Raw genomic sequence first — 56617 nt, 5'->3', positions numbered from 1 at the left:
GCTTTCGGGCGTGGCCGCCTATCCGACCACGGCGCCGTCGAGCGCGCCGGGCAAGGGGGCGATGCTGGAATATCTGGTCGACTTCGAGAAGGCCGGGCCGGTCGAGCTGACCGTGCTGGTCTCGCCGGGCCTGGACGTCACCGGCGGGAGCGGCCCTCGCTTCGCCTTATCGATCGACGATGCACCGCCGGTGGTGGTCAGCACCATCCCGGACTCGTCCGAGAAGGCCTGGGACAAGGTGGTTGCGGATAATGTCCGTGCACTGACGACTTCGTTGGCTGTTCCCTCGGCGGGCGTGCATCGGGTGCGGCTGTGGCGGATGGATCCGGGCGTGGTGTTCCAGCGGCTGGTGATCTCGCGGGGCGTGGTTCCGGCGAGTTATCTGGGGCCGTCGGAGGGGGCGCGGGCGAACTGATCCTTCTCTCGCAAGGGGAGAGGGACTAGTTCCTCAGCGAAAACTCCACCGGCGCGTCCATCTCGATCCGGTCGCCCTTGATCGTGTGCGGCGGCGCCGGGAACGGGTCCGCCCGGGCGACCATGGCGCGGACCTCGGCGTCGAGGAGGGCATGGCCCGTGGGGCCGGTCAGGCGGCAGTCCAGCACGTGGCCGGCGCGGTCGAGGACGAAGGTCACCTGGACGGTGCCCTGCTGTTTTCGCATGCGGGCGGCCTTGGGATAGGTCTTGTGGCTTTCCAGCCAGGCGCGGACGCGGGCCGCGTAGGCGGTGCTGGAACCGGCCGTGGCCTGCACGCTGTCGGCGTCGCGACGGCCGGCGGGCGGCTTGGCGGCCGAAGTGTCCATGGCCCGGGCGGCGGCGGGCACGGCGGCCTGGCTCGCGGCGGGCGGCGTCGGGCGCGGCGGGGCTTCCGAAGGTGGAGCGGGGGAGGGCGGCGTGGCCGCGGCCTGGGCCAGCCAGCCGTCGGGACGCGGCGGCAGAGGCTTGGGCGCGGGTTTCTCCGGCTGTGACGGCTGCGGCGGCGCGGGTTCGGTCTGTGGCGTCGGGGCCGGCTTGGCGTCGGGCGAGGTCGCGTTGTCGACCCTGTCGAGGGCCGGGTCGCCGAGCGAGATCAGCATGGCCGCGTCGTCCATGGGCGCGAGGACGGGCCTCTGCTCCCACTGGACGACGGCAAGCCCGAGGGCGCCGTTGATGACCAACGACGCCCCCGTCGCCCAGGCTCGAACATGCCAGGGCGTCTTCTTCATCTTCAGAACGTCTTGCCGAGCGTGAGCTTGACCGTCCGGCCCTCGGCGTCGAGCGACGACAGGTGGCGGCGGAAGGTCTTGTCGAACAGGTTGTCGACCCCGGCCTGCACTTCCAGACCCTTCAGCGCGCCGTCCTGCGGCTTCCAGGTGAGGAACAGGTTGTGCACCGAATAGCCCGGCGTGCGCAGCGAGGCGGTGGTCGTCTTGTTCTGCCTGTCGGCGAACTCGCCGCGCCAGCCGGCCGTCAGGTTCTGGGCCGGGAAGACGTAGCCCAGCGTCAGGTTCAGGGTGTCGGCCGGGATGGTGTCGAGCGGCGCCCCGGTCGTGCGGTTCTCGCCGTCGATCACCGACACCGCGCCGCGGGCGAAGAAGCGCTTGGCGCCGTACTCGGCCTCGACCTCGACGCCCGAATAGCGGGCCTCGCCGATGTTGATGAAGTAGCTGGACGTAGCCGTGCCGCGCGCGATCAGGTTGCTGACGTCGTTGCGGAACAGCGTGGTCTTGATCCGCGCCTGGTCGCCCTGGCCGAACAGGTTGCGAAACTGCAGCGTGCCGCCGACCTCGTAGTTGTCCGACTCCTCGGGCTTGAGGTTGAGGCTGTAGTTGGTCGAGGCCGTGGCGGTGCGGCTGTAGATCTCGTCCAGCACCGGCATGCGCACGGTGTGGGCCACCGAGCCGAACACCGAGGCCCATTCGGTCAGGCTGTAGAGGGCCGCGATCTTCGGCGAGACGCCTTCGTCATTGACCTTCTTGCTGGTGGTCACGCCCAGGCCCGGCTGCAGCTTGGTCCAGTCGACGCGCACGCCCGGGATCACGGTCAGCTTGCCGTAGGTGACCTCGCCCTGGGCGAACAGGCCGTACTTCTCCATGTCGCCTTCGGGGTGGGTGGCCGCCCCGTGGTTGGTGCCGGTGGCCGTGCGGCGCGGGTTGCGGCGCTCCTGCTTGTAGGCCTGGGCGCCGATGGTCAGGAAGGCGACGCCGTCGCCGGCGAACTGGAACTCCGAGGTGTTCTGGGCGCGGCCCTGATAGGTCTTGTACGAGAACTCCGACTCCAGCACCCCCGACAGGAAGGTGGTGTCGGTCTGGTTGACCTTGCTGTTGGCGTAGGAGGCCTGGGCCTCGAAATCGAGCAGGTCGTTGCCCTCGAAGGCGTTGCGATAGCCGATCACGGCGGTGTCGTCGGTGGTCTTGCGGCGCACCGATGTGGTGGCGAAGGCCTGCGACTGGTCGTAGATCTGGACGCCGTCATTCTTCCAGTTCTGGTACGAGGCCCAGACGCTGTGGTCCTTGCCGAAGGTGTAGCGGCCCTTCAGCAGGTAGCTGTCGGAGCTGGCTTCCGAGGCCGGCACGACCTCGCCGGCGCCGTTCTCGTACTCGTCGCTGCGGCGGCTGGTGTACATGCCCAGCACTTCCAGCTTCTCGGTCGGCTTGAAGGCCAGGACGCCCGAGCCGAAGCGGGCCTCGGCGTTGCTCTCGACGCCGCCGCGCAGGCGCACGGCGAAGCGGTCGTCGCCCCGCAGGAAGTCCGAGGCGTCCTTGCTGGTGAAGCTGACCACGCCGGCCAGAGCGCCCGCGCCGTAGAGGGTGGACGAGGCCGGGCCGCGCAGCACCTCGACGCGCTTGTAGAGCTCGGGGTCGCTGAAGAACGCGCCCATCCGGTACTGCTCGAAGAACTTCGTGACGCCGTCGATCTGCATCAGGATGCGGCTGTCGCTGTCGGCCAGGCCCGTGCCCATGCCGCGGATGTTGAAGCCCTGGCCCAGGGCGCCGACGCCGCCCATGGTGTTGACGCCGGGAATGCCGGCCAGGAGGTCGCCGATGGTCGAGGCCTGGGCCTGATCGATGTCGTCCTGGTCGAGCGTGGTCACGGCCTGGGGCGTGTCGATCGCCACCTTCTCCTGGCCGGCCGAGACGACGACCTTGCCCAGCGACAGCTTGCTGGTGGTGACGGCTTCGTCCGCCGTATCGACGGCGTTGGTCTGGGCGTGGGCGAGGCCGACGAGAACGAGGTTGGCGACGCCGGCCAGCAACAGGCCGCGCGTCCGGTTGGAAATGCGCATACGACTATCCCCGTATATGTAGCGAATAAGAATCATTCGCATAATCTGGGCGAGCGACTCCCGACAGAGCGCTTCGCCGAACGGCGACGCTTTTGGTCGCCTTTCCGCCTTAATGCAAGTGACTCTTAATAGCGAGTTGGTGCGAGCGGGAAATGGCCTGGGGCTTTGCGTCCCGCTGCGTTTCCGCGCACCCTCCTGCCAGGCCCTTCCAAGAAGCCTAGGAGATCGCCATGGCCAAGCTCGTGTTCGGCATGAACCAGTCGCTGGACGGCTATGTCGACCACATGGGTTTCGGGCCGGACGCCGAGCTCTTTCGCCATTTCATCGACCAGGCGCGCGGACAGACGGGCAGCCTGTACGGCCGGCGGCTCTACGAGATCATGAGCTACTGGGACGAGGACCACCCCGAGTGGGACGAGGCCCGGCGCGACTTCGCGGCGGCCTGGCGCAGCCATCCCAAGTGGGTCGTGTCGCGCACGCTCAAGACGGTCGGCCCCAACGCCTTCTTGCTGGCCGGCGATCTGGCGACGGCGGTCCGAGACCTCAAGGACCTGCATGACGGCGAGATCGAGGTCGGCGGGCCGGACCTGGCGCGCACCCTGACGGCGCTGGGCCTGATCGACGAGTACCGGATCTACCTGCACCCGGTCGTGCTGGGCGAGGGGGCGCCCTATTTCGCCGGCTCCAAGCCCGCGCTGCGGCTGGTGGACAGCACCCGCATCGGCGAGGTGCTCAAGCTGCGCTACATGCCGGCTTAGGGGGCGCCGATCCTCAACTTCCCTTCCACTCGTCGATCACCGAGGCCAGCACGTCCAGCGGCATGGTGCCGGCGGTCAGGCCGGTGTCGTGGAAGCCCTTCAGGCTGAACCTGTCGCCCAGACGCTTTTCGGCGCGGGCGCGGCTGTCGGTCCAGGTGCGCCAGCCCAGCATGTAGCTGGACGCCTGGCCCGGCTGGACGCAGTAGCGCTCGACCTCGCGGGTGACCGAGCTTTCGGCGTCGCCCAAGGTTTCCGACATGTAGGCTATGGCCTTCTCGCGGCTCCAGCGCTTGGCGTGGATGCCGGAGTCCAGCACCAGGCGCGCGGCGCGGAACAGCATCGAGGCCACATAGCCCAGCTGGCCAAGCGGATCGTCCTTGTAGGCCCCCATTTCGTCGGCCAACTGCTCGGCATAGAGCGCCCATCCTTCGGAATAGCCCGAGAAGATCGGCAGGCGGCGCAGGGTAGGGATGCCCGGCGCCTCCATCATCAGGGCGTTCTGAAGGTGGTGGCCGGGGATGGCCTCGTGGAATACCAAGGTCGGCAGGTCGAAGCGCGGCTGCTCGGCGGTGTCGCGCAGGTTGATCGAGAACAGGCCGGGGCGCGAGCCGTCCAGGCTGGGCGGGGTGTAGTAGGCGCCGGGCGCGCCGCTCTCGATCGACGGCGGGATGCGCTGGATCTTCACCCCGGCCTTGGGCAGGCGGCCGAAATAGCCCGGCAGGCGCTCGCGCATGGCCTGGGTCCTGGCCTCAAGGTCAGCCAGCAGGGCGGCGCGGCCGGCCTCGTCATTGGGATAGAGATTGGCCGGGTCGCGGCGCAGGGCGGCAATGCGGGCGCCGACCGGACCTTGCGTCAGGCCGCGCGCCCTGAGGATGGCGTCGGCGCGGGCCGAAAAGCGCTCCACCAGCTCCAGGCCCAGGCGATGGATCTCCTCGCCCGCCAGGTCGGTGGTCGTGGCCGAGCGCACGGCGTAGCGGTAGTAGGCCTCGCCGTCCGGCAGGCGCCAGACGCCGGCGTCGTGGACGGCCGTGGGCAGGGCGGCCGTCAGCAGGCCGGCCTGGCGGCGCAGGGCCGGATAGACCTCTGCCTCGACGATCTTCGCCGCGCGGGCTTCCCAGTCGCCGGGAATGGCGCCGGTGCGGCGGGTCAGGCCGGTGGCCAGCTCGGACTTGGCCGGAGCCGGCGCCAGCAGGGCCGAGAACTGGGCCAGCGTGGTGCGCAGCACGAAGTCGGGCGGCGTGGCCCCCTGGGCGAAGTCGGCGCGGGCCCGCGCCGTCTCCTGGTCGAGCAGCACGGCGAAGGCCGACAGGCGCGACAGATAGGCTTCGGCGTCTTCCTTCGTCTTCACCGGATGGGTGTCGGCCAGGAAGCTGGGCACGGCGCGATAGGCGCCCGACAGCTGCGAGACGATGTAGGGCACGGCGACGCCGACGTTCGGATCGCCGAACGGCATGGCGTAGCTCTGCAGGGTGGTGTCGGCCAGATAGGCGGCCGAGCGGTGGTTGACCCGGTCCATGCCGGTCAGGGCCTTGGCGTCGAAGGTCGCTAGTTGGGCGCGCAGGTCGACGAACAGCTGGCGGGTGCGGGCGATCCCGGCCGGCGAGCGGTCGTCCAGCCTGCCGCGGGCGGCGGCGTTGGAGCCGGAGTCCATGCCCGTCAGGGTCATCAGCTGCGGCGAGTCGAGCATCGCCTTCTGGATCAGGCCTTCCAGCACGGCGGTCAGGCGCTCGCCCTCGGTCTCGCGGGCCAGGGCGGGGAAGGGTGCGGCCAGGGCGGCGGCGGCGAGGAAGGCGCGGCGGTCGATCATGGGCTTGGTTGTACCCCGCGCCAAATTTCGCGCCAGGGATGATGTGGCCTGGACGGAATGTCCAAGGACAAGCCGCGCGGCTTGAGCTAAAGCCTTAAGCGTGACCCGGCCGACCTTCCATCGCTGGACCAACGCCCGCGCCGTCTTCATGACGCTCGCGGCGCTGGCGGTCGCCTTGAAGGTGCTGATCCCGGCCGGCTTCATGACCGCGCCGGAACAGCGCAACGGCCTGCCCTTCGCCCTGGTGCTGTGCACCGGCCAGGGGGCCATGGTCGTCGCGCCCGGCGAGCGCCTGGACCACCAGAAGGACGGCGCCGACGAAAGGCCCGCCGACGCCCCCTGCGCCTTCGCGGCGCTTGGCGTGCCGATGGGCGCGCCGCCGGCCGATCTGGCCGTCGCGCCGGTTGAGTTCGTCGCCTATGCCGCCCAGCCGCAACCGGCCCGCCTGGTTCATCTGGCCCCTGGCCGGGGCCTTTCCGCCCCGCCGCTTCCGGCCCGAGGTCCTCCCAGCCTGCTGATCTGACCGCCGGTCGCGTGACCGGCGGAGCGCCCGGCTGCGCGCCGGGCCCCCGACGCCGCGCGTGCACTCCGCGCCTGGCCAGATCCGCCTGCTGATGGCCGCGCCAGGCGCGGCCCAAGGACCTCGCAGATGAAATCCGTACTCCTGGCCGCCTGCGCGCTGTCCGCGCTCGTTCCGGCCGCGGCTCTAGCCGAGACCCCTGACGATACCGAGGCCGCCGTCTCGTCGGTGATCGTCACCGCCCGCCGCAACGCCGAAGACCCCTCCGTCGTCGCCGACGCCCGCAAGCGCCTGTCGGAAACCCCCGGCGCTGTGTCGGTGATCTCGCAGGAAGCCTATGCCAGCCGCCAGGCCCTGGCGCTGGACGACATGCTGCGCGACGCCCCCGGCGTCTACGCCCAGCGCAAGTGGGGCGGCGACGTCCGCATCTCGATCCGCGGTTCGGGCATCGGCAACGCCAACCACAACCGGGGCCTCTTGCTGGCCCAGGACGGCGTGCCGCTGAACGAGGCCGACGGCTATGGCGACAGCCAGATCGCCGACCCGCTGAACACCCGCTACGCCGAGGTCTATCGCGGCGGCAACGCCCTGCGCTTCGGCGGCGCCCTGCTGGGCGGGGCGGTGAACATGGTCACGCCCACCGGCAAGGACGCCGGCTTCAACGCCCGCCTGCGCGTCGACGGCGGCTCGTTCGGCCTGATCCGCGAACATGCCGCCGTGGCCGGCCAGTCGGGCGACTGGGACCTCTATGCCGCCGCCACCAACCAGACCAGCCAGGGCTGGCGCTCTCAGAGCCAGCAGAACATCCAGTTCGCCACCCTGAATCTCGGCCGCAGTTTCGGCCAGGACCGCGAGGTGCGCTTCATCGTCAATGGCTCCAACATCAACCAGGAAATCCCCGGCGCCCTGACCCTGGCGCAGTTCCAGGCCGATCCGCGCCAGAGCGCCGCCGCCAGCCTGGCCGCCGACCAGGGCCGCAACCAGCGCGGCCTGCGCGGCTCGCTGCGCACCGACTGGCGACTGGACGAGCACACGGTGTTCCAGGGCGCGATCTATGCGGTGTGGAAGGATCTGGACCATCCGATCTTCCAGGTCATCGACCAGCAGAGCCGCAACTACGGCGCCTTCGGACGGCTGGACTGGGACGGCGAGATCGGCGGGCTGAAGGCCGACGCCTATCTCGGCGCCTGGTATCGCCAGGGCGACCTGGACTCGGCCTTCTACACCAATGTCCGGGGCGGGCGCGGTGCGCTGCAGTCGCTGTCGCTGCAGAACGCCAAGGCCGCCGACGTCTTCGCCGAGGGCCGCCTGTTCGCCACCGACCACCTGATCCTGGTGGGCGGCCTGACCTGGGGCCGGGCCGAGCGCGACTACAAGAGCTTCAAGGTTCCTGCCTTGGCCTCGACCTTCAACCTCGCGGCCGACAAGGACTACGAGTGGGTGTCGCCGCGCGTGGGCGTGCTGTGGCAGGGTGACGACGGCTCGCAGCTGTTCGCCAACGTCACGCGCTCGGTCGAGCCGCCCAACTTCAGCTCGCTGTCGCCCGCCAACACGGGCTTTGCGCCCATCCAGGCGCAGGAGGCCTGGACCGCAGAGGCCGGCGCGCGCGGTCATCGCGGGCCGTTCACCTACGACCTGACGCTCTATCGCGCCAAGCTGAAGAACGAGCTACTGCAGTTCACCGTCGACAGCCTGCATCCGGCCGCCACCTTCAACGCCGACGACACGATCCACCAGGGGATCGAGGCGGCGCTGGACTGGGCCTTCGCGCCGCGCTGGCGCCTGCGCCAGACCTACACCCTGTCGGACTTCCGCTTCGACGGCGACGCCCAGTACGGCGACAACCGCCTGCCCATCGTGCCCAAGCACTTCTACCGGGCCGAGTTGCGCTACGACGCGGCGGGCGGCTGGTTCCTGGCCCCGTCGGTGGAGTGGTCGGCCAGCGACCAGTGGATCGACTACAAGAACACCAGGACCGCGCCGTCCTACGCGATCCTCAACCTCAACGCCGGCTGGAAGGCGACCGACAAGGTCTCGCTGTTCCTCGACGCCCGCAACCTGACGGACGAGGCCTATGTCTCAAACGTTCAGGCGGCCACTACCTGGACGGCGGCCACGGCCGCGGTCTGGCCCGGCGATGGCCGCTCGGTGTTCGGCGGCGTGACGGTGTCGTTCTGACGATGGCGGCGGGAAGCGAAACCTCGGCCGGCGAGGTCTATCGCGCCTTCTGGCGCTGGCACTTCTATGCCGGCCTGTTGGTGCTGCCGGTTCTGATGCTGCTAGCCCTGACCGGCGGGCTCTATCTGTTCAAGGACGAGCTGACCGCCATCGCCCAGCGGCCGCTGGCGGTGGTGGCCGACGGGCCGGGGGCCACGCGTCCCTCGGCCTGGATCGCCCAGGCCGAGGTGGCGGCGGGCGGCAAGGTGCGTCAGCTGGTGATCCCAGCGCGTGGCGATCGCTCGGTGCAACTGGCGCTCGACACCGACGACGGCCAGCGCACGGCCTATGTCGATCCGCATACCGGCCAAGTGCTGGGCGTCGGCGCGCCGGGCGGGCTGATGGGCCTCGTCAAGCGGCTGCATAGCCTGGATATCGCCGGGCCCGTCGCCAACCTGCTGGTCGAGGTGGTCGCCGGCTGGGCCATCGTGCTGGTCGCCACGGGGATCTTCCTGTGGTGGCCGCGCGGGCGGGGCGGCGGCGTGGTGACCGTGCGCGGGGTTCCGGCCAAGCGCGTGTTCTGGCGCGACCTGCACGCGGTGACCGGGATCTTCGCGGGCCTCGTCATCGTGTTCCTGGCGGCGACCGGCATGCCGTGGTCGGCCTTCTGGGGCAAGGAGGTTCGCCAGATCACCACCCAGGCCGGCTGGGGCCGTCCGCGTCCGCCGGTCGTCCAGCCGCACCATGCCGGCGAGGCGCCGGCCGAGGGCGTGCCGTGGGCGTTGCAGACCCATGCCGCGCCCGCTTCAGGCCACGCCCACACGAGCCTGGGCGTCGACTCCATCGTCGAACGGGCCACGGCCGCCGGCCTGACCGACGGCTTTACCCTGACCCTGCCCAAGACCCACGGCGGAACCTGGACGGCGGCCTACATGCCCGACCAGGTCGAGCGCACCCGCACCCTCTATCTCGACGGCGGCGACGGCCGGGTGATCGCCGATCTCGGCTATCGCGACTTCGGCCCCGCGGCCAAGGTCATCGAGTGGGGCATCGCCGTCCACCAGGGCCAGCAGTTCGGCCTCTTCAACAAGCTGGTGATGCTGGCCGGCTGTATCGCCGTCTGGCTGCTGGGCGGTTCGGCGATCGTCATGTGGTGGAAGCGCCGTCCGAGGGGGCGGCTGGCCGCCCCGGTCCCGCCCGCCGATCGCCGCGCCTATATGGGGCTCCTGGCCCTCGTGTTGCCCCTGGCCGTTTTCTATCCGCTCGTCGGCGCCTCGCTGGCGGCGGCCCTGTTTGTCGATCTCATCCTGCGCCGCCTGTCCCCCCGTCGGCGCCTCGAGGCTGGAGCCTGACCATGAAGACCCTGTTTCTCCCTGTCCTCGCCATCGGCGCGCTGGCGGGCGCCGCCCAGGCCGCCCCGCCGACCCGCGTGGCGGCCAAGGTGACCGTCGAGGGCGCCTGGTGCCGCGCCGCGCCCAAGGGCGCGCCGGCCGGCGGCTGCTACCTGACCCTGACGGCCGTATCCGCCGACCAGTTGGTGTCGGTCGAGACCCCGGCCGCGCGCCGGGCCGAGATCCACACGATGTCCATGGACGGCGGGGTGATGCGCATGCGCAAGCTCTCGCAAGGCCTGCCGTTGCCGGCCGGCCAGGCCGTGGCGCTGAAGCCCGGCGCCGAGCACCTGATGGTCATCGGCCCGAAGATCGATCTCGTGGCGGGGGCCAGCGTGCCGCTGACCCTGCGGTTCAAGTCGGCGCCGCCGGTGACGATCAACGTTCCGGTCAAGGCGGCGGGAGGCAAGTAGACGTGCGTTTCCTGTCCAAACTCGTTCTCGCCGCGCTGATCTGCGCGGCGCCCCTGGCCGCCTGCGACCGCACGGCCGAGCACGCCAAGGCCAACGCCTCGGCCAAGGTCGGCGGGCCGTTCCAACTGGTCGACCAGGACGGTCGTCAGGTCACCGAAAAGGACCTGCTGGGCAAGCCCACGGCGATCTTCTTCGGCTTCACCTTCTGTCCGGAAGTGTGCCCGACGACGTTGACCGAAATGACCGGCTGGCTGCGGGACCTGGGCCCCGACGCCGACAAGCTGAACGTGGTGTTCGTCTCGGTCGATCCCGAGCGCGACACGCCCGCCCAGCTGAAGCTCTACCTGTCGAACTTCGATCACCGCATTCGCGGCCTGACCGGCACGACGGCCCAGACCGACGCGGCGGCCAAGGCCTACCGCGTCTATCACCGCAAGGTGGCGGTGGAGGGCGGCGAGTACACCGTCGATCACTCGTCGGCGGTCTATCTGTTCGACGCCAAGGGGAACTTCGTCGAGCCGATCGGCTACGGTAGCCCGCCCGAGCGGGGCCTGGCGCAGCTGAAGGCGCTGTTGAAAGGGTAGCGCGTGGTCCTCGCCCGGAGTTCATGCTCGGGCCGACCAAAGGTCGGCCCGGGGGAACGGGCTCTGGGTGAGGACCACTCATAGCTCGCGGCGCTGGAGAAACCTCACCCTGAGCTTGTCGAAGGGCGAGGTTTCAGCCGCTGAATCAAGGCCGCAGCAGCACCTTGCCGGTCTTGCCCGGGGTCAGCGAGGCCTTCACGGCGTCGGCGACCTGGTCGAGGCCGTAGACGCCGTCGGTCGGCAGCTTCAGCTTGCCGGCGGCCACCTGGGTCAGCAGCTCCCCGATCAGCTTGCGGCGCAGGTCCGGGGCCATGTTGGCCGAGACCGTCGAGCCCCAGAAACCCTTCACGGTCAGCTGCTTGAAGATCACCGTGCCCGACGAGATCTGCATCGGCTCGCCGGTCATCGAGCCAAACGAAACGAGCAGGCCGTTCTCGCCCAGAAGGTCGGCCATGTCGCCCGAGGCGGTTCCGCCGATGGAGTCGACGGCGGCCTTGATCGGCGCGCCGCCGGTCAGTTCGGCGACCTTCTTCTTCCAGTCGGCGTCGGCGGTCGAGACGGCGTTGTCGATGCCTAGCCCGGCCAGTTCGGCAACGCCGGCGTCGCGGCGCACGAGGTTGATGACGTTAACGCCGCGGGCCTTGGCCAGCATGGCCAGGGTCTTGCCGACCGCGCCGTTGGCGGTGTTCTGGGCCACCCAGTCGCCGGCCTCGACGCCCAGGGTCTCGAGCAGGGTGATCGCGCTGAACGGCATGGCGATCAGCTGGGCGGCGGCTTCGTCGGGGATGGCGTCGGGCACGGGCACGAGGCCGGCGGCCGAGGCGATGAAATATTCGGCCCAGCTGCCGTGCACGCCGGCCACGGCGAAGCGCTGGCCGACCAGGGCCGCATCGACGCCTTCGCCGACGGCGTCGACGATCCCGACGGCCTCGCTGCCGCCGATGGCGGGCAGGGCGGGCTTGTAGCCGTAGTTGCCGCGCACGGTCCAAAGGTCGTGGTTGTGGATCGGCGAGAGCAGGGTGCGCACCCGCACCTTGCCGGGGCCGGGCTCGGGGATCGGGCTGTCGGCCAGGACAAGGACTTCGGCCGGATCGCCAAAGGTCTCGTGGATCGCGCTGCGCATGGTGTTCTCCTTATGGTTATGGACGGGGCGGCCTCAGGCGGCCGCGAGCAGGGTCTCGGTGGTGGCCAAGGCCTCGCGCAGCGGGCCTTGATCCTTGGAAAGCTTGGCGAGAATGGCCGCGCCCAGCCACAGGGCGTACATCGTCCGGGCCGTGGCCATCGGATCGCCCGAGCCGGGCAGGGAGCCGTCGTCACGGCCCTCGACAATGACGGCGGCGATGCGGCGCACCAGGCGCTCCACGCCCGTGTCCAGGATCCGCCGCATGTCTTCCGACAGGTCGGAGATCTCGGCGCCTAGTTTCACCACCAGGCAGCGGTCGGCCATGCCGCAGGCGGTGTCGCCATCCAGCCAGACGTTCCAGTAGGCCATGAGGCGCTGGCGGCCGCTGGCGTCGGTGTCGAACAGGCCGGCGAGCTTGGCGCCGTACGCGGCGCAATAGTCTTCCAGCAGGGCGCAGCCGAACGCCTCTTTGGAGGCGAAATAGTAGTAGAACGAACCCTTCGGCACGCCGCTGGCGTCAAGCAGCTCCTTCAGGCCCATGCCCCCGAACCCCTGGCGCAGAACCAGCTCGCGGCCCACAGCCAGGATGTGTTCGCGGGTGATCTCTGATTTCTTGCGGGCGCTCATGGCCTGCTATGTAGGAAATAATAGACCGGTCGTCTAGTTGGCGGATCTGCGAGTTTCCGCGTCCTTGGGTTGGGTGTGCGGAATCGCACATCTTAAGGATTCATTTTTGACAATACCTCCCTAAGGTTGTGTTTTGTGATCAAGGGGGCGCACGTGACCAATCAAACTTTCATGGCCTACTGGCTCGGCTACAACGAAGGCGGGCCGTCCCTGGAGGAGACGCCGGACACCGTCGGCGTGGTTGCGCTAGCCTTTGCGGTGAACGCGCCCAGCGACCAGGGCGACACCATCACGCTCGACTTCCTGACCAGCAAGCACAGCGCCGACGAGATCCGCGCCGGCGCGAAGGCCCTGCAGGCGAGGGGCGTCAAGGTGCTGATGTCGATCAACGGCAAGCCGAACTGGGATGGCCATCCCGGCGGCTGGGGCAATCTCGATCCGCAGACCTACGCCGCCAACGTCAAGGCGATCGTGATCGACGACTGGGGCCTGGACGGGGTCGACCTCGACAACGAGGATCCCTCCTACACGCCCGACGGCAACTTCGTGCAGGTCATCGCCGCCCTGCGCGCGGCGCTGGGCCCCGACGCCCTGCTGACCCTGCCGGTCTATCTGGGGCCCCAACGCGACGCCTATCTGGCCAAGGCCAGGGACCAGATCTCGTTCGTCGCCACCATGGCCTACTGGAACGGCGTCGCTGGCCAGCAGGCTCTGTTCGGGCAATACGCCGATCTGGTCGGCCCCGAGAAGGTCGCCATCGGCGTCGCCGACGCCGCCAACGCCGGACAGAACACCGCCTTCGCCGACCTGGCGCCGCTGGCCTCCTGGAACCCGACCGGGGCGTCCAAGGCCGGCATCATGCTCTGGAATCTCAACGCGCCGTCGCCGGACGAGACTGCCACCTGGTGCGCCGAGATCGCCGCCAATTTGTCCTGAGTGCGAGTTCGAAACCGAGTTCAAATCAAGGAGGAAACATCATGAACGCCATCGTCTCGACCGACACCGCCGCCATCGGCCTCGTGCTCGGCGCCGCCGTCTTCAACACCTCGCCGCCGATCACCCAGGGCCTGTCGATCACGGCCCTGGGCGGAACGCCCGCCGGTGATCACCAGCGCCTGGGCAACAACCAGACCGTCACCGTGCAGTTCAACCTGGACGCCAACGCCTTCACCAAGACCTTGGCGGTGCGGGTGACGGGGCTGGTGTCGCGTAACGGAGACCGGGACGGCTTCTCGCCGATCTCGGTGCAGGTCAACGGCGGCCAGGTGGTCTCGGGCTTCACCATTCCAGGCGGCGGGTTCGGCCCGCAGGACGCGATCCTCCCGATCCCCGCAGCTCTGCTGAAGGCCGGCGCCAACGCCCTGCAGCTGCAGGTGGATGGCAACGCCCAGACCTTCTTCTGGCTCTATGGCCTGGAAATCGATTTCGTCTCCGGTCCCTATGTGGGCAAGGCTCTGGCCGCCAGCCTGCGAGTCTCGCCGGTCGCCCTGAGCCCCGGGCTGTCGATCACCACCAACGGCGGGACCTTCGCGAACGACCACTACAAGTACGCTCAGAACAGCAGCTTCGGCCTGCAGTTCTCGCTGACCGATCTTGGTCCCGGCGCCCAGGTCAGCGTCGCTCTCTACGGGCTGGTGTCGCGCAACGGCAACCAGGACGGCTATTCGCCGATCTCGCTGATCTTCAACGGCAAGCCGATCCTGGCCGACTACACCGTTCCGGGCGGCGGCTTCGGGCCGCAGTGGGTCGAGGTGGCCGTGCCCGCAGAGCTCTGCGTGTCCGGCGCCAACACCATCGTCCTGACGGTGTCGCCCAACGCGACCACCTTCTTCTGGCTCTATGACTTCGCCGTCTCCAAGGGCCAGTTCTACACGCCGGTCGCCACGGCGGACTTCTCGGTCTCGCCGCCGAAGACCAATCAGCTGGCGGTCTCGCAGAACGACGGCAGCTTCGCCGGCGACCACGTGAAGATCGCCCAGAACGGCGTGGTGGCGGTCACCTATCAAGCCGACTCGGCCTCGGCGGCGCTGATGTTCGAGTTCGACGGGCTGGTGTCGCGCAACGGCGACCAGGAAGGCAACGCTCCGGTCAGCCTCAGCGTCAACGGCACGCAGATCATCGCCAACTACGTCGTGCCCGGCGGCGGCTTCGGCTACCAGGCCAACTACTTCGTGGTGCCGCCGCAACTGGTGAAGGCCGGCGCCAACACCTTCAGCCTGCAGGTGGCCAGCTCGGGCTCCACCTACTTCTGGCTCCGCGGCATGGCCGTGCGCACGCCGACCTAGGGCTCGAGCGCCTATGCAACGACGTCCCGGCGGTTTCCGCCGGGGCGTTTTGCGTTCTAGATGGCCACGCGCTTGGCGATGGCGTCGCGGCGGGCGTTGGTTTCCTGCTGGGCGCGCTCGACGGCCTCGGTCTCTGTGGCGTGCAGCAGGTGCTCGATGACCCGTTCGAGGTGGTCGCGCATGGCCTGGCGGGCGGCGGCCGGATCGCGGGCCTTCAGGGCCTCGACCACCCGGCGGTGCTCGGCGATGCGAGGCTCCAGCCCCATGCCGCGGGCGCGGGTCAGGATGTTGCGGGCCAGGGCCGAGCGGTTGCGCCAGTCCCACAGGTTCTCGATCGTGGCGATGATCGCGCCGTTGCCGGTGGCCGCGGCGATCACGAGGTGGAACTCGCGATCGGCGTCCTCGCCCCGGATCTCCTCCTCCTCGTGCATGCGCTCGAGCAGGCTTTCCAGCTGGGCGATCTGTTCCTCGGTGATCGAGGTGGCGGCCAGGGCCGCGGCCTCGCCCTCGAACAGGCGGCGGGCTTCGATCAGTTCGAAGGCGCCGATCTCGGTCTCGCGCTCGGCGGCTTGCGGAGCCACGGGGCGAACGTCGCCGGTGACATAGATGCCCAGGCCGTGGCGGGCCTCGATCATGCCCAGCATTTCCAGGGCGATCATCGCCTCGCGCAGGGTGGGGCGGGAGACGCCGAACTGCTCGGCCAGTTCGCGCTCGGTCGGCAGGCGGTCGCCCAGCTTGTACTGGCCCGCCTCGATGGCGTCAGCGACGGTGTCCGCGATTTTGCGGTAGAGCTTGACGTTGTCCGACATGGCTTCCTGGAATCGACGCGCGGAACCTATGGTCCCTCATCGATAACATAACCCTTGTCGGGCGCCGCCGCTATTTGGTCTGACAAGATCCTGCGCGGATCTCACCAGTCATGCATGGACCCGTCCTCTCGGCGGGCCACCGGCAGGTAGGCGCGGCTGTAGGGATATTTCGCCGCCAGCGCCTCGTCGATGTCGACCCCCAGGCCCGGGGCCTCGCCCGGATGCAGCATGCCGTCCTCGAAGCTGTAGGCGTGCGGGAACACTGCGTCTGTCTCGGCCGTATGGCGCATGTATTCCTGGATGCCGAAATTGGGGATCGACAGGTCGAAATGCAGGGCCGCGGCCATGCAGATCGGCGAAAGGTCCGTGGCCCCGTGACAGCCGGTGCGCACGCCATGCATGTCGGCGAAGGCGGCCACGCGGCGCAGGTGGGTGATGCCGCCGGCGTGCACCACCGTGGCGCGGATGTAGTCGATCAGCTGTTCCTCGATCAGCTGCTTGCAGTCCCAGATCGAGTTGAACACCTCGCCCACGGCCAGGGGCGTGGTGGTGTGCTGGCGGATCAGGCGGAAGTTGGCCTGGTTCTCGGCCGGGGTGGCGTCCTCCATCCAGAACGGGCGGTAAGGCTCCAGGTCCCTACCCAGGCGTCCGGCCTCGATGGGGGTGAGGCGATGGTGCACGTCGTGCAGCAGATGCACGTCCCAGCCCAGTTTCTCGCGCGCGGCCTCGAAAAGCGGCGGCACGCTGCGCAGGTACTTCTCGGTCGACCAGACGCTCTCGCTGGGCAGCGCCGCGTCGGCCGGTTCGTAGAAGAAGCGGTCCTTGGAGACGCCATAGACGGTCTTCAGTCCGGGCACGCCAGACTGCAGGCGGATGGCCTTGTAGCCCTGCTCGGCATAGGCGGCGGCGTTGTCGAGGGTCTCCTCGATGCTGGCGCCGTTGGCGTGGCCGTAGACCATGACGCCGGTGCGGCAGGCCCCGCCCAGCAGCTGGTACAGCGGCAGGTTCGCGACCTTGGCCTTGATGTCCCACAGGGCCATGTCGACGGCGGCGATGGCCGACATGGTCACCGGCCCGCGCCGCCAATAGGCGCCCTTGTAGAGGTACTGCCAGATGTCCTCGATCTGATGGGCGTCGCGGCCGATCAGGCACGGAATGACGTGGTCGTTGAGGTAGCTGGCCACGGCCAGCTCGCGCCCGTTCAGGGTGGCGTCGCCGATGCCGTAGACGCCGTCGCTGGTCTCGATCTTCAGGGTGACGAAGTTGCGCCCCGGGCAGGTGACGATGACCCTGGCGGCTGTGATCTTGAGCATCGGCGTCTTTCTGCGGCGCCGCCGGTTGCGCCGGCGACGAGGTCTTGGCGGGCAAGCGGCCCGCGAGCGATCTGGCCCCTTTCGTTTAAACGCGACGAGAAGGTTGTCAATCCATTGGTCAGACCAATAAGGTGGCAAAGACTCGACCACCTCTCAGGCCGCGCCAGACGGCCGCCGCATATGAAACGGGGAGACGCGATGCGACCGAGCCACATGCTTCGAGGGCTCTTCCTGGCTGCCGGCCTGCTGCTGGCGCCGCTGATCGCCCGGGCCGAGGACGGCCATGACCTGTGGCTCCGCTATCGGCCGGTGGAGGCCGGCGCGGCCGGCGTCTATCGCGCCTCGGCCGGAACGATCGCGCCGGTCGCCGACACGCCAGCCCTGACGGTCGCCCGCGCCGAACTGGAACGCGGCCTCGCCGGCCTGCTGGGCGAGCGTCGCGACGGAGGCGGCGAGATCCTGCTGGGCACGCCCAGGTCTTCGCCTCGCATCGCCACGCTGAACCTGCCGCTGGAGGCCGCCGGCGCCGAGGGCTACCGCATCCGCACCCTCATCGAGGGCGGCCGGTCCGTCACTGTGATCGCCGCCAACACCGACGTCGGGGTGCTGCACGGCGTCTATCGCTACCTGGCGCTGATCCAGACCCGCCAACCGATCGACCGGCTGGATCTCGTCGACGCCCCAAAGGTCCGCTACCGGCTGCTGAACCACTGGGACAACCTGGATCGCAGCGTCGAGCGCGGCTATGCGGGCCAGTCGATCTGGGACTGGTGGCGGCTGCCCGACGTCAGGGACCCGCGCTATGTCGACTACGCCCGCGCCAACGCCTCGATCGGGATCAACGGGGCGGTGCTCAACAACGTCAACGCCAAGTCCGACAGCCTGACCGCGCCCTATATCGCCAAGGCCGCCGCCCTGGCCGACACCTTCCGGCCCTATGGCATCAAGGTCTATCTGTCGGCCCGGTTCTCCTCGCCGATCGAGATCGGGGGACTAAAGACCGCCGACCCGCTGGACCCGGCCGTGCGCGCCTTCTGGAAGTCCAAGGCCGACGAGATCTACAAGGCCATTCCCGACTTCGGAGGCTTCCTGGTGAAGGCCAATTCCGAGGGCCAGCCGGGTCCGCAGGACTATGGCCGCACCCACGCCGACGGGGCCAACATGCTGGCGCAGGCGGTGGGGCCGCACGGCGGCATCGTGATGTGGCGGGCCTTCGTCTATTCGCACGAGCAGCCCGACGATCGCGCCAAGCAGGGCTATTCGGAGTTCAAGCCGTTCGACGGCCAGTTCGCCGAGAACGTCATCGTCCAGGTCAAGAACGGCGCGATCGACTTCCAGCCGCGCGAGCCGTTCCACCCGCTGTTCGGGGCGATGCCGAAGACCAACCTCGGCATGGAGTTCCAGATCACCAAGGAATATCTCGGCTTCTCCACACACCTGGCCTACCTGGGTCCCATGTGGGAGGAGGTGCTCAAGGCCGACACCTTGGCCGCGGGCAAGGGGTCGACCGTGGCCAAGGTCGTGGACGGCAAGCTGCATGGCTATTCCCGCACCCTGATGGCGGGCGTGGCCAATATCGGGACCGACCGCAACTGGAGCGGCTCGCAGTTCGACCAGGCCAACTGGTACGCCTTCGGGCGGCTGGCCTGGGATCCGGAGGCTTCATCGGAAGCCATCGCCCGTGACTGGGCGGCGATGGCCTTCTCGCCCGACAAGCGCTTCGTGGGGCCGGCCGTGGCGATGATGATGGGCTCGCGCGAGGCGGTGGTCGACTACATGACCCCGATGGGCCTGCACCACCTGATGGGCCGCAGCCATCACTACGGACCCGGGCCCTGGGTCGCCGGCGGCGAGCGCGCCGACTGGACGAGCGTCTACTACCACCGGGCCGACAAGGCCGGGATCGGCTTCGACCGCACGGCCAAGGGCAGCAACGCGGTGGCCCAGTACGCCCCGCCGGCCGCGGCCGGGTTCTCCGACCTGTCAACGGTCGACGAGAAGGACCTGCTGTGGTTCCACCACCTGCCATGGGGCTATCGCACCCGTTCGGGTCGGCCGCTATGGGACGAACTCGTCGGCCGCTATTCGCGCGGCGTGAAGACGGTCGGCGGCATGCAGGCGACCTGGGCGGATCTTTCGCCCTACGTCGACGCCGAGCGCCACGGCGAGGTGGCGGCCTATCTGGCCATTCAGCGCCGCGAGGCCCAGTGGTGGCGCGACGCCTCGATCGCCTATTTCCAGTCGATCAACGGCCTGCCCCTGCCCAAGGGCGAGGCGCCGCCGCCGCTGAGTCTGGAGGCCTATGAGGCGATGCAGTTCCCGTTCGCGCCGGGGATTTGAGGCCAGAAGCCCCACCACTTCAGCTCGTCATCCCGGCCGAAGCGTAGCGTAGAGCCGGGATGACGAGGGGAGGCAGCGGAGGGAGCGGCGGCAGCGGGAGGGGCGCCTCACCGGTGGGCGCCTATATCGCTTCGAATAATATCGATACAAAAGCGTTGACATATTTCTGACGCCGACCCCAGCCTGCGATCGACCCGCCTTCAGAGCGGGCGCTTTCATGCATGCACTGGGGAATGTGATGCGTACCGATCTTCGGATCCTGCTTTCCACGGCGGCTATCGCCGCCCTCGCGGCGCCGCTGGGGGCGGCCGCCCAGACCACCTCGAAGCCCGCGCCGGACGAGACCGTCGAGGAGATCGTCGTCACCGCGCTTAAGCGCTCCACCACCCTCCAGACCACGCCGATGAGCATCAGCGCGGTGACCGGCGACAGCCTGCAGAAGATCGGCGCCACCGGCCTGCAGGACTATTTCCGCTCGGTGCCGGGCGTGAACCTGACCCAGGGCCAGCTGGGCCAGAGCCGAGTGACCATCCGCGGCGTCCAGGGCTCGGGCGAGGCCACCACCGGCCTCTATTACGACGAGACCTCGGTCACCGGCCCCTCGGGCACCACGCAGGACCCGGCCAACAACGCCGCCGACCTCAACCTGTTCGACGTCGAGCGCGTCGAGGTGCTGCGCGGCCCGCAGGGCACGCTGTACGGCGGCGGCTCGATGGGCGGCACGATCCGGGTGATCTACGCCAAGCCCGACAGCACTGAGTTCGGCGCCTCGATCGAAGGTCAGGCGAGCGCCACCAAGGGCGGTTCGCGCGGTTCCTACCTGAAGGCGATGGGCAACATCCCGCTGATCGAGGGCAAGCTGGCCGCCCGCATCGTGGCCTATACCGAGGATCGACCGGGCTTCGTCGACAACGTCCGCACCGGCGCCAGGAACATCAACGACAGCCACGCCGACGGCTATCGCGCCATGCTGGGCTTCACGCCCACCGACGACATCTCGCTGGTCGTCACCAAGGTCCACCAGAACTCGTCGGCAGACGACCTGGAGGGCTGGTACGACCGCCTGGGCGACTACAAGACCGACAGCGCCGTGAAGCTGCTGCTCGAGACCGAGATGGACATGACCAGCGTCACCGGCAAATGGTCGAGCCCGGTCGGCGAGGTCACCGCCTCCAGCGCCTACTACAAGTACGACATGCTGCGGACGATCGACTTCACCCCGCAATACAGGCCCTACATCGGCAGCGCCAACGGCGTGATCGGCTACCAGCCGGCCTATCTGGGGGCCTGGAACCACGAACTGCGGCTGTCGTCGAAGGGCGAGGGCCCGCTGCAGTGGACGGTCGGCGGCTATATGGAGCTGCGCAAGGACCACATCGACAGCAACACGGTGCTGACCAGCCTGACCACGGGCCAGCCTTACAGTCCAACGCAATATCTGCAGGGGCGCTACGTCAACACCGGCGTCAAGCAGACCGCGCAGTTCGGCGAGCTGACCTGGACGCCGCCGCAAGTCGAGGGCCTGTCGCTGACGGTGGGGGCGCGTCATTACGACTACACCAAGACCACCGGCAGCGCCGGCACCCAGAGGAACGTGCTGACCGGCGCGGCGCCCGCCGCCTATTCCGAGCAGACCGCCGAGGCCTCGGGCTGGGTCTACAAGTTCAACGCCAGCTACAAGGTCACCTCCGACGTCATGGTCTACGCCACGGCGGCCGAGGGTTTCCGGCCAGGCGGGGCCAACAACGTGCCGGGCCTGAACAGCCAACTCGTGGTCTACAATCCCGACAGCCTGTGGAACTACGAAGCCGGCGTGAAGACCACCTGGCTGGGCGGCAAGCTGACGGCCAATGCGGCGGCCTACCGCATCGACTGGAAGGACCGCCAGACCAGCGCCATGACGGCCGACGGCCTCTACCAGTTCATCACCAACGCTGGCGCGGCGCGCATCGAGGGCCTGGAGCTGGAGGTCGCGGCACGCCCGATCCACGGCCTGACCCTCAATGGCTCGATCGGCTACACCAAGGCCGAGCTGACCGAGGACCAGGCCAACGCCAACATCCTGGTCGACGGCTCGACCGGCAGGAAGGGCGACCGCATCGCCAACGTGCCCGACTGGACGGCCTCGGCCTCGGCCCAGTACGTCTGGCCGCTGCCGGTGGCGGGCCTGAACGGCCTGGTGCGCGCCGACTACGCCTATACCGGCGAGATGGTCTCCACCTTCCGGCCGACCTACGTCTATTTCGACAAGTTCGGCAGCTTCTCGACCGTGAACCTGCGGGCCGGCGTCGAGGCCGAGGACTGGGGCGTCTACGCCTTCGTGACCAACCTCACCGACGCCGAGGGGATCATGAACAAGAACAGCAACGTCGGGTACCAGGACCTGCTTTATGGATTGACCCCGCGCACCGTCGGGGTGAACGCCAGACGGAAGTTCTGATCTCCAGTGCTCCCTTCCCCCTTTGATGGGGGAAGGGCCGGGGATGGGGGTGACACGGGTTCAGGACCTGGCGCCGACCGGGTGACGTCCACCGCCGCTTCCACCCCCAACCCCGCCCTTCCCCCATCAAGGGGGAAGGGAGAGTTTGCGTAACGACAGAAGGAAGGGCGCGGCCCGCCGCGCGAGCAGCATGACCTCCAAGACCTTCACCCTCGCCGCCGTCATGGCCCTGCTGGCAGCTCCGGCGCTGGCGGCTCCGCTGAACGTCCCCGCGACCAAGGCCGCCATCAAGGCCCAGCTGGATCGCGACTACCCGCAGCTGGACGCGCTCTACAAGGACCTGCACGCCCACCCGGAACTGGGTTTCCAGGAGGTCGAAACGGCCAGGAAGCTGGCCGAGCAGATGCGCTCGCTCGGCTTCACGGTCACCGAAGGCGTTGGCAAGACCGGCGTGGTGGCGGTGCTGAAGAACGGTGAGGGGCCATCTATGCTCGTCCGCACCGAGCTCGACGCCCTGCCGATGGAAGAGAAGACGGGCCTGCCCTACGCCAGCCGCGCCAAGACCACCTGGAACGGCGCCGAGGTGTTCGTCGCCCACTCCTGCGGCCACGACCTGCACATGGCCGCCTGGATCGGCGCGGCCCGCCAGCTGGTGGCGCAGAAGTCCAGGTGGAAGGGCACGCTGGTCTTCGTGGCCCAGCCCTCGGAGGAGACGGTCAGCGGCGCCAAGGCGATGATCGACGACGGCTTCTTCCAGAAGTTCGGCAAGCCCGACTACGGTTTCGCGCTGCACGTCGGCCCAGGCGCGGCGGGGCAGGTCTACTACAAGCCCGGCGTGCTGACCTCGACCTCGGACGCTCTGGAGCTGACCTTCAACGGCCGCGGCGCGCACGGCTCCATGCCAGCCGCCTCGATCGACCCGGTGATGATGGCCGCCCGCTTCACCGTCGACGTCCAGAGCGTGATCAGCCGCGAGAAGGATCCCGCGGCGTTCGGCGTGGTCACGGTCGGCTCGATCCAGGCCGGCAGCGCCGGCAACATCATCCCCGACAAGGCCAAGGTGCGCGGCACGATCCGCACCCAGGACGACGGCGTGCGCGACAAGATCCTGGCCGGCGTGACCCGCACAGCCAAGGCCGTCGCCGAGATGTCGGGCGCGCCGGCCCCGGACCTCGAGATCGTTCCGGGCGGCAAGGCGGTGGTTAACGACGCGGCCCTCACCGAAAAGACCGCCGCCGTCTTCAAGGCCGCCTTCGGCAAGGACGCGATCGCGGTGACCTCGCCCGGTTCGGCGAGCGAGGACTATTCGGAGTTCATCATCGCCGGCGTGCCGTCGGTCTATTTCTCGATCGGGGGCCTGGATCCCAAGGCGATGGCGGACGCCAAGGCGTCGGGCAAGCCGATGCCGGTCAATCACTCGCCGTTCTTCGCCCCGGTCCCCGAGCCGTCGATCCGCACGGGCGTGGAAGCCATGACCCTGGCGGTGATGAACGTGATGGCGAAGTAGGTCAGTCGGGGCGTTCGGCCCCGTGCTTGATGCGCACGATCTGCACCACCCCGCCCTTCACGCGGTAGCGGATCACATAGGGCGCGATCGCCACCAATTCGCGGACGTCTCCACCAGCGGGGCGTCCGCGATGCGGGTGGAAGGCCAGGGCTTCGACGGCCGTGACCAGCCGAAGAGCCAGGCGCTGGGCGGCGATGGGGCGGACCTGCCCGATATAGGCGCGGATGGCTTCAAGATCGCGGCGGGATCGGGCCGACCAGGCCACCTTGAATGCGGGCGCGTCCGGCTCGGCCATCGGTCGGGCTTAGTCCCGCTCGGGCGGCGGCGTTTCCTCGGGCGTGCCCCAGGACAGCAGCCACGCCCTCATCTTCTCGTGCGAGATCGTCCGGCCGGCGTCCAGGTCGGACAGGCCCTCGGCGTCGGCCGCGGCTTCCGCGGCGTCGTCGCTGTCGTCGAAAATGGACGGTTCGGCTTTCATCGCGCCAGCAACCTAGCACGAATTTGGCGGAACGGTGGTTAGCCCTTCCGCAGATACCCCTCCAGCACGTCCAAGGCGTGCTGGAGCCTGGCCCGTCGCCATTCGGTGGTCGACATGTCGGTGTCGAGCGTCACCGACAGCGACCAGCCGTTGGCCAGGTGGAAGCGGCTCATGGCGGCGATGGTGACGTAGATCTGGATGGGGTCGAGCTTGTCGCGGAACAGGCCCTGTTCCTGGCCGCTCTCGATCAGGCGCTCGATGGTGCGGCGCAGGGGGAAGGCCGTTTCGGTCACCTTGCGCGACTGGGCGACGAACTTGCCCTGCATCAGGTTCTCGTTGCGCAGCAGGCCCTCGAACCGAGGGTTCTTCTCGAAATATTCGAAGGTGAAGCGCTGCAGCTCCAGAAACCCTTCGAGCGGCCGGTCGAAGTCGATCTTCAGCTCGGCCTCGCGGTTGCGCAGGTCCTCGTAGGCGGCCTCCAGCACGGCGACGTAGAGGCCCTTCTTGTCGCCGAAGTAGTGATAGAGCATGCGGATGTTGCACTTGGCGGTCTTGACGATCCGCTCGATGCGCGCGCCCGCGAAGCCGGCTTGAGAGAACTCCTTCAGCGCCGCCGACATGATCGCCTTGCGCGTCCGCTCGGCGTTGCGCTTGCGCGGGACCGGGGCGTCGGGGACGGCCTCGTGATCGGCGTCGGACAAGGGGGCTGTCTCCAGGGACCTCAGGGGAGTTTGGCCCCGGATTCGATCCAGGCGCCAAGCTTCGCGCGCTCCTCATCGGTCATATGGGTCTCGTTGCCAAGCGGCATGCTCGTGCTGGTTACAGCCCGCTCCCTGATCTTGGGCGCGTAGCGGGCGATGTGCTCGGGACTGTCGAAGGTCACGCCATTGGGCGGGGCGCCGAAGCCGCGATGGGTGGGCCTGGCGGCGTGGCAGGCGACGCAGTGCTTCTGGACGATCGCCTGGGCCTCGAAGAAGCTGACCGGGCCGAGCACCGGCGCCGCCTTGGGCTTCTGGCTGGCGATCACGCTGACGGCGAACATCAGCATGGCGCCATAGAACAGGAAGTCGTGCCGGATGATCCCGTGATGACGCAGGTTGAAAAAGTGGCGGATCGAGATCCCCGCCGCCCCCACCAGCGCCAGCAGAAGCCAGGCCAGCGGATGTCCGGTGATCGCCGGATAGTGGTTGCTGATCATGATGAACAGGATCGGCAGGGTCATGTAGTTGTTGTGCACCGAGCGCTGCTTGCCCGCGGCGCCCAGGCGCGGGTCGACCTCGCGGCCGGCCAGCATGTCGGCGACGATCTTTCGCTGGTTGGGAATGATCGTCAGGAAGACGTTGGCCGCCATGGCCGTTCCGATGATCGCGCCGACGTGGATGAAGGCCCCGCGGTCGGTGAACAGGTGCTGCAGCGCATAGGCCGCGCCGATCAGCGCGCTGAACCAGACGATCCCGAACAGGCGAGGGCGCTCGACCAGCGGCGAGCGGCACAGGGCTTCGTAGACGGCGAGGCCGCCGAAGATGAAGACCAGGCCCACGGCCACGGCCTGCCAATGGCTGAAGGCGTGCTTGGCCGGATCGATCAGATAGACCGGCGCGCCCCAGTAGTAGAGCACGAACAGCAAAGCAAAGCCCGACAGCCAGGTGGTGTAGGCCTCCCACTTGAACCAGTGCAGGTGCGACGGCATGTGGGTCGGGGCCGTCATGTATTTCTGCGAATGGTAGAAGCCGCCGCCATGCACGGCCCACAGCTCGCCCTTCACCCCGTCCTTGGGCGGCCCTCCATCCACGGACTCTGGCGCGCGCAGATTGTTGTCGAGCCAGACGAAGTAGAACGAGGCGCCGATCCAGGCGACGCCCGCGATCACGTGCAGCCAGCGAAGCGCCAGGTTCAGCCAGGCGGCGAGGTCGTAGTCCATCTAGTCGGTCACCGCGTCCTGGATGCGGAGCTTTGAGATCAGCCCGATCTGGGTGATCGCCTCGGCGATCTCGGCCTCGCGGTCGTTGGACAGCCGGGCCTGCATGGCTCGCAGGATCGAGGTCTTGTCGTTCAGCCGCACGCAGATGATGAACGGAAAGCCGAAGCGCTTGCCGTACTCGGCGTTGAGGTCGTGAAACCGCGCGAACTCCTCGGGCGTCAGCCGGTCGAGGCCCGCGCCGGCCTGCTCGGCCGCGCTCTCGGCGGTCAGCGTCCTGGCGATCGCAGCCTTGCCGGCCAGTTCGGGGTGGGCGCGGATCAGGGCCAGCTTGTCGCCGAGGGGGGCGGCGTTCAGCACCTGCATCATCGCGCCGTGCATGGCCTCGATGCTGTCGAAGGGACGGGCGCTCCAGGCGCGCTCGACCACCCAGGGCGACAGCTCGAAGGCGAAGTGCAGCGTCGCGGCGAACGCCGGGCGGTCCATCTGGTTGAGATCGTCGAGCCTCATCTCCCTTCCCCATCGAGGGGGGAGGGCTTTGAATAGGGATGCGTCGCGATCCAGTGCCGCGCGATATCGATACGCTTGGCCACCCAGACCTTGTCGTGGGCGGTCACGTGCTGAAGGAAGCGGCGCAGGGCCATGATCCGGGCCGGCTTGCCGACGATGCGGCAGTGCAGGCCGATGCTCATCATCTTCGGCGCCGTCACGCCTTCCAGATACAGGGCGTCGAAGGCGTCGCGCAGATAGGTGAAGAACTGGTCGCCGCTGTTGAAGCCCTGGGGCGCGGAAAAGCGCATGTCGTTGGTGTCGAGCGTATAGGGCACGATCAGCTGGGCCCGGCCGTGCTGATCGTCCCAGTAGGGCAGGTCGTCGCTGTAGCTGTCGGCGTCGTAGACGAAGCCGCCTTCCTGGGCGACGAGGCGCGCGGTGTTAGGGCTGGTGCGGCCCTGGTACCAGCCGAGCGGGCGCTCGCCGGTCAGCCGCTTGTGCACCTCGATGGCCTTCTCGATGTGCTCGCGTTCCAGGTCTTCGGGGAAGTGCTGGTAGTCGATCCAGCGATAGCCGTGGCTGGCGATCTCCCAGCCGGACGTCATCATCGCCTCGACGACGTCGGGCGCCCGCTCCATGGCCTGGGCGACGCCGTAGACGGTCAGCGGCAGGCCGAACTCCTCGAACAGCCGCCGGATCCGCCAGAAGCCGGCGCGCGAGCCGTATTCGTAGAGGCTCTCCATCGACATGTGGCGCATGCCCTCGATGGGCTGGGCGCCGACCATCTCCGACAGGAAGTATTCGCTGACGGGGTCGCCATGCAGGACCGAGCGCTCGGCGCCTTCCTCGTAGTTCAGCACGAACTGCACGGCCACGCGGGCGTCGTTCGGCCATCGGGCGTGCGGCGGGTGTTCGCCATAGCCGACGATATCGCGGGGATAGGTCATGCAGAAACCCTCCCCCTGAAGGGGGAGGTGGCCGCGAAGCGGTCGGAGGGGGAAGTGAAACCCCACGCCGGCCGGACTTCCCCCTCCGTCGCCTTCGGCGACACCTCCCCCTTCAGGGGGAGGGTCTTGAGCGTCGGCCTCATCCGAACACCCCCAGCGCCGCATCCACGCCAGCCCCGGCCGGGGCGTCAAAGCCCTCCCACCTCAGCACCGCTTCCAGCGCCGCGAGCGTCTGCAGCACCGCGTGCTTGCGGGCGTTCACGCCCATCGTTCCGATCCGCCAGATCTTGCCGGCCAGCGGCCCGAAGGCCGCGCCGATCTCGATCTCGAACTCGGTGCGCATGCGAGCCTTCACCCGGTCGTAGTCGACGCCGGGAGGCGCGATCACGCCGGTGACGTTGGTCATCTTGTGGGTCTGGTCGCCGTAGACGCTCAGGCCCATCGCCTCGATCCCGGCGGTCATCGCCGCGCCGGCCCGGGCATGGCGGGCGAAGCGGGTCTCGAGCCCTTCCTCCAGCACGATCCGGGCGCATTCGCGGGCGGCGAACAGCATGCTGGCCGCCTCGGTGTGGTGGTTCAGCCGCTTGTCCGACCAGTAGTCCATGATCATGGCCAGGTCGAAATAGTTGGAGGCGATGCGGCGGCCGTTCCCCGTCATGCCCGCGGTCGCCAGGCCCTTCTCCACATGGCGGCGGGAGAAGATGTGGTCGGCGGCCTTGTCGCTGATGGTGATCGGGGCCGAGCCCGACGGGCCGCCCATGCACTTCTGCAGGCCGGCGGTGACGATGTCGGCCTTCCAGGCGTCGACCGGCACGCTCATGCCGCCGAGCGTGGCGGTGGCGTCGACATAGAGCAGGGCGCCGAGGCGCTGGCAGATCTCGCCGATCGCCTCGATCGGCTGGGCGATGGTGGTGGAGGTGTCGCCGTGCACGCAGGCCACCAGGCGCGGCTTCACGCGGGCCACCGCATCCTCCACCGCCTGCGGATCGACGACCTTGCCCCAGTCGCCCTCGACGAAGGTGACGCGCGCGTCGCAGCGCTCGGCGATCTCGGCCAGAAGCAGGCCAAAGCGCCCGGCGTTGACCACCACCACGTCGTCGCCTGGCTGCAGGGTCGAGACCAGCGCCGCCTCGATGCCGGCGCGCGAGGTGCCGTCGACCACGAAGGTCCATTGGTTCGCGGTCTGGAAGACGCCGCGGTACAGCGCCATGACCTCGTTCATGTAGCCGGTGAACTCGGGATCGAACTGGCCGAGCAACTGCACCGACATGGCCCGTAGCACGCGCGGATGCACGTTGATGGGCCCAGGACCCATCAGCAGGCGGGCGGGGTGGTCGAGTTCGCGGAAGGTATCCATACGCCTATCCATCAAGCCGTCATCCCGGACGCCCCGCAGGGGCGATCCGGGACCCAGGGGCGGTGCGCACGGCCCCTGGGTCCCGGCTCTCCGCGCTTGCGCGCTCCGGCCGGGATGACGATGAAAATTCAGAGGAAAGCCGCTCGACGAAGCCGACCATGGCGCGCGCCGCCAGGGCGCAGTCGGCGTCGGTGACGGCTTCGGCGGGGTTGTGGCTGACCCCGCCCTCGCAGCGGATGAACAGCATGGCGGTGGGGCAGAGGTCGGCGATGACCATGGCGTCGTGGCCCGCGCCGCTGGGCAGGCGGCGGTCGGGCTGGCCCAGATCGCCGACGGCGGCCGCCAGCAGGTCGGCCAGGCCCGCATCGCAAGGGCTTTCCGCCAATTCCTGCATCAGGGTGACCGTGACGGCCAGGCCGCGGCGGGCGGCGATGGCTTGGATCTGCGCCGTGATCGCCGCGGCGGCGGCGTCGCGGGTGGCCGAGGTCTCGGCGCGGATGTCCATCGAGAACTCGACAGCGCCGGGAATGACGTTGAAGGCGCCGGGCAGGGCGGTGATGCGGCCGACCGTGCCGACCAGGCCGTCGGTCCCGCCCAGCGGCCCTTCGCGGCAGATATGCTCCAGCGCCAGCACCGCCTCGGCGGCGGCGGGGCCGGGATCCTTGCGCAGGCCCATGGGCGTGGTGCCGGCGTGCCCGGCCTGGCCCTTGAAGCGGACGAGGATCCGCTTCTGGGCGGCGATCGCGGTGACGACGCCCAGGGCCAGCCCCTCGGCCTCCAGCACCGGGCCCTGTTCGATATGCGCCTCGAGGAAGGCGAAGACCTCGTCGGGCCGGCGAGCGGCCTCGACGAGGCGGGTGGGATCCAGGCCGAAGCCGGCATAGGCCTCGGCCAGGCTCACGCCGTCCGCGTCGGTCATCTCGACCACATAGGGGTCGACCGTGCCGGCCACAGCGCGGCTGCAGGCCATGGAGGCGGGAAAGCGCGAGCCCTCCTCGTCGCCGAAGGCGATGGCTTCCAGTGCGAAAGGAAGGCGGCGGCCCTGGCGGTGGAAGGCGTCGATCACGTCGACCGCCAGCATCACGCCCAGCGCGCCGTCATAGCGCCCGCCGTTGCGCACGCTGTCGATATGCGAGCCGATCAGCAGGGCGGGGGCGCCCGGCGCCTCGCCTTCATAGCGACCGACCAGATTGCCGGCCGGATCGAGGCGGACGGCCATGCCGGCTTCCTCCATCCAGAACTTCAGGGTGTCGAGGGCGGCCTTGTGGGCGGGGGTCAGGAACCGCCGCACCAGCATGTCGTCGGCCTCGCTGAACGGCGCCGCGCCCATCAGGTCGCAGCGGGCCTTGGCCCTGACGCCGATCTCGAACGCTTGAGTCACTCCGCTCCCCGCCGTTTCGTCGCCCCACCCGATAGCAGGCTGCGCCCGCCGGTCTCCCCCGGCAAGCGCCTCGACGGCGAAGTCTCCGCCGATTGCCCGCGCAAGCGCCAGCCGCACGCGCGGGCGCCTGCTTGTAAGTCATAAATCACTTACTTGGTGTCTGTCCCCCCCTTCCCCTTTGATGGGGGAAGCGCGGGGATGGGGTGACAGCGTTTCAGGATGCGGCGCGGACCGAACCGCCGCAACCACCCCGACCCCAGCCCTCCCCCATCAAGGGGGAGGGCGCTTTCAAACCTCCGCCGCCAGCGCCAGCCGCTTCCTCGGGAAGGCGTCGGGCAGTTCCTCGCGCAGGAAGGCCATCATCTTTTCGCGCACCTCGCAGCGCAGGTCGAAGGTGGTGGGGGCGTTGCGGGCGCTGACCAGGCAACGCACTTCCATGACCTCGGGCGTGATGTCGGTGACGGCGAGGTTGACCACCTTGCCGTCCCAGCGCGGCGAGGCCTTGGCGATCTCTTCCAGTTTCTCGCGCAGGCGGTCGACCGGGGCGGAAGGGTCGACATAGAGCATGGCCGTGCCGATCAGGGCCGCGCTCTCGCGGGTCCAGTTCTGGAACGGGGTCTGGATGAAGTAGCTGAGCGGCAGCACCATCCGCCGCCAGTCCCACAGGCGCACCACCACGTAGGTGGCGTTGATCTCCTCGATGTTCCCCCACTCCTTCTCGACGATCACAGCGTCGTCGATGCGGATCGGCTGGGTTACGGCGATCTGGATGCCCGCGATCAGGTTGGTCAGCAGCGGCTGCAGCGCCAGGCCGACGATCAGCGAGGCCGCGCCGCCGGCGGCCAGCAGGCTGACGCCCCACTGGCGCACGCCCGGGATCGTCATCAGCGCCAGGGCCAGGGTGAAGATGCCGATCAGTATGGCCAGCGCCCGCCGCAGGATGCGGATCTGGGTGACGTGCTTGCGGGCCAGGAGGTTGTCTTCGACGTCGACCTTGAAGCCGCGCATGTAGAGCGCCGCCCCGATGTCGAGGGCGGTCATGGACATCCAGCCCAGCAGCAGGATGAACATCACCAGCAGCAGATGCTTGGCCGCCTGCGCCTGGGCCGCGTCGAGCGGCGCGATCGAAACCGCGGCCCCCAGGGCCGCGACCACGAAGGCCATGCGCGTGGGCCTTCGCGTGCGGGCGATCAGGGTCTGCCAGAAGGCGTCGCGCTTGGACAGGGTGTGGCGCACCGCCCGCACGACCACGGCGTGGATTGTCCAGGCCAGCACCACGGCCAGCGCGATCAGCACCAGGCTGACGATCCAGGGCGGCGCCCAGGCGATCAGCCAGACGGAGTCGTTGAGCCAGTCCGGCAGCCAGTCGGGAAGGTCGGTCATGACCGGGGCGAACGCGCCGGAACGCTTATGGCTCCCCGAAAAACGGGGTTCAGGCCTTGGCGAACTTGCCGGACGCGCGCACCGAGCCGGTGGCCACGCCGGTGGGCGAGCCGCCGATCGGCTCGTCGGTGACGGCCAGCAGCGCTGTGTAGGTTCCCTCGCCGCGCAAGTCCTTGGGCATCGGGATGCGCATCGGCTTGTCCATCGGGATCACGCCCAGCGAGACGGCTTTCTGGCCCTCGGGGATGATCCACAGCTCGGCGTCGCGACCCTCCGGCATCTTCATGCCCATGGGCGTCAGCATCACCTGGTCCATGCCGTGGTCGAGAGTGGCGACGATCATCGGCTTGTTGGTGGCAGGATCCGCGATCAGCGCCACCTCGGCCGCCTGCGGCCTGGCTGGCGCGGGCGTGGCGGCCGGCGGCAAGGCCGGGCGCGGCAGGATGGCGATGACCGCGCAGGCCGCCGCCAGGGCCATGGCCCCTGCGGTGAGGCCGCGCCACAGGGCGACGTTGCTCCAGGCCGAAGGTTTCAGGGGCTCGGCGACCAGGGCCTGGATGCGCGGCCAAAGGCCTTCGGACGGTTGCGCAGCGGCGATGTCGGCGGCCAGGGGCGTCAGGCGCTCCTCCCACCAGGCCACGGCGCGGGCGAAGGCCGGGTCGGCGGAGAGGCGTGCTTCGGCCTCGACGCGTTCGGCGCCGTCCAGAACGCCCAGCACGTACTCGCCGGCCAGGGGGCGCTCTTCGCCCTCGGGCGGATTGGGGGGAGTATGTGTCGCGTCGGTCATGTTTCGAGACAGGCCCGCAGGCTGATCAGGCTGCGCCGGATCCAGCTTTTCATGGTGCCCAGCGGCACGCCGACCGCCTGGGCCAGGGCGTCGTAGGTCAGGCCCTCGAAGAAGGCCTTGCGCACCGCTCCGGAATGCTTGGGATCGAGCTGGTCCAGGCAGCCGTCGAGCCGCTGGCGGTCCTCGTCGGCCTCGATCCTCGCCGGGGCCAGGGGCGCGGCGTCAGGCAGGGCCTCGGCCTCCTCGACGCCGGCCATGACGCGGGTCCCGCGCGAGCGCAGCCGGTCGATGGCGCGGTTGCGGGCCAGACTGACCAGCCAGGTGATCGGGCTGGCCTTCTCCGGGTCGAACCGGTCGGCCTTGTTCCACACCGTCAGATAGACGTCCTGCAACACGTCCTCGGCCTCCTCGCGATCGTTCAAGATACGCAAGACGACGCCCAATAGCTTCGCGGAGGTGTGTCGATAGACGTATTTGAGGGCGTCCTGGTCGCGATTGGCGACGCGAGCGATCGCTCGCGAAAGCAAGGCGCGGCTGCTGTCAGCGTCCAAGCGACGTCCCCCAGGGCATCAAGCCCGGCGCGGACGCTCGCACGCTGTTCCAAGGCTGGCAACGGCTTACCGCGCGCCGAACCGACTGGCGACGAAATAGCCGGCGCTGGCCGCGGCGGTGGTGACGAAGGCGCCCCAGGCCATGTCGGCCAGGGTGACGACGGTCGACCAGGTCTTCAGCGTCGCCTGGTTGGTCAGGTCGTAGGTGGCGTAGGCCGCCAGGCCGAACAGGGCGGCGTTGGCCAGAAGGCGCGTCCAGCCGCCGTCGGGACGCAGGGCCGGCGCGAGAGCGAACCAGGTCACCGCGCCGATATAGAGCAGGTAGAAGGCCACCGCCGGCGGCAGGCTGGGCGTGTCGGCCATCAGGGCGCCGATGCGCGGACGATAGAGGCGGTCGGCCATTTGGGTCAGCCAGACAGCGTCCAGCGCCAGGAACACGACGGCGGTCGCCAGGTAGCCGAAGACGTAGCGAAGCATATCGGGGATCTCCTTCAGGCCACGGGCCGCAGGCGGTAGTGGCTGACGCCCCACTCGGCGCCGCCGCGATGGCCGAAGAGGCCGGCCGTGGCCAGGAAGAACAGCCGCCAGCGCCGCCGCCAGACCCTGGCCTGGTCGCCATAGACCTCGACCAGCAACGGATCGATCACGGCCCTGGCGGCGTCGAAGCGTTGCAGCCAGTGCTCGGCGGTGCGGGCGTAGTGGGCGCCGCTCCAGCGCCAGTCCATGGCCACCTCGAACAGTTCCGGGAACTGCCAGGCCAGGTCGTGGCTGGGCATGATGCCGCCGCTGAAGAAGTGGCGAGCGATCCAGTCGTCCGGGTCGTCGACCTCGAAGCGGTAGGGCGTGGTAGCGTGGGTGAAGACGTGCAGGAACAGCAGGCCGTCGGGCTTCAGCCACATGCGCGCCTTGGCCAGCAGGGCGCGCCAGTTGCTCATGTGCTCGAACATCTCGACCGAGACCACGCGATCGAAGCGGCGGGCGGTGTCGAAGACGTTCATGTCTGCGGTGACGACGGTGAGGTTGGAAAGGCCGCGCTCGGCGGCCCGGGCCTGGATGAAGGCCCGTTGCGAGGTCGAGTTCGAAACCGCCGTGATCGTCGAGGCGGGAAAGCGTTCGGCCATCCAAAGCGACAGCGAGCCCCAGCCGCAGCCCAGCTCGAGCACGGCCTGCCCGTCGCGCAGGTCGGCGTGGCTTTCTGTCTCGCGCAGGGCCGCGGCCTCGGCCCCCGCCAGGGTGTCGACGCCAGGCGGATAGAGGCCGCTGGAATATTTCAGGTGCGGACCCAGCACGGCTTCGAAGAAGGCGGCCGGCAGCTCGTAGTGCTGGGTGTTGGCGTCGGCCGTGTGGGTGGCGATCGCGCGTCCGGCCATGGCTTCGGCGAACAGGCGGGCGGCGTCCGGCGGGGCCTGCTCCAGCGAGCGCCGGGCGCCGGTCACCAACTGGTGGATGGCCAGGCGGGACACGAAGTCGGGCACGGGGGCGTCCTGGGCGAGCCGGACCAGCGTCGCGACCGGTCCGCCGCCGCGGCCATGGCCGCTGTCGGGATCGGCGCCGTCCTGGTCGCGCTCGCGCATCGTGTCCGTCATCGTGCCTCCGTCCATGGCGGCCGCTCCCGTCGGTCGGGTCGGCGACCTTGCGGTGGAGGTACGCACGGGGTCGTCTTTCGGATGCACGCGTCCAAACACGGCGCCGCTCCGTAGCTGCTGGCGAAGCCTCGCCGACAGGAGCCAAGCCTTGCCGTCCCATGCCTCGTTTACCCGACAGCGCATCGCCGTGGTCGGCTCCGGGATTTCCGGCCTCTCGGCCGCCTGGCTGCTGTCCAAGCGCCACGAGGTGGTGCTGTACGAGGCCGATAACCGCCTCGGCGGCCACGCCCACACGGTGCAGGCGGACGGAACGGCGGTGGACACCGGCTTCATCGTCTACAACGAGCCGAACTATCCCAACCTGACGGCGCTGTTCGCGCATCTGGGCGTCGAGACGGCGGCCAGCGACATGTCGTTCGGGGTGTCGCTCGACGACGGGGCGCTGGAATATTCGTCCAGCAACCTGCTGGCCCAGAAGCGCAACCTGGTGAACCCGCGGTTCCTGGGCATGCTGCTCGACGTCATGCGCTTCTACCGGTCCGGGACGCGCGACGCCAGGGCGCTGGAGGCTGATGGCGGCTTCTGCCGGTTGGCGGACTATCTCGACGCGCAAGGCTTCGGGCGGGCCTTCCAGGAGGACCACCTGCTGCCGCAGGCGGCGGCGATCTGGTCGGCCTCGCTGCGCGACATCCGCGAGTTTCCGGCCGGCACCTTCCTGCGGTTCTTCGACAATCACGGGCTGATGCTGCCGATCGACAAGCGGCCGATCTGGCGCACCGTGGCCGGCGGCAGCGCCCGCTACGTCGCGGCCCTGGCGGCCGACATGGACGGAGAGATTCTGCTGTCGCGACCGGTGCGATGGATCGCGCGTCATGCCGACCATGTGGTGGTCGAGGACGGGGCAGGGCAGGCGCGTTCGTTCGACCAGGTGGTGGTCGCCGCCCACGCCGACCAGGCGTTAGCCATGCTGGCGCGCCCCTCGGCGGAGGAGACGGCCCTGTTGGGGGCCTTCCGCTACAGCCGCAACCGCGCCGTGCTGCACCGGGATCGGTCGCTGATGCCGCGCCGCGCCGCCGCCTGGGCCAGCTGGAACCATGTGGGCCGCCGGGGCGTGCAGGGCGAGGGCGGGGTGACCTACTGGATGAACCGACTGCAGCCGATGGAGGGCGCCGAGCCCTGCTTCCTGTCGCTCAATCCCGACCGCGCGCCCGGAGAAGTGCTGCACGATCAGGTCTACGAGCACCCCTTGTTCGACGGACCGGCCATGGCCGCGCAGGCGCGGCTGTGGTCGCTGCAGGGCGTGCGTCGCACCTGGTTCGCCGGGGCCTATTTCGGCTCGGGCTTCCACGAGGACGGCCTGCAGGCGGGCCTGGCCGTGGCGGAGCAACTGGGCGGCGTCCGCCGGCCCTGGCTGACCCCCAAGCCGTCAGGGCGGATCTTCCTCGACGCACCGGCGGCGGCGCGGGAGGCGGAGCTGGTGGCATGAGCCTGCGCTCGTCGCTCTATTCCGGTCTCGTGGTTCACGCGCGCGAACGGCCGCGCGGGCATCGCCTACGCTATCGGGTGTTCATGCTGCTGCTGGATCTCGACGAACTGGACGCGGCGGACCGGCGGCTGCGGCTGTTTTCGCACAATGGCCTGAACCTGCTGAGCTGGCACGATCGCGACCATGCCGAGCGGCGGCGCGCGCCGGTCAAGCCGCAGGTCGAGGCGTTGCTGGCGGCGCGCGGACTGGCGGCCCCTGGCGGTCCGATCCTGGCCCTGTGCATGCCGCGCGTGCTGGGCCACGGCTTCAATCCGCTGACGGTCTACTTCTGCCACGACCATGAGGAGCGCCTGGCTGCGGTGGTCTATGCGGTCAGCAACACCTTCGGCGAGCGCTGCGACTACGTGCTGCCCGCAGCCGCGCGCGACGACGGGCTGGTGGTCCAGGGCTGCGACAAGAGCTTCTACGTCTCGCCGTTCCTGCCGATGGACCTGCGCTACGCCTTCACGATCGCGCCGCCCGGCGAAGGCGTTCGCGTGGGCGTCGATGTCCATGACGACGAGGGGCGGGTGCTTTCGGCCAGTTTCGTAGGACGGCGCGAGCCCTTGAGCGACGGCGTCCTGCTGCGCGCTGTTCTGGGCCATCCCTGGCAGGTGGCCGGCGTGCTGGCGGCGATCCATTGGGAGGCGGTGAAGATCGTGCTGAAGGGCTTTCGCTTTTTCGCCAATCCGCGCCTCGCCAAGGAAAAAGCGGCGCGGACTTAGTCCGCCCCCTCTTTGCTGAACAAAGAAAAAAGCGGCGCGGACCTAGTCCGCGCCGCCAGTCATTCTGGAGAGAAAGACGCAATCGGCGTCAGTAGACGAAGCGCGCGCCCATGAAGACCGAGCGGCCGGTGGCGGCGTAGCGCGACACGACCGGATCGTCCTGGTAGGCCCAGCGCTCTTCCTTCTGGTCGGTCAGGTTCAGGGCTTCGAGCGACAGGGTGATGTTCTTGGTCAGCTTGTAGGTGGCCGAACCGTCGAGGTTGAAGGTCTTCTTGCTGCCCGCGAAATCGTTGACCAGGGGGCTGTCGCAATAGCCCGGGTCGCAGGTGCCTGCGGCGACCGGATAGGTCTGGCTGTAGCCCTTGCGGTAGGACGAAGACAGGCGGGCTGAGAACTTCTCGACTTCATAGAAGACCGTGAAGTTGAAGGCGTCCGGCGAAGCGCCCGTGAACGGGGCCTTGGCGGTGATCGGGGCCGCGCCCGTGCGGGCGTTGGCCGGGGTGACGATGTACTCCAGTTCCGACTCCAGGTGAGTGGCGTTGAACTGGACGCCCAGGTTCTTGAAGTACCAGGGCAGGAAGGTCAGGTTCTGCTGGTAGTTGACCTCGATGCCGCGGATGTAGCCGCCCGGCGCATTGTCGAACTGGCGGATGTCGAAGGTGTTGTCGGCGTCGATATAGGCCAGGGCGTTGACGTTGGTCTGGGCGGCCCGCAGGGCGGCGATGCCAGCGGCGTCGAGGATCTGGCTCAGCGGGGCGTTGTTGATCAGGGTCTGCGGGAAGTTGTTGATCTGCTTGTCGAAGACCGCGACCGAGACCAGGGCGCCCGAGGTGAAGTACCACTCGAAGCTCAGGTCGTAGTTGACCGCGCGGAACGGGTCGAGCTTCGGGTTGCCGACGGTCATCGTGCCGCCGACCACGGCGCCGGCGCCGGTGGGCACGCTGATCGCCGTGACCGACGGCGACAGGTTGCCCAGCATCGGACGGGCCATGACCTTGGCCGCGCCGAAGCGGATGTACATGTTGTCGGCCACCTCGTAGGCGGCGTTCAGCGACGGCAGGACGTCGGTGTACTTGTTCTCGCCCGAGATCGGACGCGAGCCGTTGGTCAGGCCCGAGGAGTCCAGTTCGGTGATGGCGTAGCGGGTGCCGATGTTGCCGCGCAGTTCGCGGCCGAACAGTTCGGTGTTGTAGTCGAACTGGACGAAGGCGCCGGTGTCCTTCTCCTCGACCGAGTAGCGGTTGGCCGCGCTGCTCAGGTACGACAGGCGCCAGTCGCCCCACTTGTTGACGCAGTTGCAGTCGAAGTCGAACAGGCTGACCATCTTCTGCAGGTCGGGCGCCAGGAAGGCGGTGGTGCCGCCGGACGGGACGTCCAGGCCGGTGCCCCAGTTGATGACCTTGCTGACCGAAGCGATGTTGGAGCCGGCTTCCTTGAGGCTGGGGTTCAGGGTCTCGCCGCTCAGGCGGCGATATTCGGCGGTGTCGAAGCCGTACTTGCGCTGGCTGACGCCGAACCGGATCGCGTAGTTGTCGTCCAGGTCGTATTTGAAGTCGAAGCGCAGGGTCTCGTAGTCGTTGTTGGTGAAGCGCTGGAAGTGGCGCAGGGCCGAATAGCCCTTCACGAAGTCCCAGGCCGAGGCCTGGGTGGCGTCGAAGCCCAGGTTCAGCAGCGGCATGTCGCCGCCGCCGCGCGCGTCGTAGACGAGGTAGTCGTCACCGGTCACGCCCTGGCCGGAGTCCAGGCGGATGAAGTCGGCCAGCAGGCCTTGCGTCTTGTTCTTCGACGACGACTTGCCCCAGACGGCGCTCATCGTGAAGTTGTCGCTGAACTCATGGTCCAGCTTCAGCGACGACTGGCGGAAGTAGGTGGTAAAGAACGCCGCGTCGGCCGCCGAACGCAGGTCGACATTGCCGAGCTTCAGATAGTCGGCGTTGGCCCCGGTCGGCGACAGCGCCGCATCGATAAGGCGCACGCTGGGACGGCCGATGAACTTGTCGACCATCGCAGTGCCGTTCGCGCTCGGCACGTAACCGACCGACGAGAGGGCGTTGTAGTAGTCGTACGGGTCGAGGTTGAACGGGTTGTAGCTGTTGGTCGTGCCGGCGACCAGGCCGCCGCCGTTCAATTGCTGACCGCAGTCGATGGCGTCGCGGACCTCGTTGGCGGCCTGCGCGGTGCACGACGCGTAGAAGGCCCGCTTCTGGGCGGCCGTGGTGGTCGGGCTCACCGTGTAGAACGGGTTGCCGGTGCTGTTGTTGGTGTTGTTGCGGTTCAGGCCGACGGTCTGGACCTGGTAGTTGATCGACGACTGCTGCAGCTCCGAATAGACCCAGTCATACGAGATCGTCGTGCGGCTGGTCGGGCGCCATTGCAGGGCGCCGGTCAGGCCCAGCCGTTCCTGCTCGAGGTCCTGCTGGTTCAGCGTGGCCAGGGCGGGAATGCGGGTCAGCGGACCGGGGGCGGTGATCGTGCCGGTGCCGGTCAGGCTGGTGGCGTTGGTCGTCGCGCTCGAGGGATTGTTGATCAGGTTGTAGGCGGCCGCGTTCGAGCCGACCAGCATCGAACAGATCGCCGTGTTGGTGATGTTGATGCCGGGGATCACACCGCCGTTGCACGAAGTGCCGATCGGGGTCGCGAAGCCCTGCCGGCGCGGCGAGGCGGCGGTCGAGTTGGTCGCCAGGAAGGTCGACTGGCGATAGGTGTAGTCCGACTGGCCGGCCTGGCGCTGGTAGCTGTCGATGATCTGGTTGCGCTTGTTGTAGGCGACCGAGAACAGCGCGCCGAAGTCGCCCCAGTTGGTTTCCCAGCGATCGGAGACGAGGCCGGCGAAGCGCGGCGAGTGGGTGCCGCCGTTCTTGTAGTAGGCGTCCTGAACCGACAGGGCCAGGCGACGGTCCTTGAAGTTCAGCGGCTTGCCGGTCTCCAGGTCGACCGTGGCGCCCAGCGAGCCTTCGTCGGTCTCGGCCGAGGCGGTCTTCTGGACCTTCAGGGCGCTGAAGAGTTCCGAGGCGAAGGTGTTGAAGTCGAAACCGCGCGAGCGGTTGGCCGCGTCGCCGGCGATCGACGGACCGGCCGTCGACAGGGCTTCCAGGCCGTTCAGGCGCACGCGGGTGAAGTCGCTGCCCAGGCCCCGGACGGTGATGGTGCGGCCTTCGCCGTTTTCACGGTCGACCGACACGCCCGGCAGGCGCTGCAGGGATTCGGCGAGGTTGGCGTCGGGGAAGTCGGCGATGTCCTCGGCGTTGATGGCGTCGACCATCACGTTCGAGCTGCGCTTGAGGCTGAGGGCGCTCTGCAGGGCGGCGCGGTAGCCGGTGACGACCACTTCCTCGACCGCGGTCTCCTCGGTCTGGCCCGAGGCCTGGGCGGCGGGGGCGGCGTCTTGAGCGAAGGCGGTTCCGGCCAGCAGCAGGCTGCCGGCGACGGTCAGCGCGCCCAGCGACGCACGATCGCACAGGACGCGGGCGCGGCTCCGCCGCGAGATGACTTGCAACATATTCCCTCCCAGTTTCTTCCCGACGGGCTGGCTCTTAAGCGGCCGACCCGTGATCTCTGTTCTTATTGGTAGCGTTATCCGCCACCGGTGTCATTAAAATAGCTACCGGTGTCATTAAGCCGAAATGGCCGGTCGGGATCAAACCGAAAAATGGCCGCTCGGGGGCGTTCAAGGCAAATATGCGGCCGGGCGTAGCGGCGAGGCAACAGAACGGCGATCTGCGAACGCCAGGAGCGAGCGCCGCAAGCGGGGCATTGCTCGACACCGTGGGCGTCGCGGCGTAACGAGGTTCCGCCAATGATGGGGCGAACCGCGCCACGATATTCCTTGGATCTGGTGATGAGGGTTTTGTCTCCGCCTGCGTGTTCAGACGTGACGACCGCCCGTGGATCCCCGCGGCGTGAGTGGAGCGTTCAGTGGCGGTGACCCATCCGCAGTCGACGGACGGTTCGAGCGCGGCCCCCGCCGATCCGGCGCGGGCGCTCGCGCTGCACGCCGCCGTGTCGGCCTTCTTCCGTCGCCGCCTGGGCGCCGACGCCGAGGTCGAGGACCTTGTGCAGGAGGTTTTCGTGCGCGCCGCCGATCAGGTGGGGCTCGACGACGAGGCGTACGCCCGGGCCTACGTCTTCCGCACCGCCGCCAGCGTCTGGGCCGACCGGCACCGGCGGCGGCTGGCGCGGCGGGCCGACCAGCACGTGCCGTTTGATCCCGAGCGCCACGGCGAGACCGACGACGATCCGGCCGGGCGCCTGGACGCTCGCGAGACCCTGCGCGCGGCGACGGCGGTGCTGCTGACCCTGCCCGAGCGCACGCGGACCATCTTCGTGCTGCGGCGGATCGAAGGCATGACGGTGCGCGAGATCGCCGGACGCCTGGGCATATCCGGCAGCGCCGTAGAAAAGCACATGGCCAAGGCGCTGGAACGCCTTCTGGCCCGGACGGGGGACCTGCGATGAGCGCCTATTCCCTCGATGCGGCCGAGATGGCCCGCCTGCCGCGCGACGAGGCCGCCGCGCTGCTGTGGCTGAACGTCGACGAAAGCGATCCGGCCCAGGCCGCCGTGCTGGACGCGTGGCTGGAACTGTCGCCGGAAAACCGCGCGGCCTGGCTGCGGGCCCAGGCGATCTGGAGCGGCTTCGACGAAGCCGACGACGATGCGACGGTGCGGGTGCTGCGACGCCGAGCCAGGAAGGCCGCGAGGCCTCTGTCGTCGCGCTGGATGGCGGCGGCGGCCGTGTTCGTGGTCGCCATCGGGCTTGGCCTGTGGCTGGCTGAACGTCCGGTCCCGCCCCCGCCGCCGCCGGTTCCCCAGGCCTCGGCCATGTTCGGCGAGCCCGACCTCGTCGCCGATGGACAGTTGCTGACCTTCGACCTGCCGGACGGCAGCAAAGCGAGCCTGGCGCCCGGCAGCGCCCTGGACCTGGCCTATGGTCATGACGGCCGGGCGATGCGGCTGGTGCGGGGCCGGGCGTTCTTCGACGTCGTTCCCGACCGGGCGCGGCCGTTCACGGTCGAGGCCGGGGGGCGGCGGATCACGGCGCTGGGCACGAGCTTCGACGTCCGGCTCGACCAGGGGCCGCTGCGGGTGACGCTGGTCGAAGGTCATGTGTCGGTGGCGCGGACGATCGAGGCCACGGACGGCCCGGGACGGCCGGTGCTGCTGGCGGCCGGCCAGCAGCTGACCGCCGCCCAGGGGCGCGATGTAGTAGCCCCGGCGAACGGCGGCGAGGCCACGGAATGGCGCGAGACCTCGATCACCTTCGAGGACCGGCCGCTGTCGGAGGTGGTGGCCGAACTGAACCGTCACAGCGCCGCCAAGCTGGTGATCGACGATCCGAAGGTGGCGGGGCTGCGGGTGACGGGCCGTTTTCGCACAGGCGATCCGCGGCGCTTCCTGCGCACCCTGGCGCAGGTGCTGCCGGTACGCGGCGAGGCAGCGGGGCCGGGCCGCTACCGGATCGTGCGCGCAGACTGACCTAATTTGAGCGAACGTCGGTGTGGGTTTCGTCGGCGACTGCGTGTTCTCTGCCGGGAGCCGGTCGCGCTCCCGTCCAGGGGACGAGGCGATGGAACAGCAGATCGGCGGCGAGCGAGCATCGGCCAGGGTCGGCGCGCTGCTTGAGGAGATCCAGCAGCGGCTGTTCGACGATATCGAGGGCGCGCGGCGGCTGATCGATCAGGCGCTGCTGGTGCTGCAGGCGCCGTCCGAGCCCGGAACGACGCGGACCGGCGGTCTGGCGCCGTGGCAGGCGCGCCGGGTCGCACGCTATATCGACGAGAACCTGGAGGGGGCCCTGACCGTGGCCGAGCTGGCGGCGGTCGGCGGCGTGCGGCCGGGCTATTTCGGCAAGGCCTTCAAGAGCAGCTTCGGCGTCAGTCCCCACGCCATGGTGCTGCAGCGGCGGGTGGCGCGGGCCAAGATCCTGATCGCCCTGGGCGAGGATCCGCTGAAGGACATAGCCCTGGCCTGCGGCTTTTCCGACCAGTCTCACCTGACCAACCGCTTTCATCGCCTGGCCGGCATGACGCCGGCGGCCTGGCGGCGCCTGCACGCCGCCGCGCCCGCGTTTGAACGTCACGACGGCGATCACGGCGGCTGCGTCCAACTCGACCGGCGCGTCCAGGCCTAGGCTTTGCGGGCATCCGATCCCATCCCCGAGGTTTCCCATGAACGCCGTCGCTTCCGTCCATCGCGCCGTCACCGCGCCCAACCAGTTCGTCGAGGTTGGCGGACGCACCCTGGCCTTTCGTTCGATCGGGGAGGGGCGGCCGCTGCTGCTGTGCACCCGCTTCAGGGGCAACATGGACGTCTGGGACCCGGCCTTCCTCGACGGCCTGGCCGACGAAGGGTTCCGGGTCATCACCTTCGACTATTCGGGCCTTGGCCTGTCGACCGGCGAAGCGACCTACAACCCGGCCGAGATGGTTCGCGACCCGATCGACCTGATGACGGCGCTGGAACTGACCGACGTGGTGCTCGGCGGCTGGTCGCTGGGCGGCCTCGTCGCCCAGGTCGCCCTGGCCGTTGCCGGCGAGCGGATCAGTCACCTGCTGCTGATCGGCACCAATCCGCCGGGCCACTTGGTCAAGCTGGCCGAGCAGCTGTTCTACGACACCGCCGTCATCGAGCACTACGGCCTGAAGGAAGAGGAGATCCTGTTCTTCGAGCCGAAGTCGGAGATCAGCCGCAAGGCCGCCGCCGAGTCGGCCGCCCGCATCGCCGAGCGGACTCAAGGGCGCTCGCCGGCCGTGCCGATCGCCTTCGCCCGCGCCAATATCGGCGACGGACCCAGGAACCCGATCTTTCCGGCCGACGCGGTGCTGGAGGTTCTGAAGACCACGACCACCCCGATCCTGCACCTGGGCGGCGACCACGACATCATCTTTCCGGTCGAGAACTGGTACGCCCTGAACCAGGCGCTGCCGACGTTGCACCTGATCACCTATCCCTCGGCGGGCCATGGGCCGCAGCACCAGTATCCCCGCGCCTCGGCCGAGCACATCGCAAGCTTCATGCGCTCGACCCGCTGAGACGTCAGGAGACGGCCGCCGCCTGGCGCTGCTCGCGGCGCCAGGCGTTAGGCGGCGCGCCCTCGCGCCGCCGGAAGATCCGCGACAGATGCGCCTGGTCGCTGAAGCCGCAGGTGGCGGCGATGCCGCACAGGGGCTCGTCGGTGGTCAGCATAATCCGCTTGGCGCGGGTCAGGCGACGCTCGACCACGTACTTCTGCGGCGACAGGCCGAAGGTCGTCTTGAACGCCCGTGAAAAGTAGGAAGGGTTGAGCCTGGCCGCGCGCGCCAGCTCGACGACGCGGATCGTCCTTTCCAGCTCGCGCTCCACATAGGCCGCCGCGCGGCTGGCCTGCCACGGCGCCAGGCCCGCGGGTCTGGCGACCGGCAAGGCGCCGGGCGGCGCGAGGCCGCCCGGTTCTAGATCGTAGAAGCACATCCCGGGTTCAGCGGGTGATCTTGCCGGGCAGGCTGAGGTCGCCCGAGGCCACGTCGAAGATGTCGGAGATGCACAGCAGCGGCGCGTGCAGGTTGGCGTTGACCTTCAGGGCCGAGGTGACGCCGTCGAACTTGACCCCCTCGACCGCGCCGATGACGCTGGCCGGCACGGTGACCTCGACGGTGTCGCCGCCCAGGGTGGTCGGATAGGTCGGGCTGTCGATCAGCAGCGGCACGCCGGGCCAGGTGGCGGGCACCTTGGGTTTTGTCCCTTCGGGAATGTCGCGAACCTTCAGGGCGCCCTTGCCGCAGGCGTCGTCGGGGACCAGCACCACCCAGTGCGGATGCCAGACGTGGCGGTTGACCCCGCCATAGGCGGCGTCGTCGAAGTCGGGGTGGAAGGTCACCGCCAGGGCCAGTATGCCCTGGTCGCCCTCGAAGCCGACGCTGGAGCTGTTGAGCGAGGTCGGCCACACATAGCTCCACACCGCGCTGCCGGCGAACTGGCCGACGGCCTTGGGCTTCATCTCGCCGGCCTTGCCGCGCACCTGCACGCGGAAGACGACGTCGGGGCCGACGCTTTTGACCTGGGTGCGGACGATGTCGAAGGACGCCATGATCGCGTCCTTGGTCGGTGAGGCCACGTCCTGGGCGAAGGCGGGAGCGGAAAGAAGGGCCGTCGCGGCGACGGCGGCGCTGAATGTGCGGAGCATGGGCGATCTCGCGTGAGACGCCGCGCGAGAAGCGCGCGGCCGGGAACGTCAGGGTTCCACGGCCGCGCTTTTCCGCCTTGGACCGGGCGGAGGCCTATTTCTTCAAATCCGAGGGATCAGTTCGCCAGCCAGGCGTCCAGGTCCTTCAGGGCGCGGATGCTCATCAGCCGCTTCTTGGCGCGGCCGCGCTCCTTCAGCGGGATCTTCTTGCCCTCCTCGTCGACCTTGGGGGCCTCGAGCGGCGGCAGCAGGCCGTAGTTGATGTTCATTGGCTGGAAGCTGCCGCCATCCATGTGCCCGCCGGTGATGTGCTCTACCAGCGCGCCCAGGGCGGTGGTCGGGGGCGGAGCCTCAAGCGAGCCGCCCTTGCGCTCGGCGGCGGCGAAGCGGCCGGCCAGGAGACCGATGGCGGCGCTTTCCACATAGCCCTCGACGCCAGTCACCTGGCCGGCGAAGCGCATGCGCGGCGCGGCCTTCAGGCGCAGGCCCCTGTCCAGCAGCTTGGGCGAGTTGATGAAGGTGTTGCGGTGCAGGCCGCCCAGGCGCGCGAACTGGGCGTTCTCCAGGCCTGGGATCATGCGGAAGGTCTCGGCCTGGACGCCGTGCTTCAGCTTGGTCTGGAAGCCGACCATGTTCCACAGCGTGCCCAGGGCGTTGTCCTGGCGCAGCTGGACGATGGCGTAGGACTTGACGGTCGGGTCGCGCGGATTGGTCAGGCCGACGGGCTTCATGGGCCCATGGCGCAGGGTCTCGCGACCGCGCTCGGCCATCACCTCGATCGGCAGGCAGCCGTCGAAATAGGGAACGTTCTCCCACTCCTTGAACTCGGCCTTGGGGCCTTCGAGCAGGGCGTCGATGAAGGCCTCGTACTGCTCCTTGTTCATGGGACAGTTGATGTAGGCGGCCGCGTCGCCGCCGGGGCCCTCCTTGTCGTAGCGCGACTGGCGCCAGGCCTTGTCCATGTCGATGGATTCAAGGTGGATGATCGGCGCGATGGCGTCGAAGAACGACAGCTGGCCCTCGCCCGACAGGTCGAGCACCGCCTGGGCCAGGGCTGGCGAGGTCAGCGGGCCGGTGGCGACGATGACGTTGTCCCACGCCTCCGGCGGCAGGCCGGCGATCTCCTCGCGGACGATGGTCACCAGCGGGTGGGCTTCCAGGCGGCGGGTGACTTCCTCGGAGAAGCCGTCGCGATCGACCGCCAGGGCGCCGCCGGCCGGCACCTGGTGCTGGTCGGCCGCCGACATGATGATCGAGTCGCAGCGGCGCATCTCGGCGTGCAGCAGACCAACGGCGTTGAACTGCCAGTCGTCCGACCGGAACGAGTTTGAGCACACCATCTCGGCCAGGCCGTCGGTCTGGTGGGCGTCGGTGGTGACTTTGCCGCTGGAGTCGTCCTTGCGCATCTCGTGCAGGATGACGGGAACGCCGGCCTGGGCGATCTGCCAGGCGGCCTCGGAACCGGCGAGGCCGCCGCCGATCACGTGAATGGGGGAGGTGGTCATGCGCCCTCATACCTCCGCCCTCGCCAAGACGGAACCGCCGTGTAAGCTCGTCTTGGGCGAGTATCGTAGTTTGGGGGTATTCAGGGTGGCGAGGAAGTTTTCCGCGGCTTCGGCGGCGGTGTCGGGCTGGGCGCTGGTCGGTCGCCGTCCGCTGGCGGTCGGCGCATGGAGCGCGGTGATCCTGCTGGGCCTGTTCCTGCCCGCGGTGCTGCTGTGCCTGCCGCTCCTCGACCTGTTCGTCGAGATGATCCGGACCATGCCGCAGACCCCCAACCCGCAGGACGAGGAGGTCATGGCGCGCATGATGGCGTTGCAGAGCCACATGAGCCTGGTCAATATCGGCATGATGATCGTCCAGGTGGTCGCGCCGACCATCGTCATGGCCGCGGCCTTCCGCGCCGTGCTGCGTCCGGACGAGGGGCGAGGCTTCTTCCTGCGCGTCGGCGCGGCCGAGGGCTGGATGATGCTGGTGAGCCTGATCCTCAGCTTCGGCGGCAACATCGCCGCCGTCGCGGCCATGCTGCCTGGCGCGCTGCTGGGCCTGATCGGGTTCGTGGTCATGGCGATCGGCGGCGACAAGGACACCGGCGCCGTGGTCGGGCTCGTGGTCGGGGTGCTGGGCGTGATCGTCGGCGAGCTGGCCCTCCTGTGGGCGCTGCTGCGGTTGTCGATGGCCCTGCCGATGACCTTCGCCGAGCGGCGGTTCATGCTGTTCGAATCCTGGGCCCTGACCAAGGGGCAGAGCCTGCGGCTGCTGGGCATGCTGCTGCTGATCGGCCTGACCCTGCTGGTTCTCCAGATCGTCGTCGCGGCTGTCGTGCTCGGCGTGGCGGCGGTGATCGGTCCCGACCTTGCCAGGACTTTGCCGTCGGCGCGCTCGGTGGGCGACGTCCTGCGCCTGACCTGGCCGGTCCTGACGGCTGCCGCGCCCCTGGCGGCGATCGTCCAGACCGTGGTGCTGGTGGTCTGCGTGACGCCGCTGGCCAGCGTCTATCGGGCGCTGACGACCGCGCGGGAGGCCGAGGCGGACGCCTGACGGGGGGCTGACAGCGGCCTTCCCGCCACGGCGCGGCAAAATCCGCGCGAACCGGCTCGCGACTCGTCGTTTGATGACGCTGTGCACGCTAGGATGGCGGCCGGCTGTTCGAGGGACCTGGGACGACATGGGCGAGGCATCGATCGCGATCGGCGCGACGGCGCGGGCCGGGATCGACGGCGTGGGCCGTCTGACCCCGCGCACCTGGGCGGCGCTTGCGGCCGCCTGCCTGATCGGCCTTGCCGGACGCTATCTGGGCGGGGCCTTCGTGCTGCTCTCTGACTTCGTCGCCGCCGCCCTGGCCTATGGCGCGCTCTATCGCGCCGCCTTCGACGGCCCGTCGGGCTTGGTGGGCCTGCGCTGCGGACGCGAAGAGGCGCTGATCGCCGGCGTCCAGCTGCTGCTCGGTCTTGTCTTCCTGGTCGTCATCGTCGTGCTGCTGGTTCTGGTCGGGGGCGTGGCCCTGGGCGTCGCCCGCGCCGCCGCGCCCGGGTTCGACGCGACCTCGGCGCAGGCCTGGAGAGAAGCGCTTTCGGGGCCGCTGGCCGCCTTCGTCACCGCCCTGGCTCCGCTGGCCAGCCTGGCGGTCCTGGCCTGGCTGGCCGCGCGCCTGGCCCTGGCGCCCGCCGCCTCGATCGCCGCCGGCCGCCTGCAGGTGCTCAGCGCCTTCGACCTGACCAGGGGGCGGGCCGGCCTGCTGGTGGTGCTGGGCCTGGTCTTCTATCTGCCCAGCATCCTGATCGCCGCCAGCGGACAGGCCGCCTTTGACGGGGCCGGCGCGTGGCTGGTGCAGGCCGCGGCCCTGGGCCTCTATTATTTCTGTGTCGCTCCCGCCTGGACGGCTGCCTGCGTCCACGTCTACAGACACGCTCCGAGCTTGGCCGTCGCCCAGCCGTCAGAAGCCTGATCATGATCGCCTTGTCGCCCGTCGCCGCCGCCCTCGAAGGGCCGCGCACCATGCGCCGCCACCCCGTCTCCCTGTTGATCTGGGGCGGGCTGTATCTCGGCTCGCTGATCCTGCTGTCGGTGCTGCTGGTGGCCGTTTTCGGCGATGAGGTGCGGCGCGACCTGGCCCAGACCCGGTTCACCGCCGACCCGCGCGAGGTGCTGCAGCTGATCTCGCACCTGGGCGGGGCCATGGCGCTGATCATCCTGCTGGCCGCCGCCATGAGCGCGGTGCTGGCCGGGGCGATCCTGCGCTCGATCATGCATCCCGAGCAGAGCCAGGGCGCCTATCTGCGCCTGGGCGCCGATGAGGTCCGGCTGTTCGTCGTGGCCCTGATCGCCTGGGCCACGGCCCTGTTCGTCACCGCCATCCCCAGCGGCGCCCTGACCCTGCTGACGGCCACCGTGGCCGGCGCCGGCGCGCGCGGCCTGTCGGCCTGGATCGCCTTCCTCGGCGGCCTGGCGGTGATCGGCCTGTCGATGTGGGTGGGCGTGCGCCTGTCGCTGCTGTCGCCCCAGACCTTCGCCGAAGGCCGCATCAACGTCCGTGAATCCTGGGTGCTGACCCACGGCCACTTCTGGGGCCTGCTGGGCATGTTCGTGCTGAACCTGCTGATGGCTCTTGGCGCGACCATGGCCATGTCGCTGGTCGGCGGCATCCTGACCGGCCTGATCGCCCTGATCGGCGGCGGCTCCAAGCTGTTCGTGATCCTGGGCCTGCTGGTCAATCTGCTGATCGCGCCGCTGATCGTCACCGTCCAGACGGTGATCCTGACCGCCGGCCCGGCCCGCGCCTACCGCCAGCTGCATCCCGATATTTGAGCGGCGGGACCTGTCCCTCGTCTTCGAAGCTTGTTACCCCTGAGAGCACTAGGGTTTGCAAGGGGCTAAGATGAAGACCTTCTCGGCGACGGACGCGGCCATTTCCGGCTTCGGTCTCGTGCGCGAGCATCCCAAGGCCGTGGGGGCCTGGGTGCTGATTTCGACCATCGTGTCGGCCGTGGTCGCGGTGCTGACCGTGGGCCTGTTCGGCCCGCAGCTGGAAGCCTTCGCCGATCTCAGCCAGACCAGCAGCCAGCCCGATCCCAGCGAGACGCTGCGGATGATGGGCGGCCTGGTCCCGGCCATGCTGTGCTCGTCGGTCTACAGCATCGTCTTCTATTCGGTGCTGATGGCGGCGATCTATCGCGCCGTCCTGCGCCCCGCCGACAACCGCCAGGCCTATCTGCGCTTCGGCGCGGACGAGCTGCGTCAGGCTGGCGTCTCGATCCTGCTGGTTCTGCTGTTCTTCGCGGCCTATCTGGGCGTCGTGCTGGCCCTGGCCATCGTCGTCGGGATCCTGTCGGCGGTGTCCAAGCCCGTCGGCGGCCTGGCGGCCCTGCTGCTCATCCCGGCGGGCCTGGGCGCGCTGCTCTATTTCGCCGTGCGCCTGTCGCTGGCCAACGTGCTGACCTTCGCCAAGGGCAAGATCGACATCTTCGGCTCGATGGCCCTGACCAAGGGCCGCTTCTGGCCGATGTTCGGCGCCTATGTGGTGGCGACCATCCTGGCCATCGTCGTCTACCTGCTGCTGTTCCTGATCGTGACGATGCTGGGCGGGGCGCTGAGCGGCTTCAACATGGAAAGCCTCGGCAACCTGATGCAGTCGCAGACCACCTCGCTGGAAAGCCTGATGACGCCGACCGGCATCCTCAGCCTGGCCGTCGGCGGCCTGATCGCCGTGCTGACCAGCGTGACGATCTATACGCCCTCGGCGATGATCTATCGCGAGATCGCCACCGACCCCGAAAGCACCGTCGACACCTTCGCCTGATCCCTTCCGGATCGCGCAAAGCAAAAGGCCGGCGGAGCGATCCGCCGGCCTTTCTCGTTTCCGAGCCTTCAGCGCGGGGTCAGGCGCGCTTGGATTTCTTCAGGTCGGCCACCCGCGCCTGGCGGCGCTCTTCGTGCTTGGCCAGCAGTTCCTTGAGGTACTTGCCGGTCCAGCTGGCCTCGACCTTGGCCACGTCCTGGGGCGAGCCCACAGCAACGATCTGGCCGCCGCCGTCGCCGCCCTCGGGGCCGAAGTCCAGCAGCCAGTCGGCGGTCTTCACCACGTCGAGGTTATGCTCGATGACGACCACCGTGTTGCCCTGGTCGACCAGTTCGTGCAGCACCTCAAGCAGCTTCTTGGTGTCCTCGAAGTGCAGGCCGGTGGTCGGCTCGTCGAGGATGTAGAGCGTGCGGCCGGTGGCGCGCTTGGAGAGTTCCTTGGAAAGCTTCACCCGCTGGGCTTCGCCGCCCGACAGGGTCGTCGCCTGCTGGCCCACCTTGATGTAGCTGAGGCCCACGCGCTTGAGGGTCTCCATCTTGTCGCGGATCGGCGGCACGGCCTTGAAGAAGTCGGCGGCCTCCTCGACCGTCATGTCCAGCACGTCGGCGATGGTCTTGCCCTTGAACAGCACGTCCAGGGTCTCGCGGTTGTAGCGCTTGCCCTTGCAGATATCGCAGGTGACGTAGACGTCGGGCAGGAAGTGCATCTCGATCTTGATGACGCCGTCGCCCTGGCAGGCCTCGCAGCGGCCGCCCTTGACGTTGAACGAGAACCGTCCCGGGCCGTAGCCGCGCGCCTTGCTTTCCGGCAGTTGGGCGAACCAGTCGCGGATCGGACCGAAGGCGCCGGTATAGGTCGCCGGGTTCGAGCGCGGGGTGCGGCCGATCGGCGACTGGTCGATGTCGATGACCTTGTCGAAGTTCTCTAGGCCCTCGATGCGCTCATGCGCGGCCGGGGCGTCCGAAGCGTTGTTCAGGCGGCGCGCGGCGGCCTTGTAAAGGGTCTCGATCGTGAAGGTCGACTTGCCGCCGCCCGAGACGCCGGTGATGCAGGTGAAGGTGCCGACGGGGATCTCGCCCGTGACGTCCTTCAGATTGTTGCCCTTGGCGCCGATGACCTTCAGCGTCTTCTTCTTGTTGATCGGGCGGCGCTCTTCGGGAACGGCGATCTCGCGCTCGCCGGTCAGGTATTGGCCCGTGACGCTGGCCGGATTGGCCATGATCTCGCCCGGCTTGCCCTGGGCGACGATCTCGCCGCCGTGGACGCCGGCGGCCGGGCCCATGTCGATCACGTAGTCGGCGGTGAGGATCGCCTCCTCGTCGTGCTCGACGACGAGCACGGAGTTGCCCAGGTCGCGCAGACCCTGCAGCGAGTGCAGCAGGCGGGTGTTGTCGCGCTGGTGCAGGCCGATCGACGGCTCGTCGAGCACGTAGAGCACCCCCGTCAGGCCGCTGCCGATCTGGCTGGCCAGGCGGATGCGCTGGCTCTCGCCGCCCGACAGGGTGCCCGAACCGCGCGAGAGGTTGAGATAGTCGAGGCCCACGTCGACCAGGAACCGTAGCCGGTCGTTGATCTCCTTCAGGATCCGCCGGGCGATCTCCAGCTGCTTGTCGGAGAGGTGGCCCTCCAGCGCGCTGAACCAGTCGCGGGCCGGGCGGATGGCCAGGTTCGAGACGGCGGCGATATCCAGGCCGTGCACCTTCACGGCCAGGGCCTCGGGCTTCAGGCGCTTGCCGCCGCAGGCCTCGCACGGGGTGTCGGACTGGTAGCGGCCGAGCTCCTCACGGACCCACGAGCTGTCGGTCTCCCGCCAGCGGCGCTCGAGGTTGGGCAGCACGCCCTCGAAGGGCTTGTCGACCTCGTACTTGCGGGCGTTGTCGTCGTAGGTGAACTTGATCTTCTCGCCCTTGGAGCCGTTCAGCACCACGGTGCGGGCCTTCTCCGGCAGCTTGTACCAGGGCTCGTCCATCGAGAAGCCGTAGTGCCGCGCCAGGGCCTGCAGGGTCTGGGTGTAGAGCGGCGAGGGACCCTTGGCCCATGGGGCGACCGCGCCCTTGTGCAGGCTCTTGTCCTTGTCCGGGATGATCAGGTCGGCATCGAAGGCGAGTTTGGCGCCCAGGCCGTCGCAGGTGGGGCAGGCGCCCGCCGGGTTGTTGAACGAAAAGAGGCGCGGCTCGATCTCGGCGATGGTGAAGCCGCTGACCGGACAGGCGAAGCGTTCGGAGAACAGAAGGCGCCTCGGCTCCTTCTCGCCTTCCTCGATGGTCGCCCATTCGGCCACGGCCAGGCCGTCGGCCAGGCGCAGGGCCTGTTCGAGCGAGTCGGCGAGGCGCTGCTCCATGCCGGCCTTGGTCACCACGCGGTCCACGACCACGTCGATGTCGTGCTTGAACTTCTTGTCGAGGGCCGGGGCGTCCTCGATCGGATAGTATTCGCCATCGATCTTCAGCCGCTGGAAGCCGGCCTTCTGCCACTCGGCGATCTCCTTCCGGTACTCACCCTTGCGGTCGCGAACGACGGGGGCCAGCAGATAAAGGCGCGTGCCTTCGGGCAGGACGGTGATCTTGTCGACCATCTGGCTGATGGTCTGGCTCTCGATCGGCAGGCCGGTGGCCGGCGAGTAGGGCACGCCCACCCGCGCCCACAAAAGGCGCATGTAGTCGTGGATCTCGGTCACCGTGCCGACGGTCGAGCGCGGGTTGCGCGAGGTGGTCTTCTGCTCGATCGAGATGGCCGGCGACAGGCCCTCGATCAGGTCGACGTCAGGCTTGCTCATCAGCTCGAGGAACTGGCGGGCATAGGCCGACAGGCTCTCGACGTAGCGGCGCTGGCCCTCGGCATAGATGGTGTCGAAAGCCAGCGAGCTCTTGCCAGAGCCCGACAGGCCGGTCAGCACGACCAGCTCGCCGCGCGGGATGTCGACGCTGACGTCCTTGAGATTGTGCTCGCGGGCGCCGCGGACGCGGATGAAGTTCAGTTGCTCGGCCATGTGTCCGGAACGCTCGAAGGTCGGATTGGGAGCCGCGAGGGAGCGCGGCGCAGCGGCTATATGTAGGGTTCTGGCGCGGCATTAACACAAGAACAAGATGCGAACAAATGCCGCAGCCATCCTGCTGCCAATCCTGCTGACACCAGATGTCAGCAGACGGGGCCGCGAAGGGCGCAAAGCGGGCGCCGCGCGGTCGAATTTCGGACGCCATCGAAGCGTGAGCATTCGTCGTCGGGCAATCTTCGGTGGCGGGCGATGGGGGTGCGGGCAGGCGCAGGACGATGGGCGATCGCGGTCCCGGCGGGCCTGGCGGCGAACCTGCTGCTGATCGGCCTGCTGACCCTGGTGGAGCGTGCTGCGCCGCCCGCTGAAATTCCGCCCATGCTGTTCGAGATCGACAGGCTGGAGGACGAGCCGCCTCCCGTCGAAAAGCGCGCGCCGGCCAAAGGCTTCGTCTTCCGCCCGCTCGCGCGAGCCTTCGTCGCAGGCCCCGTCTGCGCCAGCCGCGGCCGGCGCGCCTGGCGACGGCGAGGCCGCTCCCGCCGCCGGTCCCGCTGCACCGGCGATCGATCCGGCATGGCAGGTCGATCCCAAGGCCGTCGACCGCTGGAAGCTGACCGAGGGTAATCCGAACTTCCGTTGGGGCCGCTTTCATCGCGCCTGCAAGGGCCTCTCCAGCGAGCACCTGACCGACGAGGAGAAGGACAAGTGCTGGGGCGGTTTCGCCGACAAGATCCCGAAGGAGAACGCCCAGCCTGGCCCTCGCAAGCCGCCGAAGTTCGTGCCCCGCGGTCTTCCACCGCCGCCTCCGCCCTATGCCGAGGAGGCCCGCAAGCAAGCGCGCTGCCGGGCCTATCGCGACGGCCGGGCCAGCCAGCCGCGCCTGCGCGACGGGCTGTGCTGACGCTTGCCCAGGGGCGTCTCAGCCTCTACATGCACCGCTCCACCCCTGATGGAGGCCGCCATGATCAGCCAGACGGAAGACCGCTTCGTCCTTCCCGTTTCCCTGCTCGTGGTTTCCCATGCCTGCCTTCATCACTCTGGACTGCGTTTCCGCCGCCGCGCCTGACGGCCGCGTCCTCTTCGAAAACCTGAACCTGTCGGTCGGCGCCGAGCGCGTCGGCCTGGTCGGTCGCAACGGCGCGGGCAAGTCGACCCTGCTGGCGCTGATCGCTGGTGCGCGTGCGCCCCTGGCCGGGACTGTCGCGCGCGCCGGGACGATCGGCGTCCTCGACCAGACCCCCGACCTGCCGGACGGCGCCGTTCTGGCCGACCGCCTGGGCGTCGGCGAAGCCTGGCGGCGGCTGGCCCGTATCGAGGCCGGGCAGGGCGACGACGCCGACTTCGCCGAGGCCGACTGGACCCTGCCGTCGCGGCTGGACGAGACGCTGGCGGAGGTTGGGCTCGAGGGACTGGATCCCGACCGACCGGCCGCGGCGCTCAGCGGCGGCCAGCAGACCCGCGCGGGCCTGGCGGCGCTGCTGCTGGCCGCGCCCGACCTGATCCTGCTGGACGAGCCGACCAACCACCTCGACGCCCAGGCCCGCGATCTGGTGGGGCAGGTGCTGGCCCGCTGGAAGGGCGGGGCGATCGTCGCCAGCCACGACCGCACCTTGCTTCGCGGCATGGACCGCATCGTCGAGATCACCAGCCTGGGGGCGACCAGCTACGGCGGCGGCTACGATCTCTATGCCGAGCGCAAGGCCGCCGAGGTGGAGGCCGCCGGCCGAGCCCTGGAGACCGCCGAGCGCGACGAGCGCCGCGCCGCTCGCGAGGCCCAGGCCGCGCTCGAGCGCAAGGCCCGCCGCGACGCCGCCGGCAAGCGCTTCGCCGCCAGGGGAAGCGAGCCCAAGATCCTGCTCGGCGCCCGGGCCGAGCGGGCCGAGAACACCGGCGGCAAGGAGCGTCGCCTGGCCGAGCGCCTGCAGACCAGCGCCCGCGAGGCGGTGGAGACGGCGCAGGCCCGCGTCGAGCGGGCGCGGACGCTGGGCTTTGACCTGCCGCCCACCGGCCTGCCGGCGGGCAGGCTGGTGCTGGCCATGGACGAGGTCGTTTTCGCCTGGCCCGGTCGGCCTGCGGTGCTGGAGGGCGTTTCCCTTCGCATTGCGGGGCCCGAGCGGGTCGCCGTGCGCGGTCCTAACGGCGGGGGCAAGTCGACCTTGCTGAATCTCGCGGCCGGGGTTCTGACGCCGACGGCGGGCGCGGTCGCGCGCGGCGTTCCGGCGGTTATGCTCGACCAGTCGCTGGCGATCCTGAGTGACGACGAGACGCTGCTGGCGGCCTTCCTGCGCCTGCACCCCGCCGCTGATCGCAACCTAGCCCAGGCAGCCCTGGCCCGCTTCCTGTTCCGCAACAGCGCCGCCGACCGGCTGGCGGGGTCCCTGAGCGGCGGCGAACGCCTGCGCGCGGCCCTGGCCTGCGTGCTGGCCGGCCCGACCCCGCCGCAGCTGCTGATCCTGGACGAGCCGACCAACCACCTGGATCTCGACTCGGTGGCGGCCGTGGAAGCGGCGCTATCGGGCTACGACGGCGCGCTGCTGGTGGTCAGCCACGACGAGGACTTCCTGGAGGGGATCGGGGTGGAGCGGACGGTGGAGCTTTAAGGCTCCCTCGGGGCTTTGAGGCGGAGCGGCCGTTGTCAGGGCGCCCGACAGCCTTTGCTGTCAGGCGCCTCGCTCCTGACGTCGCCTGGTTAGAGATGGGCCCGGAGCACGGGGTGCGGGAACATCTGCTCGGTTCTGATATCGCGCTCGACGATCATCTCTTCCAGCGCCTGCATCGCGCCCATGTTCGTCGAATCCAGGGGGTCGTCGTAGGTAATGTATGCGCCCTTGACGAGGCTGGGCCACACCGTGTCCTGGGCGTACTTGCAGGCGGAGTAGATGTCGGCGTCCACGTGAGCCAGACCGAATTTGACCCCCGTCGCCAGCAGCGGCGGAAGGGTGTCCTGGAACAGGCCTTGGACGAACTCGATGTTCTTCAGCCCGAGCGACGAGGCATAGGCTCTGATGCCCTCGATGCCGCCCTCGACCTGAAAGCGGCCTGCCTCGACCATGTCGTACTGCTCATCGACAGTCGGCATGCCTTCGTAGGTATCAAGCGCGTAGACCTTGGCGTCAGGATATAGTTCAGCCAGGGCAGTAGCGAGGAATATTGCGTTTACGCCCGCCCATGATCCAAATTCGATGATGTTCTGGGAATCCAGTTCCCTGGAAATAGTTCGTAATCATCAGGAACATGTTCTCGCGCTTGGCGGGAGAAACAACGCTGCGGCCACCAATTGCATCTCTGGAGCGGGCGTAGAGGGGATTGTTTTTCAGAGTTTCGGAGATGCCGCCATACTGCAGTGAGAGTGCGCGCCGATAGCCGTCGTACAGCGTTCTACCTTGCTCGACCTTGCGCTCACCCCGTGCGCCATGCAGTTGTATCATTGGTCGATATCCCCAGATTGTGCAAATTAGAAGCAACTAGAGCCTGCTTGGTTTAAATTGACGCATACCCAGCATGGCGGATGTAGTTTGCACATTCGGCTGCGGTGAAGAGGTCGAGAAGGGAGCCGACGCGGCGCCAGACAGTCTCGATAGAGCGCTCGTCGGCCTTGCGCAGCTGGGTCTTGAGCTTTGCGAAGACCTGCTCGATCGGATTGAGGTCGGGACTGTAGGGCGGCAGGAACAGCAGGTGGGCGTGGGCCTGGCGGATGGCT

The 56617-nt window shown here is 68.8% G+C and carries 52 protein-coding genes (1 of these 52 cut by a window edge); 24 read left to right on the top strand and 28 right to left on the bottom strand.

Annotation, left to right across the window (positions count from 1 at the left end):
- Window positions 1-415, top strand: the final stretch of a protein-coding gene (locus DDF67_RS09050) for a glycosyl hydrolase 115 family protein (RefSeq protein WP_233247590.1). It extends 2435 nt beyond the left edge of the window; only the last 415 of its 2850 coding nucleotides appear in the window; the start codon falls outside the window, past its left edge; its stop codon occupies window positions 413-415.
- A gap of 25 nt (window positions 416-440) precedes the next feature.
- Here the strand turns inward: DDF67_RS09050 and DDF67_RS09045 are convergent, their stop codons facing one another.
- Together DDF67_RS09045 and DDF67_RS09040 are read right to left on the bottom strand one after the other, a co-directional pair.
- A complete protein-coding gene (locus DDF67_RS09045) occupies window positions 441-1202 on the bottom strand; it encodes an energy transducer TonB (protein WP_109100561.1) in 762 nt (253 codons plus the stop codon).
- Between the two features lie 2 nt (window positions 1203-1204).
- Window positions 1205-3262: a TonB-dependent receptor domain-containing protein gene (locus DDF67_RS09040; protein WP_109100560.1), complete on the bottom strand. Its 2058-nt coding sequence runs from the start codon at window positions 3260-3262 to the stop codon at window positions 1205-1207.
- Window positions 3263-3492: 230 nt separating this feature from the next.
- On the opposite strand from DDF67_RS09040, the gene DDF67_RS09035 reads away from it, so the two are divergent.
- Window positions 3493-4020, top strand: a complete 528-nt coding sequence (locus tag DDF67_RS09035; RefSeq protein WP_109100559.1) for a dihydrofolate reductase family protein — start codon at window positions 3493-3495, stop codon at window positions 4018-4020.
- A 13-nt stretch (window positions 4021-4033) separates the two neighbouring features.
- Here DDF67_RS09035 and DDF67_RS09030 read toward each other — a convergent pair whose 3' ends face one another.
- Window positions 4034-5827, bottom strand: coding sequence for a DUF885 domain-containing protein (locus DDF67_RS09030; protein WP_109100558.1), 1794 nt, complete (start codon window positions 5825-5827; stop codon window positions 4034-4036).
- Between the two features lie 100 nt (window positions 5828-5927).
- Between DDF67_RS09030 and DDF67_RS09025 the strand changes: the two genes are divergently transcribed.
- From DDF67_RS09025 to DDF67_RS09005, 5 genes are all read left to right on the top strand, one after another.
- The gene (locus DDF67_RS09025) at window positions 5928-6350 is read left to right on the top strand and encodes a DUF2946 family protein (RefSeq protein ID WP_199229194.1); all 423 of its coding nucleotides are present in this window, start codon (window positions 5928-5930) and stop codon (window positions 6348-6350) included.
- A gap of 126 nt (window positions 6351-6476) precedes the next feature.
- A complete protein-coding gene (locus DDF67_RS09020) occupies window positions 6477-8525 on the top strand; it encodes a TonB-dependent receptor family protein (protein ID WP_109100557.1) in 2049 nt (682 codons plus the stop codon).
- A gap of 2 nt (window positions 8526-8527) precedes the next feature.
- Window positions 8528-9856 carry a PepSY-associated TM helix domain-containing protein gene (locus DDF67_RS09015; RefSeq protein ID WP_109100556.1) on the top strand — a complete coding sequence of 443 codons (1329 nt, stop codon included), beginning with the start codon at window positions 8528-8530 and terminating at the stop codon, window positions 9854-9856.
- A gap of 2 nt (window positions 9857-9858) precedes the next feature.
- On the top strand, window positions 9859-10308 hold the full coding sequence (locus DDF67_RS09010; RefSeq protein ID WP_109100555.1) for a copper chaperone PCu(A)C: 450 nt from the start codon (window positions 9859-9861) through the stop codon (window positions 10306-10308).
- 2 nt (window positions 10309-10310) lie between these two features.
- Window positions 10311-10892: an SCO family protein gene (locus tag DDF67_RS09005; RefSeq protein ID WP_233247589.1), complete on the top strand. Its 582-nt coding sequence runs from the start codon at window positions 10311-10313 to the stop codon at window positions 10890-10892.
- A 145-nt stretch (window positions 10893-11037) separates the two neighbouring features.
- Here DDF67_RS09005 and DDF67_RS09000 read toward each other — a convergent pair whose 3' ends face one another.
- Together DDF67_RS09000 and DDF67_RS08995 are read right to left on the bottom strand one after the other, a co-directional pair.
- Window positions 11038-12015 carry a zinc-binding dehydrogenase gene (locus DDF67_RS09000; RefSeq protein WP_109100554.1) on the bottom strand — a complete coding sequence of 326 codons (978 nt, stop codon included), beginning with the start codon at window positions 12013-12015 and terminating at the stop codon, window positions 11038-11040.
- A gap of 33 nt (window positions 12016-12048) precedes the next feature.
- Window positions 12049-12642, bottom strand: a complete 594-nt coding sequence (locus tag DDF67_RS08995; protein ID WP_109100553.1) for a TetR/AcrR family transcriptional regulator — start codon at window positions 12640-12642, stop codon at window positions 12049-12051.
- Between the two features lie 153 nt (window positions 12643-12795).
- Here DDF67_RS08995 and DDF67_RS08990 point away from each other — a divergent pair, with 153 nt between their 5' ends.
- Window positions 12796-13578 carry an EndoS/ChiA family endoglycosidase gene (locus DDF67_RS08990; protein WP_146197982.1) on the top strand — a complete coding sequence of 261 codons (783 nt, stop codon included), beginning with the start codon at window positions 12796-12798 and terminating at the stop codon, window positions 13576-13578.
- 41 nt (window positions 13579-13619) lie between these two features.
- Entirely contained in the window at window positions 13620-14927 is a 1308-nt protein-coding gene (locus DDF67_RS08985) for a hypothetical protein (protein ID WP_109100551.1), read from the top strand.
- A 56-nt stretch (window positions 14928-14983) separates the two neighbouring features.
- On the opposite strand, the gene DDF67_RS08980 is transcribed toward DDF67_RS08985, so the two are convergent.
- Window positions 14984-15736, bottom strand: coding sequence for a FadR/GntR family transcriptional regulator (locus DDF67_RS08980; protein ID WP_109100550.1), 753 nt, complete (start codon window positions 15734-15736; stop codon window positions 14984-14986).
- A 101-nt stretch (window positions 15737-15837) separates the two neighbouring features.
- Window positions 15838-17049 carry a D-mannonate dehydratase ManD gene (gene manD, locus DDF67_RS08975; protein ID WP_109100549.1) on the bottom strand — a complete coding sequence of 404 codons (1212 nt, stop codon included), beginning with the start codon at window positions 17047-17049 and terminating at the stop codon, window positions 15838-15840.
- Window positions 17050-17247: 198 nt separating this feature from the next.
- On the opposite strand from manD, the gene DDF67_RS08970 reads away from it, so the two are divergent.
- The 3 genes from DDF67_RS08970 to DDF67_RS08960 all read left to right on the top strand — a co-directional run bounded on the left by DDF67_RS08970 (window position 17248) and on the right by DDF67_RS08960 (window position 23336).
- Window positions 17248-19389: an alpha-glucuronidase family glycosyl hydrolase gene (locus DDF67_RS08970; RefSeq protein ID WP_109100548.1), complete on the top strand. Its 2142-nt coding sequence runs from the start codon at window positions 17248-17250 to the stop codon at window positions 19387-19389.
- A gap of 238 nt (window positions 19390-19627) precedes the next feature.
- Window positions 19628-21829, top strand: a complete 2202-nt coding sequence (locus tag DDF67_RS08965) for a TonB-dependent receptor (protein WP_158278015.1) — start codon at window positions 19628-19630, stop codon at window positions 21827-21829.
- Between the two features lie 223 nt (window positions 21830-22052).
- On the top strand, window positions 22053-23336 hold the full coding sequence (locus DDF67_RS08960) for an amidohydrolase (RefSeq protein WP_408608602.1): 1284 nt from the start codon (window positions 22053-22055) through the stop codon (window positions 23334-23336).
- A 1-nt stretch (window position 23337) separates the two neighbouring features.
- Here DDF67_RS08960 and DDF67_RS08955 read toward each other — a convergent pair whose 3' ends face one another.
- The 13 genes from DDF67_RS08955 to DDF67_RS08895 form a co-directional block, all read right to left on the bottom strand.
- Window positions 23338-23631 (bottom strand): type II toxin-antitoxin system RelE/ParE family toxin, encoded by a 294-nt coding sequence (locus DDF67_RS08955; RefSeq protein ID WP_109100545.1) that lies wholly within the window; start codon window positions 23629-23631, stop codon window positions 23338-23340.
- Between the two features lie 9 nt (window positions 23632-23640).
- Window positions 23641-23814, bottom strand: a complete 174-nt coding sequence (locus tag DDF67_RS08950) for a CopG family transcriptional regulator (protein ID WP_109100544.1) — start codon at window positions 23812-23814, stop codon at window positions 23641-23643.
- A gap of 38 nt (window positions 23815-23852) precedes the next feature.
- A complete protein-coding gene (locus DDF67_RS08945; protein ID WP_109100543.1) occupies window positions 23853-24515 on the bottom strand; it encodes a TetR family transcriptional regulator in 663 nt (220 codons plus the stop codon).
- Window positions 24516-24535: 20 nt separating this feature from the next.
- Window positions 24536-25735: a urate hydroxylase PuuD gene (locus tag DDF67_RS08940; protein ID WP_109100542.1), complete on the bottom strand. Its 1200-nt coding sequence runs from the start codon at window positions 25733-25735 to the stop codon at window positions 24536-24538.
- A complete protein-coding gene (gene uraD, locus DDF67_RS08935; RefSeq protein WP_109100541.1) occupies window positions 25736-26242 on the bottom strand; it encodes a 2-oxo-4-hydroxy-4-carboxy-5-ureidoimidazoline decarboxylase in 507 nt (168 codons plus the stop codon).
- On the bottom strand, window positions 26239-27171 hold the full coding sequence (gene puuE / locus DDF67_RS08930; RefSeq protein WP_109100540.1) for an allantoinase PuuE: 933 nt from the start codon (window positions 27169-27171) through the stop codon (window positions 26239-26241). Before puuE ends, uraD begins: the two co-directional genes overlap by 4 nt.
- 139 nt (window positions 27172-27310) lie before the next feature.
- Window positions 27311-28540 carry a pyridoxal-phosphate-dependent aminotransferase family protein gene (locus tag DDF67_RS08925; RefSeq protein WP_408608600.1) on the bottom strand — a complete coding sequence of 410 codons (1230 nt, stop codon included), beginning with the start codon at window positions 28538-28540 and terminating at the stop codon, window positions 27311-27313.
- A gap of 7 nt (window positions 28541-28547) precedes the next feature.
- Window positions 28548-29909 (bottom strand): allantoate amidohydrolase, encoded by a 1362-nt coding sequence (locus DDF67_RS08920; protein WP_109100539.1) that lies wholly within the window; start codon window positions 29907-29909, stop codon window positions 28548-28550.
- 288 nt (window positions 29910-30197) lie between these two features.
- Entirely contained in the window at window positions 30198-31292 is a 1095-nt protein-coding gene (locus DDF67_RS08915; RefSeq protein ID WP_109100538.1) for a mechanosensitive ion channel family protein, read from the bottom strand.
- Between the two features lie 49 nt (window positions 31293-31341).
- Window positions 31342-32079: an anti-sigma factor gene (locus DDF67_RS08910; protein ID WP_109100537.1), complete on the bottom strand. Its 738-nt coding sequence runs from the start codon at window positions 32077-32079 to the stop codon at window positions 31342-31344.
- Entirely contained in the window at window positions 32076-32606 is a 531-nt protein-coding gene (locus DDF67_RS08905) for a sigma-70 family RNA polymerase sigma factor (protein WP_269845444.1), read from the bottom strand. Before DDF67_RS08905 ends, DDF67_RS08910 begins: the two co-directional genes overlap by 4 nt.
- A 90-nt stretch (window positions 32607-32696) precedes the next feature.
- Window positions 32697-33107: a DUF2177 family protein gene (locus DDF67_RS08900; RefSeq protein ID WP_109100535.1), complete on the bottom strand. Its 411-nt coding sequence runs from the start codon at window positions 33105-33107 to the stop codon at window positions 32697-32699.
- A gap of 14 nt (window positions 33108-33121) precedes the next feature.
- Window positions 33122-34216, bottom strand: coding sequence for an SAM-dependent methyltransferase (locus tag DDF67_RS08895; RefSeq protein ID WP_233247587.1), 1095 nt, complete (start codon window positions 34214-34216; stop codon window positions 33122-33124).
- 148 nt (window positions 34217-34364) lie between these two features.
- On the opposite strand from DDF67_RS08895, the gene DDF67_RS08890 reads away from it, so the two are divergent.
- Both DDF67_RS08890 and DDF67_RS08885 read left to right on the top strand, forming a co-directional pair.
- Window positions 34365-35702 carry an NAD(P)/FAD-dependent oxidoreductase gene (locus DDF67_RS08890; RefSeq protein WP_233247586.1) on the top strand — a complete coding sequence of 446 codons (1338 nt, stop codon included), beginning with the start codon at window positions 34365-34367 and terminating at the stop codon, window positions 35700-35702.
- Window positions 35699-36466, top strand: coding sequence for a DUF1365 domain-containing protein (locus tag DDF67_RS08885; RefSeq protein ID WP_109100533.1), 768 nt, complete (start codon window positions 35699-35701; stop codon window positions 36464-36466). The genes DDF67_RS08890 and DDF67_RS08885 overlap by 4 nt, the downstream gene beginning before the upstream one ends.
- Window positions 36467-36554: 88 nt before the next feature.
- On the opposite strand, the gene DDF67_RS08880 is transcribed toward DDF67_RS08885, so the two are convergent.
- Window positions 36555-39965 (bottom strand): TonB-dependent receptor, encoded by a 3411-nt coding sequence (locus DDF67_RS08880; RefSeq protein WP_109100532.1) that lies wholly within the window; start codon window positions 39963-39965, stop codon window positions 36555-36557.
- Window positions 39966-40381: 416 nt separating this feature from the next.
- Between DDF67_RS08880 and DDF67_RS08875 the strand changes: the two genes are divergently transcribed.
- The 4 genes from DDF67_RS08875 (at window position 40382) to DDF67_RS08860 (ending at window position 43496) form a co-directional block, all read left to right on the top strand.
- Complete coding sequence (locus DDF67_RS08875; RefSeq protein WP_158278014.1) at window positions 40382-40921, top strand: RNA polymerase sigma factor; 540 nt, start codon at window positions 40382-40384, stop codon at window positions 40919-40921.
- Window positions 40918-41940 carry a FecR family protein gene (locus DDF67_RS08870; RefSeq protein ID WP_109100530.1) on the top strand — a complete coding sequence of 341 codons (1023 nt, stop codon included), beginning with the start codon at window positions 40918-40920 and terminating at the stop codon, window positions 41938-41940. Before DDF67_RS08875 ends, DDF67_RS08870 begins: the two co-directional genes overlap by 4 nt.
- A 91-nt stretch (window positions 41941-42031) precedes the next feature.
- On the top strand, window positions 42032-42595 hold the full coding sequence (locus DDF67_RS08865) for a helix-turn-helix transcriptional regulator (protein WP_109100529.1): 564 nt from the start codon (window positions 42032-42034) through the stop codon (window positions 42593-42595).
- Between the two features lie 37 nt (window positions 42596-42632).
- Entirely contained in the window at window positions 42633-43496 is an 864-nt protein-coding gene (locus DDF67_RS08860) for an alpha/beta fold hydrolase (RefSeq protein WP_109100528.1), read from the top strand.
- 4 nt (window positions 43497-43500) lie between these two features.
- On the opposite strand, the gene DDF67_RS08855 is transcribed toward DDF67_RS08860, so the two are convergent.
- The 3 genes from DDF67_RS08855 to trmFO form a co-directional block, all read right to left on the bottom strand.
- Window positions 43501-43914 carry a helix-turn-helix domain-containing protein gene (locus DDF67_RS08855; protein ID WP_109100527.1) on the bottom strand — a complete coding sequence of 138 codons (414 nt, stop codon included), beginning with the start codon at window positions 43912-43914 and terminating at the stop codon, window positions 43501-43503.
- A gap of 7 nt (window positions 43915-43921) precedes the next feature.
- Window positions 43922-44626, bottom strand: coding sequence for a hypothetical protein (locus DDF67_RS08850; protein ID WP_233247585.1), 705 nt, complete (start codon window positions 44624-44626; stop codon window positions 43922-43924).
- Between the two features lie 116 nt (window positions 44627-44742).
- Window positions 44743-46131, bottom strand: coding sequence for a methylenetetrahydrofolate--tRNA-(uracil(54)-C(5))-methyltransferase (FADH(2)-oxidizing) TrmFO (trmFO, locus tag DDF67_RS08845; protein ID WP_109100526.1), 1389 nt, complete (start codon window positions 46129-46131; stop codon window positions 44743-44745).
- Between the two features lie 85 nt (window positions 46132-46216).
- Between trmFO and DDF67_RS08840 the strand changes: the two genes are divergently transcribed.
- From DDF67_RS08840 to DDF67_RS08825, 4 genes are all read left to right on the top strand, one after another.
- A complete protein-coding gene (locus DDF67_RS08840) occupies window positions 46217-47167 on the top strand; it encodes a hypothetical protein (protein ID WP_146197981.1) in 951 nt (316 codons plus the stop codon).
- Window positions 47168-47294: 127 nt separating this feature from the next.
- Window positions 47295-48074, top strand: coding sequence for a hypothetical protein (locus DDF67_RS08835; RefSeq protein ID WP_109100524.1), 780 nt, complete (start codon window positions 47295-47297; stop codon window positions 48072-48074).
- Window positions 48075-48076: 2 nt separating this feature from the next.
- Window positions 48077-48934 carry a hypothetical protein gene (locus DDF67_RS08830; protein ID WP_233247584.1) on the top strand — a complete coding sequence of 286 codons (858 nt, stop codon included), beginning with the start codon at window positions 48077-48079 and terminating at the stop codon, window positions 48932-48934.
- A 70-nt stretch (window positions 48935-49004) separates the two neighbouring features.
- Entirely contained in the window at window positions 49005-49925 is a 921-nt protein-coding gene (locus DDF67_RS08825; RefSeq protein WP_109100523.1) for a hypothetical protein, read from the top strand.
- Between the two features lie 79 nt (window positions 49926-50004).
- Here DDF67_RS08825 and uvrA read toward each other — a convergent pair whose 3' ends face one another.
- Complete coding sequence (gene uvrA / locus DDF67_RS08820) at window positions 50005-52914, bottom strand: excinuclease ABC subunit UvrA (protein WP_109100522.1); 2910 nt, start codon at window positions 52912-52914, stop codon at window positions 50005-50007.
- A 352-nt stretch (window positions 52915-53266) separates the two neighbouring features.
- On the opposite strand from uvrA, the gene DDF67_RS08815 reads away from it, so the two are divergent.
- Both DDF67_RS08815 and DDF67_RS08805 read left to right on the top strand, forming a co-directional pair.
- Window positions 53267-53818 carry a hypothetical protein gene (locus tag DDF67_RS08815; protein WP_109100521.1) on the top strand — a complete coding sequence of 184 codons (552 nt, stop codon included), beginning with the start codon at window positions 53267-53269 and terminating at the stop codon, window positions 53816-53818.
- A gap of 118 nt (window positions 53819-53936) precedes the next feature.
- Window positions 53937-55517 carry an ABC-F family ATP-binding cassette domain-containing protein gene (locus DDF67_RS08805; protein ID WP_109100519.1) on the top strand — a complete coding sequence of 527 codons (1581 nt, stop codon included), beginning with the start codon at window positions 53937-53939 and terminating at the stop codon, window positions 55515-55517.
- 89 nt (window positions 55518-55606) lie between these two features.
- Here the strand turns inward: DDF67_RS08805 and DDF67_RS08800 are convergent, their stop codons facing one another.
- The 3 genes from DDF67_RS08800 to DDF67_RS08795 all read right to left on the bottom strand — a co-directional run.
- Entirely contained in the window at window positions 55607-56050 is a 444-nt protein-coding gene (locus tag DDF67_RS08800) for a TylF/MycF family methyltransferase (protein WP_233247604.1), read from the bottom strand.
- Window positions 56043-56345 (bottom strand): hypothetical protein, encoded by a 303-nt coding sequence (locus DDF67_RS25275; protein WP_146197980.1) that lies wholly within the window; start codon window positions 56343-56345, stop codon window positions 56043-56045. Before DDF67_RS25275 ends, DDF67_RS08800 begins: the two co-directional genes overlap by 8 nt.
- Before the next feature lie 52 nt (window positions 56346-56397).
- Window positions 56398-56617 (bottom strand): transposase (locus DDF67_RS08795; RefSeq protein WP_199229192.1); only part of this gene is annotated, 220 nt, incomplete at its 5' end.

Origin of the sequence: Caulobacter endophyticus (genome assembly GCF_003116815.1) — a bacterium.
Lineage (GTDB): Bacteria > Pseudomonadota > Alphaproteobacteria > Caulobacterales > Caulobacteraceae > Caulobacter > Caulobacter endophyticus.
Note: the sequence above shows the minus strand (reverse complement) of the source record. Positions and strands in the feature narration are given on the sequence as shown.

Coding starts and splice junctions, on each gene's coding strand:
- DDF67_RS09045 (WP_109100561.1), bottom strand. CDS start 1,202: ATGAAGAAGACGCCCTGGCATGTTCGAGCCTGGGCGACGGGGGCGTCG.
- DDF67_RS09040 (WP_109100560.1), bottom strand. CDS start 3,262: ATGCGCATTTCCAACCGGACGCGCGGCCTGTTGCTGGCCGGCGTCGCC.
- DDF67_RS09035 (WP_109100559.1), top strand. CDS start 3,493: ATGGCCAAGCTCGTGTTCGGCATGAACCAGTCGCTGGACGGCTATGTC.
- DDF67_RS09030 (WP_109100558.1), bottom strand. CDS start 5,827: ATGATCGACCGCCGCGCCTTCCTCGCCGCCGCCGCCCTGGCCGCACCC.
- DDF67_RS09020 (WP_109100557.1), top strand. CDS start 6,477: ATGAAATCCGTACTCCTGGCCGCCTGCGCGCTGTCCGCGCTCGTTCCG.
- DDF67_RS09015 (WP_109100556.1), top strand. CDS start 8,528: ATGGCGGCGGGAAGCGAAACCTCGGCCGGCGAGGTCTATCGCGCCTTC.
- DDF67_RS09010 (WP_109100555.1), top strand. CDS start 9,859: ATGAAGACCCTGTTTCTCCCTGTCCTCGCCATCGGCGCGCTGGCGGGC.
- DDF67_RS09000 (WP_109100554.1), bottom strand. CDS start 12,015: ATGCGCAGCGCGATCCACGAGACCTTTGGCGATCCGGCCGAAGTCCTT.
- DDF67_RS08995 (WP_109100553.1), bottom strand. CDS start 12,642: ATGAGCGCCCGCAAGAAATCAGAGATCACCCGCGAACACATCCTGGCT.
- DDF67_RS08985 (WP_109100551.1), top strand. CDS start 13,620: ATGAACGCCATCGTCTCGACCGACACCGCCGCCATCGGCCTCGTGCTC.
- DDF67_RS08980 (WP_109100550.1), bottom strand. CDS start 15,736: ATGTCGGACAACGTCAAGCTCTACCGCAAAATCGCGGACACCGTCGCT.
- manD (WP_109100549.1), bottom strand. CDS start 17,049: ATGCTCAAGATCACAGCCGCCAGGGTCATCGTCACCTGCCCGGGGCGC.
- DDF67_RS08970 (WP_109100548.1), top strand. CDS start 17,248: ATGCGACCGAGCCACATGCTTCGAGGGCTCTTCCTGGCTGCCGGCCTG.
- DDF67_RS08965 (WP_158278015.1), top strand. CDS start 19,628: ATGCGTACCGATCTTCGGATCCTGCTTTCCACGGCGGCTATCGCCGCC.
- DDF67_RS08960 (WP_408608602.1), top strand. CDS start 22,053: ATGGCCCTGCTGGCAGCTCCGGCGCTGGCGGCTCCGCTGAACGTCCCC.
- DDF67_RS08955 (WP_109100545.1), bottom strand. CDS start 23,631: ATGGCCGAGCCGGACGCGCCCGCATTCAAGGTGGCCTGGTCGGCCCGA.
- DDF67_RS08950 (WP_109100544.1), bottom strand. CDS start 23,814: ATGAAAGCCGAACCGTCCATTTTCGACGACAGCGACGACGCCGCGGAA.
- DDF67_RS08940 (WP_109100542.1), bottom strand. CDS start 25,735: ATGGACTACGACCTCGCCGCCTGGCTGAACCTGGCGCTTCGCTGGCTG.
- uraD (WP_109100541.1), bottom strand. CDS start 26,242: ATGAGGCTCGACGATCTCAACCAGATGGACCGCCCGGCGTTCGCCGCG.
- puuE (WP_109100540.1), bottom strand. CDS start 27,171: ATGACCTATCCCCGCGATATCGTCGGCTATGGCGAACACCCGCCGCAC.
- DDF67_RS08925 (WP_408608600.1), bottom strand. CDS start 28,540: ATGGATAGGCGTATGGATACCTTCCGCGAACTCGACCACCCCGCCCGC.
- DDF67_RS08915 (WP_109100538.1), bottom strand. CDS start 31,292: ATGACCGACCTTCCCGACTGGCTGCCGGACTGGCTCAACGACTCCGTC.
- DDF67_RS08910 (WP_109100537.1), bottom strand. CDS start 32,079: ATGACCGACGCGACACATACTCCCCCCAATCCGCCCGAGGGCGAAGAG.
- DDF67_RS08900 (WP_109100535.1), bottom strand. CDS start 33,107: ATGCTTCGCTACGTCTTCGGCTACCTGGCGACCGCCGTCGTGTTCCTG.
- DDF67_RS08895 (WP_233247587.1), bottom strand. CDS start 34,216: ATGACGGACACGATGCGCGAGCGCGACCAGGACGGCGCCGATCCCGAC.
- DDF67_RS08885 (WP_109100533.1), top strand. CDS start 35,699: ATGAGCCTGCGCTCGTCGCTCTATTCCGGTCTCGTGGTTCACGCGCGC.
- DDF67_RS08880 (WP_109100532.1), bottom strand. CDS start 39,965: ATGTTGCAAGTCATCTCGCGGCGGAGCCGCGCCCGCGTCCTGTGCGAT.
- DDF67_RS08870 (WP_109100530.1), top strand. CDS start 40,918: ATGAGCGCCTATTCCCTCGATGCGGCCGAGATGGCCCGCCTGCCGCGC.
- DDF67_RS08865 (WP_109100529.1), top strand. CDS start 42,032: ATGGAACAGCAGATCGGCGGCGAGCGAGCATCGGCCAGGGTCGGCGCG.
- DDF67_RS08860 (WP_109100528.1), top strand. CDS start 42,633: ATGAACGCCGTCGCTTCCGTCCATCGCGCCGTCACCGCGCCCAACCAG.
- DDF67_RS08855 (WP_109100527.1), bottom strand. CDS start 43,914: ATGTGCTTCTACGATCTAGAACCGGGCGGCCTCGCGCCGCCCGGCGCC.
- DDF67_RS08850 (WP_233247585.1), bottom strand. CDS start 44,626: ATGCTCCGCACATTCAGCGCCGCCGTCGCCGCGACGGCCCTTCTTTCC.
- trmFO (WP_109100526.1), bottom strand. CDS start 46,131: ATGACCACCTCCCCCATTCACGTGATCGGCGGCGGCCTCGCCGGTTCC.
- DDF67_RS08835 (WP_109100524.1), top strand. CDS start 47,295: ATGGGCGAGGCATCGATCGCGATCGGCGCGACGGCGCGGGCCGGGATC.
- DDF67_RS08830 (WP_233247584.1), top strand. CDS start 48,077: ATGATCGCCTTGTCGCCCGTCGCCGCCGCCCTCGAAGGGCCGCGCACC.
- DDF67_RS08825 (WP_109100523.1), top strand. CDS start 49,005: ATGAAGACCTTCTCGGCGACGGACGCGGCCATTTCCGGCTTCGGTCTC.
- uvrA (WP_109100522.1), bottom strand. CDS start 52,914: ATGGCCGAGCAACTGAACTTCATCCGCGTCCGCGGCGCCCGCGAGCAC.
- DDF67_RS08805 (WP_109100519.1), top strand. CDS start 53,937: ATGCCTGCCTTCATCACTCTGGACTGCGTTTCCGCCGCCGCGCCTGAC.
- DDF67_RS25275 (WP_146197980.1), bottom strand. CDS start 56,345: ATGATACAACTGCATGGCGCACGGGGTGAGCGCAAGGTCGAGCAAGGT.